Consider the following 55727-nt stretch of genomic DNA (forward strand, 5'->3'; position numbering starts at 1 on the left):
GGCGACCGACCCGGTGCCGCCGCGCTGAGCCGCGGCCGGCCGGGTCGCGCCGGCCGAGCCCGGGACGGGAAGACCGCGGATGGCCCGCGCGGAGTCTCCGCGCGGGCCATCACTGATTTCTGACGAAGCGTGACGAAACGTCAGCGAAGGCTGCTGTCCATCGAGTTGAGCATGGTGCCGGAGGCGTCGTCGTTCTCCAGGGAGAAGGCGAACAGCCCGCCCAGGCCCTTGGCCTTGGCGTAGGCCCCGCGCGCCTGGACGGCCTGCGGGGTGTCACCGGTCCAGAAGTTGGTGCCGTCGTAGACCCAGCTGCTCTCGGTGACCGGGTCCCAGTGGGTCTGGGCCGCGGTCGGGTTGAGCTCCTTCCAGGCGGCCAGGCCGGCCTCCTGGCTCAGCGGCTTCTTCGCCGTCGGGCCGGTCGCGCTCTGGTACAGGCCGTAGTTGGAGCCGGCCGGGACGCCGGTCCAGCCGCGCCAGTAGAACGGGATGCCCAGCACGATCTTGTTCGCGGGGAAGCCGCCGGGGATGCCGTACTCGGGCAGGCCGGTGGTGTACGCGGCGAGCGTGGTGTCCACGTTGTACTTGCGGGTGCCCGGGGTGATCGGCGTGGTCGGGTCGGCCGGGCTGTCGTGCAGCGGGTCCTGGTGGTTGGTCGGGCCGGTGGCGTCCCACGCGCCGTGCATGTCGTAGGACATCACGTCCGCGTAGTCCAGGTAGGCGCCGATCTTGTCGGTCTCCAGCTGGGCGACCTTGTCCTGGCCGCTGGGCAGTGCGGCGGTCAGCAGGTAGCGCTTGCCCTGGGCGGCGCCGAGGGCGTCCAGCTGGGTGCGGAACTCCTTGAGCAGCAGGGTGTAGTTCTGCTTGTCGGCCGCGGAGTAGTGGTTGCCGGTGTGGCCGCCGGCCGAGCCCGGGTACTCCCAGTCGAGGTCGACGCCGTCGAAGAGGCCCGCCGCCGAGGCCGCGCCGCCGGAGGCGTCACCGGCCACGCCGGTCGGCAGGTTTCCCTTGAGGAACATGTCGACGCACGAGGAGACGAAGGCCTTGCGGGAGGAGTCGGTGGCCGCCGCGTCGGAGAAGTACTTGGAGTACGTCCAGCCGCCGATCGAGATGGTGAACCGCAGGTTCGGGTACTTGGCCTTCAGCTGGCGCAGCTGGTTGAAGTTGCCCTTGAGCGGCTGCTCCCAGGTGTCGCTGCTGCCGTCCACGCTGGTGGCGGAGCTGTAGTCGGCCTGGTAGTCGGCGTAGGCGTCGCCCGCGCCGTCACCGGCGTTCGGGTTGGACTCGTTGGCCGAGTCGGAGGCCTTCACCGCCTGGAAGCAGGTGAACTTCGTCGGGTCGATGTTGGCGAACGCGTAGTGGACGACGTCCAGCTTGCCCGCCGCGCCGCTGGTGTCGACGTTCTTGGCGTTGTACGCGTTCTCGTAGACGCCCCACTGGTCGAAGTAGGCGGAGCGGATCGGCTGCTGGGCGGGGGCGGCCGCGGTGGTGGTGCTCACCGGCGCGGACTGGGCGGAGGCGTGGCTGCCGGAGTAGCCCTGGACGCTGAAGGTGTAGCTCCTGCCCGGCAGCAGCGAGCTGACCGCGACGGAGGTGCCCATCGAGGTGGCGACCAGCTGGCCGTTGGACCACACCTTGTAGGCGACCGGGCCGTCGCCGCTGGTGAGGGTGGACGGCTGCCAGGTGAGCACCACCGCGTTGGAGGTGGTCCTGGTGACCGCGAAGCCGGTCGGGGTGGTGACCTTGCCGTCCCCGGCCGGGCCGCTCGCGGTGGCCGTCGGGGTCGGGGTGGTGGTCGTGGGGGTGCCCGTCGGGCTGCCGGTCGCCGTCGGGCTCCCGGTGGGGCTGCCGGTGGCGGTGGGGCTCGCGGTGGCCGTCGGGCTGGCCGTGGCGGTCGGGCTGCCGGTGGCCGTCGGGCTGGTGGACGAGGTGGGGCCGGCCGGGCCGGTCAGCGTGAGGTCGTCCGCGTAGTAGGTGCCGGTGCCGTACCAGCCGTGGGTGAAGACCGTGACGGAGGTGGTGGTGGCGCCGGTGGTGAAGGTGGTGCTCAGCTGGTTCCAGCCGGTCGCGCCCGGCGTCCAGGCCGAGGAGTTGACGCCGGTGCCGGTGGCGCCCAGGTAGACGTAGCTGCCCTGGACCCAGCCGGCCAGGGTGTACGTGGTGTTCGGCTGGACGGTGACGGTCTGCTGGCACTGCGCGGTGTCGCCGGCCGAGGCGGCGCCGGCGAGCGCGCGGCTCCCGCCGTGCACCGGGGTGGTGACGACCGAGCCGTTGGAGCAGGTCCAGCCGGCCAGGGTGCCGGTCTCGAAGTCGCCGTTGGTCAGCAGGTTGACCGGGGCGGCCGAGGCGGAACCGAAGGTGAGGGCGATGGCGGCGCCGCTGGTGGTCAGCGTGGCGGCCAGGGCCAGTGCGGTGGCTCTTCTGCGCTGGGCGGCCCGGCGGTCGGCGCGCTCCCCGGCGGGGTGGGCGGGCCGTGCGGGCGTGACGCGGTCGTGCATGCGGTGGGTCCTCCGGATGTGTGGGGGGTTCCGGCGGTGCGGTGGCCCGGGACGGGCCGAGGGGAGCCGGCCCGGGCGCGGTGGGGGCGCGCGGGCTGGTGACGCGTGCTGACGAGCGGTGTGCGGACGAGCGGAGTGCGGACGCGACGGGCGGCCGACCCGTGCACGTCACGACTGAACAGATTGGACTGGACCAATATTCGCCGTCAAGGGTGTCCGCCCGCTGGACCGTTCCCTGCCGGGTCGGCGGCGGCCCGGTAGGTTGGCCGGTACGAGCAGGCCCGTCGAACGGAGGACGCGCGATGGACAGCCAGGACTGGGACGACCGCTACGCCGCGAGCGAGCTGGTGTGGGGTGCCGCGCCCAACCGGTGGGTGGTCCGGGAACTGGCCGGGCGCACTCCCGGCCACGCGCTGGACCTGGCCGCCGGAGAGGGCCGCAACGCGATCTGGCTGGCCGCCCAGGGCTGGGAGGTCACCGGACTGGACTTCTCCGCCGTCGCCCTGGAGCGCGCCGAACGGCTCACCGCCGAGCTGCCCGACGAGGTCGCCGACCGGCTCACCTGGCGCCACGGCGACGCCCGCGCCTACGAGGCCCCCGCCGCCGGCTACGACCTCGTCCTGGTCGCCTACCTGCAGATCCCCGCCGCGGAGCGCCGGGCCGCGCTGCGCCGCGCCGCCGACGCGCTCAGCCCCGGCGGCACCCTGCTGGTCATCGGGCACGACCTGAGCAACCTCACCGAGGGGGTCGGCGGCCCGCAGGACCCGGCCGTGCTCTTCACCCCGGAGGACGTCCTGGCGGACCTCGCCGACCGCGGGCTGCGCACCGTCCGCGCCGAGCGGGTGCACCGGACGGTCGGCGGCGAGCCGGGCCACAAGGGCGCTGCGGGCGCCGAGAGCGCCGAGCGCGTCGAGGGCGCCGAGGTGAACGGGGGCGGCCAGGGCAGCCGGGTCGCGGTGGACGCGCTGGTGCGGCTGGAGCGGAGCGGCGGTTGACGGGCGGGGGCGCCGGCGGGGCCTGCCGGACGGCTGCGCCCTGATCCGCCTGGCGGCGTACGACAACTGACGAATCGTCAACTAGCTTGTGGGGCATGAGGACTCGCATGCTCCCGGCGGTCTTGGCTGCCGTCGTGCTCCTGGCCGGCTGCGGCAGCTCGGGCGCCGGTTCCGAGGAGGAGCCGGCGCCCGGACCGACGGGTGCGCCGTCGGCCGGCGGGTCGTCGACCGGCGTGGCCCCGACCGGCGCGGCCCCGAGCGGCACCTCCCCGAGTGGGGCCGAGCGCCGCGCCGACGGTGCCCGGCTGCTCTACCGCGCCGGGGGCGGCCACAGCGCGCAGAACCCGGCCTTCGCCCCGGACGGCCGCTCGGTGCTGCTGACCGAGTTCAGCGAGGGCTACAACAAGGGCGCCGCTGCCCTCGGCATCCTGCCCCTGGACGGTGGCGCGCCGCGCACGGTGTTGGAGGATCCCGACAAGGCGGCCGTCAACCTCCCCGGCAGCAGCTGGAACGCCGCCGCCGACGCCTTCGCCTTCGCCACCGACCGGGAGTCCGGGCACGACGAGGTCTGGCTGATGAAGCCAGGCGGCACCCCCGAGCGGGTGACCAGCCACGCCGACGGCAGCGGTTACAGCGAACCGAGCTTCTCCCCGGACGGCGAGTGGATCGTCTTCCAGCAGAGCTGGGAGCCGGAGCACGCCGCGGTGCACGGCGACGCGGCCGAGCAGGACTCGCTCTGGAAGGTCCGCCGCGGCGGCGGCGCGCCCGTCCTGCTGGTGGACGGCCGGGGCACCGGATCCGACAACCGGCAGCCGAACTGGTCCCCGAAGGGCGACCGGATCGTCTTCCAGCGGCGGAGCGCGGGCCGCGAGGACTGGTCGCTGTGGACGGTGGACGCGGACGGCGGCGGACTGCGGCGGGTCACCGACGCGCCGGGCGAGCACACCGACCCGAGCTGGTCCCCGGACGGCCGCTTCCTGGTCTTCTCCTCCAACCTCGGCGACCTGCCGAACGCCCAGGTCTTCGTGGTGGACGCGGGCGGCGGCACTCCCGTCCGGGTGACCCGCGACGACACCGCCTACGACGGCGCGCCGAGCTGGTCCCCGGACGGGCAGTGGATCGCCTTCGAGTCCGCCCCGGGCGGCGAGGCCAACCCCGCCGCCCTCTGGCGCATCCAGGCCCCTGGAAACGGCTAGCCGACGGTGATCGTCACCACCGAGTACTGGGCGACGGTCAGCGGCACGCTGACCGTCGCGCCGGTGACGGTGTACGGGACGGCCTTGGGCGCCGGGTCGGTGCCGTCCGGGCTCGCGACGGTGACGGCGGTGACGCCCGCCCCGGCCGGGAGGGCGTAGGAGAGCGTGCAGTTGGCGGGTGCGCTGCGGAACGCCGCCGGGGTGTCGCCGAAGTTGGTGAAGTTCACCAGGTGGACGACGGTGTCGGCGCCGAGCCGCCGGGCGTCCAGGAAGATCCGGCGGTCCCCGGCGAGGGTGACCGCCGGCGGGGCGGCCTGCTGGACGGCGGTGAGCAGCTGGTCCGCCGAGGCCTGGTCGGTCTTGGTGAGGTAGCTCAGCCCGGGCAGTGCCTTGACGTACCAACAGCTTCCGCTGCCGTAGGAGTTCCGCTTGCCGGTGGGAAGCGGGTCGGCCTTGCGCAGGCCGAGCACGTCGGAGAGCGCGAACTCGGTGCGCTGGCCGCCGAGTTCGTCCAGCGCGGTGGGTGCCGGGCCGGTGATCACGATGGTTCCGCCGGCCGAGACGAAGCCGCGCAGCAGCGCCGCCTCGGTGTCCGAGACCGCCTGGAGGTTGGGCAGCAGCAGCACCTTGAACCGGGCCAGGTCGTCGGCGGTCAGGCCGGGGCTGGACACCGTGTCGAACGGGACGTGGGCGTAGACCAGCGCCTTGACGGTTCCCCGGAACTCGCCGAGCCAGGGGAGCGAGGCGCAGCTCATCTGCGGGTCGTCGCCGCCCCACCAGTCGGCGATCCCGGCCGGGGCCTTGGCGTTGACGTACATCCCGTTGCCCTCGCCCGGGGCCACGTAGTCCCGGGACGGCGCCGAGTGGTAGACGCCGACCTGTGCGATCGAGGCCGGGTCGTAGAGCTTCGTCTGGTTGGTGCGCACGAAGCGGTACATCCGGGTGCGCATCGCCGCGTCCACGGTGTCGTTCTTGAACGGGGTCTTCACCTCGTACGGGTTGCAGCCGGCCGCGATCAGCTGGGACATCACCAGCGAGGCGTCGTCGGCCTGCCAGCCATAGGAGAACGCCCAGGCCGGCTTGGTGCCGCTGGCGGCGCGGGCGTACTTGTACATGGAGATCAGGCAGACCCAGTCGGAGGCGGTGGCGTGCCGCATGCCGTCGTAGTTGCCGAGGATGTCCACCTCCCAGACCTGGCTGACGGCGCCGGGGGCCTGGCGCAGGTAGCCGCCGTCCAGGCCGATCGAGGTGGCGTAGCGGTAGTCCATCGACACGGTCTCGACGAAGGTGACCAGGTCGGGGTTGACCGAGCGGCCCGCGTCGGCGATGTCCAGCTGGAACTGGAGCAGGTTGCGGTGGCGCCACTCGACGTAGCGGCGGAAGACCGGGTCGGCGAAGTTCGCGGCCGTGGGAAGGGCGAGGCCGGTGTCGGCCTTGAACGCGGCGGCGCCCCAGGTGGAGGCGTCGCACCAGGACTGCACGCCGTCGAAGTAGATCGGGACGTCCGGCCAGATGCCGTCCACGCCGGTCGCGGCCACGCCCTTGATCCGCTTGAGGTAGTAGTCCCGCCAGGGCGAGTTGGGGCTGAGCCAGACGCTCTCGTCGCCCGGGTCGACCCAGACCACCACGCTGCCGTAGAACACGTTGGGCTTGCCGGCGAGGTCGCGCTGGACCCAGTTCTTGCCCTGGTCGTTCTTGTAGAAGGAGCGGCCCTTCTCACCGCCGGGGGAGATCAGCTCCAGCGACGGGTAGTACATGACGACCTTGAGGCCGGCGGCGTGGGCCAGGCCGGTTAACTGCTTCACCTCGGCCATGTGCGCGGCGAACTGGGCGTCGGTGAGCCAGTCGGAGAGCAGGGTGTCCAGCTCGATGACGCTGACCTCCTGCGCCTTGAGGGCGTCCACGGCGCTCTGCATGTCGGCGGGCTCGTTGAAGGTGCCGTCGGCGATGCGGGCGTAGCGGGCCCAGTCCGGCCAGGTCTGCGCGGCGGTCCCGGGGGCGGCGGCCAGGTGGGAGGTGGGCCACTGGCCCTGGTACTCCGAGTTTCCGTAGTCCTCGGCCGCGGCCGGTGCGGGCGGCGGCCCGGCGGCCCAGGCGGCGCCGCCGTTCAGCAGCCGGACGGTGGCCAGCGCGCCGCCGGCGCCGAGGCCGGCCCGGAGCAGTCTGCGGCGGCCGAGGCGGGATCCCCCCGGGCGTTCCGGGGTGGTGTGCTGTTCGGTTCCTTCGTGCTGCTCGGGCATGGTGGTCCCCCCAGCGTGAGCGGGCCGGCGCGGGTCGGCCTGGCCCGGGAACGGTCGTGAGCACTGCGAGTGGTGAGCACGGTGGATCGTGGGCACGGTGGGTCGTGGCGTACGGCGATCGGTGCGCGGACGGCGCGCCGTGGTTGCCGGCGGCGGTCCCGGGGCCGACCCTAGACCGTGTGCCGCCCCGGTCGTCCGGTCGCGGTCCACGGCTACGCCAGACGTCTGACCGCCGGTTCCCTCAGTGTGCGGACCGTTGTCGGGGTGAGGTCCGGGGGAGTTCGGGGTAGGGGTGCTCGCAGGGCGCCGTCGATGATCATAAATTCTCTACAGTGCTGTAGATTCGCGGCACGGGCGGTGGCAGAACGAGGAGGACGCGATGAGCGTTTCGCTGGCCAAGGGACAGAAGATCAGCCTGGAGAAGCCGGGCGGTGGACAACTGAGCCTGGTCCGGATGGGCCTCGGCTGGAAGGCGGCGGAGCGCAAGGGCTTCTTCGCCAAGCTGCTCGCCGCCGGCCGGGAGATCGACCTGGACGCCTCGGCGGTGCTGTTCGCCCAGGGGCGTCCGGTGGACGTGGTGTTCTTCCAGCACCTCAACAGCAACGACGGCTCGGTCCGGCACAGCGGGGACAACCTGGTCGGCGGCGCGGGCGACGCGACCGACGACGAGTCGATCACGGTCGACCTGACCGCCGTCTCCGCCGACGTCGACCAGATCGTCTTCACCGTCAACTCCTTCACCGGGCAGACCTTCCAGGAGGTCGAGGCGGCCTTCTGCCGGCTGGTGGACGAGACCACCGGCGTCGAGCTGGCCCGCTACACGCTCACCGCCGGCGGCCCGTACACCGCCCAGGTCATGGCCAAGGTGCAGCGCACGGCCACGGGTTGGCAGATGACCGCGATCGGCCAGCCCGCCAGCGGGCGGACCTTCCAGGACCTGATGCCGGAGCTGGTCAAGCACCTCTGAGCGGCTGGGGCGGGTGCCCGGCGCCGCGGGCGTCAGTGGACGTCGCGGCGCCGGAGCCCGGCCGGGGCCGTTGCGCGCGGGGAGGAATCCGTTGATCCGGGCGGGCCGCGGTTCGGCGAACGCCGGCCGTCGCCCGGCGCTTCCGGGTGGTCGGGGCGGACAACGGCGCGGCCGTGAGGCAGCGCCGGTTGAGCGGGGCGCGGTTCCTCAGGAGGAACCGCGCCCCTTTGCTCACTTCGTCGGGGCGGCCGACGGCGAGAAGGCGGCGCTGGGAGTGGTGCTGGGCGCGCCGCTCGGGGTGTCCGTCGCGGTCGGGGTGGGGGTGGGGCAGCCCGGGAGGGGCGTCGCCGTCGGGGTGCCGGTGGGCGTGGCGGCCGGGGAGGGGGAGCCCGTCGGGGTGGGCGTGCCGGTGGGGGTGGCCGTCGGGTCCGGGCAGCTGGTGGGCGTACCGGTCGGGGTACCCGTGGGCGTACCGGTCGGAGTCGTGGTGGGCGTGCCGGTCGGCGTCGCCGTCGGGGAGGCGCCGCCGCTCGGGGTGGTCGTCGGCGTCGCCGACGGCGAGGTCGAACCGCCGGGCGTGGGCGTGGCGGTGGGGCTCGGGGTCGTCGTCGGCTGGGGGCTCGGCGACTGGTCCGGCGTCGGCGTGACCGGTGCGGGCGGCTGCGGCTCCGTGCTGGGCGTGCCGCCGGTGCCCGTGCCCGAACCGCCGGTGGGCAGGCCCGGGAGGTACGGCGAGGGCAGCGGGGCGGGCGGCACCGGGGAGCCCGGACGGTTCGGGACGGTGGTCACCGTGCCGCTGCCGTAGTGCGCCATCCAGTTGCGCACCGTCCGCAGGTACTCGCCGGAGTTGTTGTAGCTGAGTATCGCCCGGTCGAGCTGCGCCGGGTCGGCGAGGTCGCGTCCGCCCGCGCACAGGTAGCGGCCGGCGCTCTCGGCGGCGTCGAAGATGTTGTTCGGGTCGGCCTTGCCGTCGCCGTTGGCGTCCACGCCCCAGGAGGCCCAGGTGGAGGGGATGAACTGCATCGGCCCGACGGCGCGGTCCCAGCGGGCGTCGCCGTCGTAGCGGCCGCCGTCGCTGTCGGGTATCGCGGCGAAGCCGTTGCCGTCCAGGGCCGGGCCGAGGATCGGCGTCAGCGTCGTGCCGGCGGCGTCCACCTGGCCGCCGTTGGCCTGGCCGGACTCGACCTGGCCGATCGCGGCGAGCAGCTGCCACGGCAGGTGGCAGCCCGGCGAGCGCTGCGCCAGCGAGGCCTCGGCCTGGCGATAGGCGGCGAGCACGGTGGCGGGCAGCGCGGGGCCGGTGGCCGCGAACGGGCCGGCCGAGGGCAGGCCGGGCAGGGTGCCGGGAGGCTGCGGGAGCTGGACGGTGCCGCCGCCGTCGGCCGGCACGCCGGTGCCGAAGGTGCCGGGGAGGTCCGTCGAGGGGCCGCCGCCGGGCAGGTAGCGGCCGGCGCCCTGATCGGCGGCGCCGTTCGCCGGACCGGCGTCGGCGACCGCGGCCGGGGCGAGCCCGATGCCCGTCACCTGAGAGCCGGTCAGCGCGGCCAGCGCGGCGAAGGCCGCCGCCGTCCCCGTGACCCGCTTGCCTATCCGGACCTTCCGCCCGTCCTTGGCCTTGCCGATCCGCACCGTCATCCGCTGCCCCTCCCCGTTGCCGTCCGGACCCTTCCGGAACGGTTGAGCTGTCGTCATCGTGCCCGTCCAGCCGAGGACCGGGCCCGCCGCCGCCACGATTAGTATCACGACGATCTGACAGGGACAGGGTGACCGGGAGGCGGACCGGAGCCCTCCGAGGGGTTAACTCGGCACCTCAGCGGGGGTGCGGCCGGGCGCCGTGCCGTCCGGCCGCCTGTGCCGCCTACCGCCTCCCGACCGCGACCCGGCGGCAACTCCCGTTCCGGTACGGAGAGTTGACCGTGGGGCCGACACCGGTGGGACGGGCGCTCCCGGGCGCCGGACCGGCGGTTCGGGGCACGGGGGTGGTGCGTCCGCGGCGTTTCGGGCCCCCCGGCGCCGCCCGCTGCCGCCCCTCCTGACCTGCTGGAACGTCGGAGGGCGTCGGTGGCGCCACTACCAGGAAGGACGTCGGGACGCCAGGGCGCGACCCCGACTCGGCCCTGGACGGGTGACGTTCTGGTGAAAATGGGCATGCCAGGAATGACTGCCCGGCATGCTGTGCCGCGTGATGATGCGGATGGAGGTCCAGACCGTGAGCCCGAACCTGCCGGAGACCCTCGCCGAGGGGACGGTCGTCCTGCCGGCTCCCCCTCGGGTGGTGGACGACCTGGCCCGTGACCTGACCCAGGCCGCCGCGGCCGTCCGGGCGGTGTCGCGCACCCGCCGCTCCGGTGGGGACGTCGCGGTCGCCGCGTACACCGCCGTGGTGTGCACCGGGCGGTCCCCCGCCGGCGTCCTGGAGGAGGCCGCCGCCTGGTGCCGGCAGGCCCCCGAGGCCGAGGTGCACTCGCTGGCCTGGGCGCGGGTGCCGGGACACCGCGAGGACGTCCACGAGTACCGCGTCACCATGGCCGTCAGCTTCCCCGACGACGAGACCGGCGAGCACGTCGGGGACACCCACCACGCCTACCGCTGACGCCGTATCATCGCCCTCATGACCGAGGGGGGTACGAACGAGATGACGAAGGACCCGACCGCCGACCCGGACGGCACGGCCGCGGGGGAGCACGCCGACGGCCCGCGGGAGCTCTCACGGGCCGCCGCCGTCGTGGTCACCCTGCTCGCGGCGCTGTTCGGCGCCGCGGTCCTGCTGGCCGTGTTCCACTGGCTGGGGTGGGGCGTCCCGTGGGTCGGCTGGATCGTCGCCAAGGCCGGGATCAAGCTCGCCGTCGGAGGCTTCGCCGGGCTGGCCGTCGGCTTCGCCTGGCTCCGGGGCAGACTGCGGGCGCGGCCCCGGAACTGACCGGCGGCCGGTCTCAACCGGCCTGCGGGGAGGGGCAGGTGAGGTCGCGCCCCGGTGCGGTGCCGTCCAGCAGGTAGCGCTCGACCACCGCGCTGACGCAGGTGTTGGACGTGGGGTACTGGCCGTGGTCGCCGCTCCCGGTGACGGTGACCAGCCTGGAGCCGCGCAGCGCGCGGTGGGCGCCGAGCGCCGCCTCGTAGTAGGTCGCCGGATCGTGCACCGAGTTGAGCATCAGCGTGGTCGGCAGGTGGGCGCCGGTCACCGTGACCTTGGGCGCCGGGGCGACCGGCCAGGCGGCGCAGACCGCGCTGAAGGCGAGCGTCCGGGCCCCGGCCAGCGGCCAGCGGGCGGTGTTCTCGGCGCCGCGCTCGATCCAGCTGCCCAGGTCCCTGGTCCACGGGGTGTCGTTGCAGGTCACCGCGAAGTACTCGGCGAGGAACTCCGGGCTGAGGTAGCTGTTGAAGGCCTTCGCGGCCGCCGCCCTGGTCGCCGGAGCGGCGCCCTGCCAGTCGTCGACGGTGGCCAGGATCCCGGCCAGGTCGGGGAAGTTGGCCGCCCGGTAGATCGCCGACATGGTGAGGCTGTCCAGCTGGTTCGGGCCGATCGTCACCGGGCCCTCGACGATGGGGGAGTCGTGCAGCGCGGCCCGCCGCTGCTCCCAGTGCGCCCGCACCTGCTCCGGCGTGGCGCCCCAGTGGTAGGTGGCGTCCCGGGCCGCGAGCCAGGGCACGAAGTCCTCGTCGAAGCGGCGCTGGAAGCTCATCGGCTGGCCCAGCTCGAAGGCCTCCCAGGTGCCGTCGAAGCCGATGTTGCTGTCCAGCACCATCCGTTCGACCCGGTGCGGGAAGAGCGTCCCGTAGTAGGCGCCGATCATGGAGGCGTAGGACGGGCCGTAGTAGCTGAGCCTGCGCTCGCCGAGCAGGCCGCGGAACAGGTCGATGTCGTGGGCCGTCTGCTCGGTGGTCAGGTAGGGGAGGAGGTCCCCGCTGCGCTCCTGGCAACCGGCGACCAGCTTCTTCGAGTTGGCGATGACCCGGTCGATGGCTGCCGGGGACTGGTCGCGGTAGTCGCCGGCCAGGAACTCCTGGAACTCCTCCGGGGTCTGGCAGACCGCCTTGGTGCTCTCGCCGACCCCGCGCTGGTCGAAGCCGACGACGTCGTACGCGGCGCCGAGCGCGGGGGCGGCGCCGGCCAGCCCGGCCGGGCGCAGCAGGCCGGAGCCGCCGGGCCCGCCGGCCGCCATCAGCAGGGTGCCCTTGCGCTTGGCCGGGTCGGTGGCGCGGTGCCGGGAGACGGCGATGGTCAGGTCGGCCCCGACGCCGGGGTGGTGCCAGTCACGCGGGGCGGTCATGGCGGCGCAGTCCAGCGCGGGCTGTTGGGCGCAGGGCTGCCAGTTCAGGCTCTGGTGGGTGTACCGGGCGGGCGCCGGGTCGACGTCGCCCGGGTCGCGGCCGGTGGCGGCCCCCGCGGTGGCGGGCGCCGCCAGGCCGGCCAGCACGGCGGCGGCGACGGCCAGAACGGCACGGCGGCTGCGCCGGGCGCGCCGCGGGGCGGTCTCGGCGGGCCGGCTCGCGGCCTTGCTCCGGGTCTGGTTCTGGTTCTGGGCCGGGGTCTTGGTCACGGTCTCGGTCACAGGAACGATCATGTCCGGCCCCGGCCTGACGATCGATCACCCCCACTGCCGTCTTCGGGGTGGTGCTGAGTACACCCCCGCCGGGGCGGGGGTGCCAGGGCCTCGGGTGGTCAGGTGGATGGGCAGGTGGTCAGTAGGCGGCGGTGAAGCGGGACCGGCGGTGGGCGGGCCGCTCGGTCTCGTCGAGGAGTGCGACGGCGAGGTCCTCCATGGAGATCGCCGAGGTGCCGTTGGCGTCGACCAGCAGCTCGTCGCGGCCGGTCCGGAAGCGGCCGGTGCGCACGCCGGGCTCCAGCAGCGCGGCCGGGCTCAGGTACGTCCAGTCGGTGTCCGGGTCGGCGGCGCGGTAGAGGTCGAGCTGCTCGCCGCAGGCCAGGGCGATGGGCCGGATCGCGTCGGGGAAGCCGGGGCTTTCGACCAGGGTGGTCCCGCCGCCGCCCGGGACGAGCAGGCTGCCCGCGCCGCCGACGGCCAGCAGCCGCACGCCGGTGCCGGCGATCCCGGCGAGCAGGCCCTTGGTGGCGATGGCCAGCTCGTGCTCGCTGCCGGGCACCGGGCGGGTGGCGGTGACCACCACGTCCTGTCCGGCCGCGATCCGGGCGACGTCCTCGGGCGTCCGGGCGTCGCCGACGACCAGGGTGACGGCGGACGGCAGGTCGTGCGGCTTCGCCGGGTCCCGTACGACGGCGGTGACGTGGTGGCCGCGGGACAGGGCCTCGGCCACGACCCGGCGGCCGACGTTGCCGGTGGCGCCGAACACGGTGATGCGCATGGGGTACTCCCTGGAGGTGGTGGGAAAGGGGTGGGAACGGTGGGGTGGGGCGGGGTCAGGCGTTCTCGCGGACGGGCCGCGGGGCGGCCGTCGGCCCGGCTCCGGGTGCGGACTCCGGTGCGGTGCGCGGCCGTTGGATCTGGGCGGCGAGCAGCGAGCCGAGTACGACCAGGGCGCCGAGCGCCTGGAGCGGGCTGAGGTCCTGGCCGAGCGCCAGCCAGCCGAGCAGGGTGGCGACGACCGGGCTGAGCAGGGCGAGGAAGGAGACCGAGGTCGGCGGCAGCGCGCGGAGCCCGCGGAACCAGAGCACGTACGTGACGGCCGCGCCGATCAGGCAGAGGTAGGTGTAGCCGAGCACGTTGGCGAGGCTGTAGTGGGACGGTGGGGCGCCCTCGGTGAGGAGCGTGACCGGCACCAGCAGCAGTCCGCCGGCGGTGAGCTGCCAGCCGGTGGTGGCGAGCATCGGCGCGGGGGAGGCCCAGCGCTTGGAGAGGACGATGCCGGCGGCCATCACCACGGCACCGCCGAGCGCGGCGACCACCCCGACCGCGTCCGGCTCGGCGTCGGCCCGCAGTACCAGCAGGCTGACGCCGGCGACGCCCGCGATCCCGGCCAGCACGGTGCGCGGGGTGAGTCGGTCGCCGAGGACCAGGGCCGAGAGCCCGGCGGTGACCAGGGGTTGGACGGCGCCGACGGTGGCGGCGATGCCGCCGGGCAGACGGTAGGCGGCGATGAACAGCAGCGCCTGGAACACCCCGATGTTCAGCGCGCCGAGGATCAGCGAGCGCCACCACCAACTGCCCTGCGGCAGACGGCGGGTGAGGGCGATCAGGAGGAGTCCGGCGGGCAGGCAGCGGATGACGGCGGCGAGCAGCGGGCGCCCGGGTGGCAGGAGTTCGGTGGTGACCAGGTAGGTCGTGCCCCAGACCGCCGGGGCGAGGGCCGTCACCAGGACGAGGGCGAGGCGATTTCTTAGCACTAAGGCAATGTATCTCAGCGCTAAGGCATTCTTCACCGCATCGAGTGAGTGACATGGCTCACGGTTACCTCAGCGCTAAGGAATGTGGTCGGGATCGCCTACCCTGAACCCGTGGCAGATCATGTGGACCGCGTCGTCGCGCAGTGGGGCACCGAGCGCCCCGACCTGGACGTCTCCCCGATGGAGGTGTTCGGCCGGCTCAAACGCCTCTACCGGCTGGTGGACACGGCGCTCAACCGCACCTTCGCCGAGCACGGGCTGGACGCCGCCTCCTTCGACGTCCTCGCCACCCTCAGGCGCAGCGGCCCGCCCTACCGCCTCACCCCCACCGGCCTGATGCGGTCCGCGATGGTCACCTCCGGTGCCATCACCCAGCGGCTGGACCGGCTGGAGGCCCGCGGACTGGTCACCCGCGCCCGCAGCGACCAGGACGGCCGCAGCCGCGAGGTCGCCCTCACCCCCGAGGGCCGGGACCTGATCGACCGCGCGCTGCCCGACCACCTCGCCACCGAGTACCGCATGCTGGCGGGCCTCGACGAGGCGCAGCGGACGGCGCTCGTCGAGGCGATGCGCACCCTGCTGGCGGACCTCGGGGACAGCCCGGAGTAGTGCCCTAGTCGGTGCCCGGTGCCCCGGCGGGCCCCGCGGGCGCGATCGTGACCCCCGTCCACGACCCCGCCCGCGGGGCCCGCTCCGGCAGGAGCAGGTCCCGGCGGGCCCGCGCTACGGCCGGACCGCCACCGCCTTGAAGAAGGTGTAGTGGAACGTCCCGCCCGGCTCGGCCGCGCGGCGCAGCTCCGCGATGCCCCGGTCGAAGGCCTCCGGGGTGCTCAGTCCGGCCTCCAGCGCCTCCGCCCGGACGGCCTCGACCATCGCGACGAAGGTCCGGCGGGTGAAGCCCTCCACCAGGGCGGGCCGGGCGTCGTCGGCGTAGACCGTGCGCGGGCGGACCGTCACCCGCGCGAACCCGGCCTCCGTCAGCAGCGGGTGGAGGCGGCGGCCGAGCAGGCCGTCGCCGCCCGCCCGGGCCTGCAGCCGGACCAGGTGGTCGACGGTGCGGCGGGCCGCCGGGGTCTCCGGGTGGAAGAGCGCCGAGCCGTGGTCGCCCTCGATCACGGTGATCGTCCCGCCCGGCCGCAGCACCCGGCGCAGCGCCGCCAGCCCGGCGGCGGGGTCGGCCAGGTGCTCCAGCACGAAGCAGAGGAAGACGTGGTCGAAGGAGCCGTCCGGGAACGGCAGTCGGTGGAGGTCGCCGTGGTGCCAGGTGACGTCCGCGGCGGGTGCTTGCGCGGCCACCCGGGAGCGGGCCTGGGCCAGCGAGTCCGCCGAGAGGTCGGCCGCCGTCAGCCGCACGCCGGGGCTGGCGGCCAGCAGGTGCACGGTCTGCGCCCCCACCCCGCAGCCGGCCTCCAGCACCCGGCTGCCCGCGGGGTAGGCCGTGCCCGCGTGCAGCAGTTCGGCGAGGGTGTCGGCCTGGTCGCCGAGGCGCCGGGCCTCGGTCTCCGAGTAGCCATGGACGTAGTCGGGGCCGTGGTCGGGGCCGTGGTCGAGCCCGTGCTCCGGCGCCGCTGCGTTCGCGGGCGCCGTCGTTTCCGTGGTCATGGCCCCACCCTCGCCGCCACTATGGTCCGGTGAACAGGTCCAAAGCCGAGGCATCCGACCGGTCCAAAGAGGCCGGCGCCGACTTCCTCCAGCTCGACACCGCCGAGGCCCCGCCCGGCGGCCTCACCGACTGGCTCGCCCGCCGGCTGCGCGAGGCCGTCGCCGACGGGCGGCTTCCGGTCGGGGCCCGGCTGCCCGCCGGCCGGGTGCTGGCGGCCGAACTCGGCGTCTCCCGCGGGGTGGTGACCGACGCCTACCGGCGCCTCGCCGAGGAGGGGCAGGTCGCCGGCCGCGGGCGGGGCGGCACGGTCGTGGTCGCGGCCACCGCCGTACCGGTCACGGCCGCCGTCGTACCGGGGGAGGTGCCCGCGGCGCGGCCGCCCCGCCAGGCGCCCGCGCTGTTCCGGGACGACCCCGACCCCGAGGTCTTCGAGCGGCTGCGCGGCGCCCCCGCCAGGATCGACCTCACCCCCGGCGTGCCCGACCTCGCGGCCTTCCCCCGCGCCGCCTGGCTGCGCGCCGAACGGGCCGTCCTCGACGGCCTCGCCGCGTCCGACCTCGGTTACGGCGACGTGCGCGGCACCCCGGCCCTGCGCCGGGCCGTCGCCCACTGGCTGGCCCGCAACCGGGGCATCCGCGCCGACCCCGACGAGGTGCTGATCGTCGCCGGTACGGCCCAGGCGCTCGCCCTGCTCGGCCGCGCGCTCGGGCGGGCGGGCATCGACGAGGTCGCGGTGGAGGACCCGGGCTCGGTCGGCGTCCGGCAGCACCTCGCCCACTGGCTCGCCGCCACCCCGCCCGTCCCGGTCGACGCCGAGGGCGTCCGGGTCGACGCGCTGCGCAACACCGGCGCCCCGGCCGTCCTGCTCACCCCCGCCCACCAGTTCCCGACCGGTGTCGTGCTCGGCGGCGAACGGCGCCGCGAACTGCTGCGCTGGGCGGCGGAGGGCGGCCTGGTCATCGAGGACGACTACGACGCCGAGCACCGCTACGACCGTCCGCCCGTCCCGGCCCTGCGGGCGGTCCTGCCGGATCGGGTCTGCTACGCGGGCAGCGTCTCCAAGCTGCTCGCCCCCGCGCTGCGCACCGGCTGGCTGCTGGTCCCGGACCGGCTGCGGGACGCCGTCCTGGAGGCCAAGCGGTTCGCCGACCTCGGGAACCCGGTGCTGCCCCAGCTGGTCCTCGCCCGGCTGATGGAGTCCGGCGACCTCGACCGGCACCTGCGGCTGCTGCGCCGCCGCCACCGCCGCCGCCGGGACGCGATGATCGACGCCATCCGCACCCACCTGCCGGGGGCCACGGTGCACGGCGCGGCGGCCGGCCTCCACCTGATGCTGACGCTTCCGGAGGGATGCGGCCGTACCGATACGGGGTTGGCCGCCGCCGCCCTGGCGGAGGGGGTCAAGGTGCAGCCGCTGTCCTGGCACGCCCGGTTGCCGTACCCGCCCGGCCTGGTCCTCGGCTACGCGGCGGGCTCGGTGTCCGAGATCGCCGAGGGTGTGGGCGTCCTGGGCCGGCTGGTCCGCGGAGAGGCGTCACCTCGCGGAGATTGAGTCGGATTATCGGATGAATACGGTGTATGGGGGAATGCCGCGCCGCACCCCTGGGTACGTTGACATGCCGAAGTCACCTGTCGACCGGGAGGCGTGATGGCCCTGTTCCGAAGTGTCGCCCAGTTCGGGGTGGTGCTGGCCGTCATGGGGGCCGCGCTCGGGCCGGTGCCGCTCGGCTCGCCCGCCCCGCCGCGCGGTGCCCCGAGCGCTCCGGGAGTCCCGGGCGCACCGGACGAGAGGACCGCGGCGATGGCCGGCCTGGCGCAGGAGGACTCCCGGGTGCTCGCCGGGCGGCGGGTCGTGCTGTCGTACCCGGGCCCGATACCGTCGGCCACGACGCTCCAGGCGATCCGGGAGGGCCGGGCCGCCGGGGTGATCCTGTTCGGTGAGAACATCACCAGCCCGGAGCAACTCGCCGAGGCCATAGCCGAGTTGAAGCAGGCCGCCGCCGAGGCGCCGCATCCGCGCCCGCTGCTGCTGATGACCGACCAGGAGGGCGGCAAGGTCCGCCGGCTGCCCGGTGCACCCGAACTCTCCGCCCGCCGCGTCGGGTTGGCGGCGAACCCGGTCGCCGCGGCGGCGGAGTCCGGGGCCGGCGCCGCCCGGACCCTCACCGACGCCGGGCTGAACCTCAACCTCGCCCCGGTGCTCGACGTCTACGACACGCCGGACAACTTCATCGACCACTCCGAGCGCTCCTTCGGCCAGGACCCGGCCAAGGTGGCGGAGTTGGGCAGCGCCTTCCTCACCGCCCAGCAGGGCCTCGGCGTGGCCGCGACCGCCAAGCACTTCCCCGGTCTCGGCGCCGCGCCCCGGGGCGCGAACACCGACGAGAGCCCGGTCACCCTGAACATCCCGCTGTCGCAGCTCCGCGCCCGCGGCGAGGCCCCGTACCGGGCGGCCATCGCGGCGGGCGTGCGCCTGGTGATGGCCTCCTGGGCGATCTACCCGGCGCTGGACCCGGACCACCCGGCCGGGTTCTCGCACGCGATCATCCAGGGCGAGCTGCGCGGTCGGCTCGGCTTCGACGGTGTGACCGTCACCGATGCCATGGAGGCCGACGCGCTGGCCCCGTACGGCGGCCCCGGTGACCGCGCGCTGGCCGCCGCGGCGGCCGGGATGGACCTGATGCTCTGCTCCGGGCGGGACCCCCGGCAGGGCGAGGAGGCCACCGAGGCGCTGGCCGCCGCCCTGGACGACGGCCGCCTGGACCGGCACGCCTTCAGCGAGGCGGTGGCCCGGGTCGACGCCCTGCGCGGCTCGCTGGGCTGAGCCGGCGGCGGCTCGGCAGTGGCTTCGGCGGCGGCTTCGAAGGCGGCTCCGGGGGCGTTCGGAAACGGTTCACCCGGGCTCCACGCGGGCGTCCCCTGGACGGGGGCGCCCGTTCGACTGTCCAGCGCTGATTGCGCCATCGAAGGTTCAGTTTCGGTCGACACCTGACTTCCGAGGGTAAATCCGCCTCATGGCCGAGGAATCGCATGTCAAAGTTTCTGTCGTGGGCCTATGAAATGTCATATGTACCACGTCACCTGTTCCCAGTCCGTCCTCATACCCTCCGAAGGAGGAGGCACCGATGAACCGCATGAGTCGCGCCACCTGGATCGCCGCCGGCGCCGTCACCCTGCTCGCCGCCCCCGTCCCGGCCATCGCCGCGACCCCGGCCGCCGCCACCACCACCGCCACCGTCACCACCTGCGGCTACTCCAGCCTGCAGGCCGGCCTGGCCACCTACGCCTGCGCCGACGTGACGGGTGACAGCGTCGCGGTCTACGGGAAGATCGGCCTGGCCGGCCCGCCGTCCCCGGGCACCCCGTGGCCGCCGGCGCCGAAGGAGCTGGTGACCCACCTGTCGGCCAACGTGACCGGCGGGGCCTCGCTCGGCACCGTGAACGGCCGCACCGTGTTCCAGGTCTCCACCGTGCGGGTCGACGGCGTCTCCAGCACGGTGCCGTGCGGGTCCACCGTGCACGTCTCCTTCGACGTCGAGGGCTTCTGGAGCGGGCAGGTCCCGGCCACGGTCGATGTGCCTGTAGTCTGCTGACGGCTCATCACCATGACTGCCGAGCCCGGGAGTTGGCAGCGTCCCGGGCTCGGCTTTCGCATGCCCCGACCCGATCGCGACCGCCCGGCGGAGCGTCCGGTCGGGGCCTTCCGGATCCCGGCGCACCCCGGCTGCGCGCGGTGACGACTTGAAGAAATCTTCATCTGTCGCGATGATGCCTACCGGCCGCGGCGGAGATCCCCGCCCGGCCGGACGACCATCCAGCCGGACCCGAGGGAGAGCGCGGACGATGCCGGTGCCGCTGTACCAGGCCAAGGCGGAGTTCTTCCGCACCCTCGGCCACCCCGTACGGATCCGGGTCCTGGAACTGCTCCAGGACGGCCCCCGGCCGGTGCGCGAGCTGCTGGCGGAGATCGAGGTCGAGCCGTCCAACCTCTCCCAGCAGCTCGCGGTGCTGCGCCGCACCCAGCTGGTCACGGCGACCCGTGAGGGCAACACCGTGGTGTACGCGCTCAGCACCCCGGACGTCGCCGAACTGCTGCGCGCGGCCCGCCGGATCCTGACCGAGCTGATCACCGACCAGGGCGCGCTGCTCACCGAGCTGCGCGCCCCCGGCGGTCGGCCCCGCTGAGCCGCGCCCGGCCCGTCCGCCCGATCCGAGGAGAAGCACCACCATGAGCGTCAGCACGAGCGACGACAGCGTGAGCGAGGGCAGTACCAGTGGGAGCGGTACGGGCGGGGACGGTACGAGCGAGGAGAAGCGGCGCCGCAAGGCGATGCTGATCCGCGCGGGCATCTACATCTTCGCCACCCACCTGTTCGCCGGTTTCGTGCTGCTGCTGTTCGCGCTCGGCGGCCGGAAGTAGCGCTCCCGGACCGGGCCGCTCACTGGCGCGCCTCCCGGTCCCGCACGCGGTAGCGGTGGCTGGTGCTGGTCCAGGCCTGCACGCCGGCGACCAGCTCCCGGGTGCCGTCCAGGTACCAGCGCCCGGCCGGGTGGCGGCGCAGCAGGTCGCGGCGCAGCTCCTCGCTCTCCTGCTGAAGCTGCGCCACCCGGGTGCGCACCGCGTGGACCGCCCGGTCGCGGGTGCAGCCGTGGGCCCGCTCGAGGGTGAGCACGGTGTTGAACGCCGTCCCGCCCTGCCGCTCCTCGCGCTTCAGCGAGTAGAGGTCGTTGATCAGCGTGGCGGCGTCGGCGGTGTTGGCGCGCAACTGGTGCAGCGCGGGTTCCGCGTGCAGCGCGGCCGGGGCGTCGGTGCCGTGGACCCGTTCCATTATGTTCATGAACGGGTAGAGGCAACTGCCGTGCCGGCGCAGCCACATGGTGTCCGTCAGGTCGAGGCCGAGGGCGGGCACGGTGCCGTTGGCGCGGTGGTCGGCCTCGGCGGGGAAGGTGGCCAGGCAGGCCCGCCATTCCCGGGCCGCCCGGGCGCGCCACTCGGGGGACATCGAGGCGGTCTGGCGCTCCCACAACTCCCTCCAGGAGAGCAGTAGTCGACTTTCGGAAGGGCTCCCGCCGCAGGCGCCGTCGAGGACCGCGATCAGCGGGTCGACCACGGCGCGGGCCTGGACGGGGTGGCGGCCGGGCGGGCCGTCGAACCGGTCGTCCAGGATGGTGAACCAGCCCAGCATGTCCACCAGGAGGTCGAGTTCGGTGCCCCGGGCGCGGGGATAGGCGTAGCCGATCAGCTCGTGCAGCGCGTACCCCCGGTAGCGGGGCAGCTCCGCCGGGGTGAGCAGGCCGCGGCGGACCGCCCAGTCGGCGTGCCGGTCGGCGGAGAGGAGCAGGTCGGCACGCGACCGGAGGTCCGCCGGGGCGGCCGGGTCGGCGGGGGCGGTCGCACGGGCGGCGCCGGTGAACGGGCACCGGCCCGACGGCGGCTCACCGGGGGAGGAGGGCACTGTGTCCCCCGGTGAGGAGCCGGTATCACCCTCGCGGGAGGCCGCGGTGGAGCTCCTGCGTGGGGAGCGCGCGCCGCGCGGCGCGAGCCGCACCCGCAGGCCGTGCGCCTGGACCGTCGTCCACACCACCTCGCGGGCCCGGGCGCCCGGCACCGCCACCGGCCGCCAGCGCCGCAGGATCGCCGCGGCCGCGACGGTCAGCTCCGCCCAGGCGAAGGCCTCGCCGATGCACTTGTGCTTGCCCGCACCGAACGGCAGGAAGGACGGCCGTCCGGTGCCGCCGGCGTCCTGCCAGCGCTCGGGCCGGAAGCTCATGGGCTCGGGGTAGCGCAGCGGGTCGCGGTGCAGCGCGGTGAGGCTGTACAGCAGCTCGGTGCCGGCCGGGACGCGGTACGGGCCCAGATCGACCGGAACCCGGGCGGTGCGCATCAGGAAGGCGTTCGGCGCGTGCAGCCGCACCACCTCCTGGGTGACGCTGCGGGTGTACGTGAGCCGGGCCAGCGCCTCGAGGGTGGGGACGGTGCCCGCGGGCAGGTGCTCGTCCAGCTCGGCGAGGATCCGGGCCTCCACCTCGGGGTGGCGCAGCAGCTCGTCCAGCAGCCAGGTGAGCGTGGTGGAGACGGTCTCGGTGCCCGCGCCGAACATGGCGATCGCCTCGGACCGCACGTCGGCCTCGGTGAGCGGGCACCCGCTGGCCGGGTCGGTCGCGGCGCGCAGCAGGGCGGGCAGGGTGCGGCGGCCCTCCTCGGCGCCCGCGGCGCGGCCGTTGACGGCCTGGTCGACCACCCGGTTGAGCACCCGGACGGCGTCGTCGAAGCGCCGGTTGACGGGCAGCGGCAGCCGGGCGAGCGCCGGGCTCGGGTAGAGGGACTGGACGATCTGGCCCTTCACCAGGTCCGGCAGCGCCCGGTGGAAGGCGACGGTGGCGTCCTCGCTGAGCCGGGCGTCGAACAGCGTGCGGGTGACGATCTCCAGCGCCAGGTGGTTCATCTCCTTGGCCACGTCGAGGACCTGCCCGGGGCGCCAGCGTCCGGCCCGCTCCTCGGTGACCTGCTGCATCACGGCCAGGTACTCGCCCATCCGGTCCGGGCCGAAGGCCGGCTGGATGATCCGGCGGCGGTCCCGGTGGGCCTGGCCCTCGGACATCAGCAGGCCGTCGCCGAAGGCCGTCTTGAGGGTGTCCTGGACGGCGCCGCGCGGGCAGTCGTGGGCCAGCGCGACGAGCAGGGTGTGGACCAGCCGGGCGTCGGTGACCACGCAGACGGTGCGCGGGCCGAGGCGGATGCGGACCACCCCGCCGTGGCGGGAGAGCGAACCGAGGAAGCGGAGCGGGTCGCGCAGCAGGGCGCCGGCGTGCCCGAGGCCGGGCAGGGCGCCGGGGGCCAGCGGCGGGACGGCGGCGCGGGCCAGCGGGGACGGGCCGGGTGCGGTTCTCGGGGGGACGATCAGCTTCCGCGTCTCGGTCAGCAGGGACATGACACTACCTCTCACCAGAGGGGCCGGTGCGGGCGATGCCGGGTGGCAGCGGCGGGCCGGCCGGGAGCCGGGGGTCCGCCCAGCGCGGGCCCCGCGCGCGCCCCCGGCGGGAGGGCGCACGTTGAACAAACGCGCCGGTTTCCCGAGCGTTGCGCCGAATGTGCGGGGATCACTCCAACGGCCGAGTGGATCGACCCTTTCGTGCGTGCTCGAAACCCGGTGTTGACCTGCGCCGATGCGGCCCTCCGGGCGGTCGGCGGCTCGCCCGCGGGGCAGGGTCTTTGGACCCTCGCCGCACGGGCGTACGAGGGACAGCATGGATGCGAAGAAGGAGGAACCTGATGACCCGTCTGCGCCACCGGCCGGCCCTCGACGTCCGGGTGGAGATCCGCGGTGAGCTGCCCCGCGAGGAGGCCGAGTACGCCCGGGCCCGGGCACTGGCCACCGCCGCGGCGCTCGGCCCCGACACCCACGCGCTGCGACTGCGGCTGACCCGCTCGCGAAACCGCTCGGTGACCCGGCCCGCGCTGGCCCAGGCGGACGTCGAGCTGGCGGGCGTCGGCCCGGTCCGGGTGCAGCTGGCCACCGGCACCGCGCGGGAGTCCGTCGACCTGGTGCTCGGCACACTGGCCGGCCGGGCCGTCCGGCTGCGCGAGCAGGGCGACATCGGCTTCGCCGTCGCGTACGAGAGCGCCTACCGCCCGCAGTTCGCCGACCGTCCGCTCGCCCAGCGGCGGATCGCCCGGCACAAGGCGGTCGTGCTCGCCCGCCGCGGCCCCGAACAGGCCGTGCTCGAACTGCTCGCCCTCGACCGGCGGTTCCACCTCTTCGCGGACGCCGCGACCGGACGGGACGGCCTGGTGCACCGCTGCACGCCGGGCGGCACGGTGGAGCTGTGCGCCGCGGGCACCAGCGCGATGCCCCCGCTCGACCTCGCCGAGGCGGCCCGCCGGCTCTGGCTCACCGGCCGCCCGTTCGTCGGCTGGACCGACCCCGGCGACCACCGGGCCCGGGTGCTCTACCGCCGCTTCGACGGCCACTACGGCCTGATAGCGCCGGTATCGGAGGGCCGGATCGGGGCAGGAACCCTGTCGGCACAGGACTGACACCACGACCCGACGACCACACCACCAACTCTCCACGACAGGGGCCGGGACCATGGACTGCGACGAGGTCATGCTGACCGTCCGGATCACCGCCGCCGAGCGCGCGCTGCTGCGCGACCTCGCGCGCGGGCACGGCGGCGACGTCTCCGACGTGGCGGTGGACGGGCTGCTGGAGGTCATCCCCGCGCTGCACGACGACGCCTGCGTCCTGCCGCTGCTACGCGTTCTGGCCAGACCGGCGCCGTTCGCGCTCACGCTCTGGCTGCCCGCGGCGGTCGCGGACCTGCTGCCGCTGCTCGGCGAGCGGCTGGTGCGGACCGGCGGCCCCGCGGCCGGGCCGGCCAGCGCCGCGCTCTCGGCGGCCCTGCGGCTCTGGCTCAGCGGGGACCGGGTCGTCCTGGCGGCCGGGCTGGCCAGGCTGCACGGGGGCTGCGGCACCGGCGCGACGGCGGCGGTACGGCCCTGGGCGGGCGCGGCGGCCTTCGGTGCGGAGCCGGTGAAGGCCGCGGCCTGACCGTCCGGCGATGTGACGGTACGTCGGATCTGACGGTGCGTCGCAGCTTGGCTGGCAATGGCATGTCCGGGGCGGAAAATCCGCTGGTCAGAGCACTGGTCAGCACCTGCCGACGGGTCTAGCATTCCGTCACGGCCGACGGAGTCGCACGCCCCGGGACTCCGGCCGGGTGGCCGCCACCACCTCCTGCCGGGGAGCGCCCGCCCCCCTGCTCGCGCTCCCCGGCTCCGCCCCTGTTCGCTCCCCGGCTCCGTCCTGCGCGGTTGCGCCTTGCGCCCAGGGCCGGTTCGGCGTCCCCGGCCGCCACTCGATCGAACGGCCCGGGGATTTTCGCAAGAGGTTTCTGTTATTCCCGCTCGCCCCTCCCGCTCTCCGGAGTGTCGGAAGGCCCGAGCCCCTCCGTCGCAGGGGCACGGGCCGTCGCGCGAGGAGAGGAACGCGATGGGATACCGGAGCAGCGGGCCGCGCCGACGCCGCCGGCCCACCCGCAGGGCGCCCTGGTCGCCGCGGCCCCGCCCCCGGCCCCGCCCCCGACCCCGGGGAGGACCGGCTCCCGAGGCGGCCATCAGTCAGATCACGCCGAATTCCGCCGACCCGGGCCGCCGCGCCGTGCTTGGCGGCACGGCGGCCCCGGTCCGGCGCACCGCCCGGCTGCCGCACCCCGAAGCGGCCGCGCGGACGTGTCAACTCGCCGCTGACGGAGGCGGGTTCACCCTCGACGCGGGCGGCGGCCGGAGTCTCCGCAGTCGAACGGCGGCCTCTCTTACCAGAACTGTTCGTTGCTGAAGTCCTCGTGTGCCGAACGGGGTAAGGCTGTTCCTGTGAGCCCGTAAAACCGGTCGGCCCGTACGCCGGCCGAACCCTCCGACCCGAGCCGCCGACGCCCGCGGGCCCCAAGACCCGCAGGCCCGAAGGTCCGTCGCGCCGGGACCGGCCGCCGCCCACCCAGTGGCGGGCCGTTCCCGGCGCCGGCCGTTCCCAGCGTCCCTGCCCCCACACCGCCCCGAGGACCCTCCCGTATGCGAACCCGCCCCCACCTCAGCGCCCTCGCCCTCGCCGCGGCGGCCCTGCTCGCCGCCGCCGCACCCGCCGCCGCCCACGGCGAGAGCGTCCACCTGGACGTCACCGGCCAGCAGAACGGTCGCGTCAGCACCGTCGCCACCTGGGAGAACGACCACGACCCGGTGACCGGGGAGTTCGCCGGCACGCTCTCCGCGACGGCCACCGACGGGCGCGCCGTCGGCCCCTGGCGCCTGGTCACCGCCCCCGGCCGTCCCGGGACGTACACCACCCGGGAGATCCTGCCCGTCGGGCACTGGCGGGTGACGGTGGACTGCTCTTCCCCCGCCCCCGGGCACGGCGAGGGCGAGCTCGACATCGACACCGCGGTGGTCACCGACCCGGCGCCCGCGGGGACGGGGGGCCCGCCGCTCGCCGAGGCCCAGCCGGGGGACGGCTCGCCACGCTCCGCCGAGGTGACCCCCGCCCCGCTCCGGGGGACCACCGCCGGGACGGGGACCACCGCGGCCCCCGTCTCCGCCCGGGAGGCCGCGCCCGGCCGCGTCCACGCGACCACCTCCGACGCCACCGCCTGGGCGGCCATCGGCACCGCCTGCGCGGCCGTCGTCCTGGTCGCCACCGGCCTCTGGCTGCGCCGCCACCGCGGCTGAGCCGCCCGGCGACGGCCGGCCGTTCCGGGGGAGCGGCCCCGTCGTGGAACCGGCCGGGTGCGAACCGACGTCCCTTTCGGTCACCGGGCGCCACTGGGCGCCCGGACGACCGCAAGGGAGCGCTCGCGCATGAAGAAGGTCCTGATCACCGGCGGCGCGGGATTCATCGGCAGCACCGTCGCCTCCGCCCTGCTCGACCGGGGGATCACCCCGGTCGTGCTGGACGACCTCTCCCGGGGGCGGACCGAGTTCGTCGCGGACCGGCTCTTCTACCGGGGCGACATCGCCGACGCGGCCCTGCTCGACCGGATCTTCGCCGAGCACCCCGACATCGACGCCACCGTGCACTGCGCCGCGAAGATCGTCGTACCGGAGTCCGTGGCCAAGCCGCTGTACTACTACCGGGAGAACGTCGCCAAGACGGTCGAACTCCTGGACGCCCTCCAGCGCCACGGCTGCACCCGGGTCGTCTTCAGCAGCTCCGCCTCGATCTACGCCCCCACCCCCGACGCCCGGGTCGACGAGAGCAGCCCGGTCGACGCCGGCAGCCCGTACGCGCGCACCAAGCAGATGATGGAGCAGGTCCTCCAGGACTGGACCCGGGGCGAGGGTGCCGAGCGCCAACGCGTCATCGCCCTGCGCTACTTCAACCCGATCGGCGCCGACCCGCAGCTGCGCACCGGCCTCCAGGACCTCCGGCCCACCCACGCCCTCGGCAAGCTGATCGAGGCGCACACCACCGGCACCCCGTTCACCGTGACCGGCATCGACTGGGCGACCCGCGACGGCTCCGGCATCCGCGACTACGTCCACGTCCAGGACCTCGCCGAGGCGCACGTCGCGGCGCTGCTCCGGTTCGACGAGGTGATCGCGCCGGGCGTGGCGGACCGCTACCGGGTGATCAACGTCGGCACCGGCGACGGGACCACCGTGCGGGAGCTGATCGCCGCCTTCGAGCAGGCCGTCGGCGCCAGCCTCGAGGTGCGGGAGGCCGGGCCGCGGCCCGGGGACGTGATCGGCTGCTACGCCGTCGTGGACACCGCGCGGGACCTGCTCGGCTGGCAGCCGCGGCGCGGCATCGCCGAGGGGGTCGCCGACGCGCTGGCCTGGCGGAGGGTCTGGTCCGCCCGGATCGCCGTCAGCTGACCGCCCGGAGGCGCTACTTCACGGCCTCGCCGGACTTCGACCAGTTGTCCCGCAGGCGGTCGAGGTAGGACTGCGCCTGGGAGCCGATCTTGACGCCCCGGGCGAAGGCCAGCATGTTGCCCGCGCCCGCGTTGTAGCCGAGGGCGACCAGTTCGTCCCGGCTGAGCGACACGCCCGGGCGCGCGGGAAGTTGGGCGGCGAGGTCGTGCAGGTGCCAGGCGGCCGCCTGGACGGCCAGGTCCCGGTCGTCCGGGAGCTCCTCCCACTGGCGGGAGGCGAAGGGGCGGCCGGGCTTGGTGTCGTCGAAGGCGGCCCGGTGCATGTTGGCGATGCCGAAGGAGGCGTCCGGTTTGCCGCGCTGCCAGGCCCGTTCGAGTTCGGGGTCGTGCGGCTTGTACGACTCGTTGTAGAGGATCGCCATCAGCAGCTGCGGGTCGACCCCGGCCTCGGTGGCGTACCGGCGGACCGGCTCCGCGTAGTCGGCCGGGTCGTAGCGGCCCGAGGGCTTCGAGGGCTTCGCGGAGCCGCCGGCCGACGGCGCGCCGCCGGACCCGGGGACGGACGGGGCGGCGGCGGTCGGGGAGGGGTCGGCGGAGGCCGCGCCTTCGTGGTCGTTGCCGCGCAGGAGGCCCAGCCCGACCACGACCGCGACGGTGAGCACCAGCCACTGCCCCCAGCCCGGCCCCTTCTTCTCCTCGCTCACCGCTGCCGCCCCTCCCCGTTCGCCCGTGCGGTCGTTCGACCGTCGTGCGGCCGATCGTGTCCTGCGGCAGGTTACTCGGCGGGCTTCTGGTCGCCGTCGAGGTTGCGCAGGAAGTCCTTCGCCTTCTCGACGCCGGTGTCGATCTGCCCGCTGTACTTGCCGTCCGTGCGGTCGTCGATCGCGTCGCCGACCTTGTCCAGGCCCTGCCCGATCACGTCGCCGTGGTCACGGGCGAGGTCGGTGGCCTTGCCCGCGAGGTTCTTCAGACTCTCAAACATGGTGACGCTCTGCTCCTCTGATGCGTTCCTGATGGTGTGCCGACGTGGCGGGGATCATGACCATCCTAACGACGGTCCACCAGGCGGTCGGTCGCTGCCGGGTGGCAGCGGATGACTTTGCTGAAATGGGTTTTGTATGCTCCAGCCCAACCTCTACAGCAATGTAGAGGCTTGGTCCCCACCAGGACGTCACCAGGGCGCCGCCAGGGCCCCGGCAGGACCGACGGCGTCCCGGCACGCGCGGTGGTGCGATCGCGCCGCCGCAGCCGCAACGATCGAGGGAAGTGCGCATGGCCGGTCAGCGGGCGAGAACGCCGTACCAGGACGCGGGGCCCCGCACCGAGGACCGCGCCCTGCCCGCCCAGCGCTCCTGGCCGGCCGGTGCGGGAGCCGCAGGCGCCCCCGGGAGGCGCGCGGACACCGCGGCGCCCCGGCAGGTCCGGTCGCCGCGCCCCGGGGCGGCCCGCCGCAGGCAGCAGGCGCGCCGGCGCGGCGGGACGGCGGCCGCGTTCTCGGCGGTCGGGCTGCCGCTGCTCGGAGCGGTCGCGGACGAACTCGACGGGCCGGGCGTCGGCCTCCTGTTCGCGGTGGGCTCGGTGCTCGGGACGGCGGCCGCGGCGCTGCTCTGCAGCCGCACCGGCAGGTGGTGGGTGGTGACGGCCGCTCCGGTCGTGGTGCTGCTCACCGCCTCGGGCGTCGAGTACCTGGCGCACCCCGGGAAGTACCAGGGGAGGAACCTCGGCACCGGCGCGCTGCGCTGGGTGGTCGGGGCGTTCCCGGTGATGGCCGCGGCCGTGGCGGTGGCGCTCGTCGTGGTCGCGGTCCGTGTCACGGCGGCCCGCCGCCGGGCGGTGCCGGAGCGCCGGCGGACCGGCAGGACGGCTGTCCCGGCCGGAAGGGGCCGCCGTGGCTGAGCGCGGCAACAGCCGTACCGGCGGCCGCGGCCAACACGGGCAGCGCGGTCCGCGCGGCCGGCGCGGCTACGACCCGCGCCGCGCCGCCGCCCCGCTGACCGTCGCCGGGCGCACCCTGGCCTGTACCGTCTCGGTCGCGGTGCTCGGCGCCAGCGGCTTCACCTGGTACGAGTACCGCAGCCTGGACGACGGCATGATCAAGTCCACCGCGCTGAGCGAGGCCAGGAAGAACGCCCCGCCGCACCTCGACAAGTCCGTCAACCTGCTGCTGATCGGCCTGGACAGCCGCAAGGACATGGACGGCAACGACCTGCCCCGGCAGTTCGTGGAGGACGAACTGCACGCCGGCTCCAGCGAGATCGGCGGGTACAACACCAACGCCCTGATCGTGCTGCACATCCCGGCCAACGGCGGCAAGGTCACCGCGCTCTCCGTCCCGCGCGACGACTACGTGCAGACCGTCGGCGCGGACGGGAAGATGCACAAGATCAAGGAGGCGTACGGCATCGCCAAGGAGGCCGCCGAGCAGAAGCTGGCGGGCAAGGGGCTCTCCAAGGCGGCGCTGGAACGGCAGAGCCGCGAGGCCGGCCGCTCGGCCACCATCCGGACCGTGCAGAGCTTCCTGGACGTCCCGATCGACCACTTCGCGGAGGTGAACCTGATCGGCTTCTACGACATCGCCAAGGCGGTCGAGCCGGTCCAGGTCTGCCTCAACCACCCCGTGGACGACCCGATCATCGCCCGGACCGCCACCCACGAGGGCGGCGGCACCGGCCTCAAGCTCCCGGCCGGGATCAGCTCCCTCGACGCCGCGCAGGCGCTCTCCTTCGTCCGCCAGCGCCACCACCTCACCAACGGCGACCTCGACCGCACCCACCGGCAGCAGGCGTTCCTCTCCTCCGTCGAGTACCGGCTCAAGCAGCAGGGCATCCTGAACGACCTCGGGCAGATGCAGAAGCTGTTCGCGGTGGTGAAGAAGGACGTGGTCATCGACAACGAGTGGAACATCCTCGACTTCGCCCAGCAGGCGCCCAACCTGACCGGCGGCAACGTGGAGTTCAACACCCTGCCGATCAGCGGCTTCAAGACGGTCGGCGGGCAGGAGGTCAACACCGTCAACCCGGACCTGATCAGGAAGATCGTCCGGCAGCTCTTCAAGCACGAGCCGGCGCCGGCCGTCCCCGCCGTCGTGCCCGTCGCGCCGTCCGGGGACGCGCCGGGCGATCCGGCCCCGTCGCCCTCCGCGACCCCGACGCCGAGCGCGACGCCCAAGGCGGTGGTCGACATCAACGCGGTCGCGGGGGCGGGGGCGGCGGCCAACGAGTCCCGGGCGCTGGCCGAACTCGGCTACCAGACGGGCCGGATCGGCGACGCCCCGGCCAGGACCCGGGCCACCGCAGTCGGGTACGGAGCCGGGGCCAAGGCCGAGGCGCAGCGCCTCGCCGCCCGCTACGGGGTGAACGCGGTCTTCTCGTCGGGGATCCCCGCGGGACGCGTCCTGCTCACCCTCGCCGTCTCCCGTACCCCGAGCCCGACGGCCGTGCCGTCGGCCGCGCCGGGTGAGACCTCCGCCGACTCGGCGGCGGGGCTGCCGATGCAGGGGCCGGCGGTGAAGGCGGGCGGGATCCCGTGCGTGGACTGAAGCCCCTGCGGCGGCGGGGAGTTCAGCCCCGGCCGGGACTGGTGTCCCGGAGCGGCCGCCGGGTCGAGGACCTCGACGTACCCGATCCGCCCGCGGACGACGTCCGGGACGAGCATGCCGTGGGCCGGCGGGAGCGGGACGCACCGGTGGTCCGGACCGTAGGGCCGGCCGTCCGGGTGCGGTTCCGTCACGGGCGCGGCGCCGTCACGGGCGCGGCGCCGTCACGGGCGCGGTGCCTTCACGCCGTGGACGGCGGCGTACTCGGCGGCGAGCCAGGGGCCCAGGTCGTCGACGAGCACGGTGAGGGCGGCCCGGTCGGGGGAGCGGCCGCGGGCGAGGGCGGCGGCCAGGCGCGCTTGGGCGGCGCGCTCGGGGTAGTAGCCGGCGAATATCTCGGCGGAGGCGGCGAGGTCGCTGGTCCAGCCGCCCCAGCGGGGCATGACCAGGGTGAGGCAGGTGCGGACGAGGCGGCGGGAGACGGCGCGGCTGAGGCCGCGCAGTTCGGCCTCCGTGGTGGCGGCGGCCAGGCGCTCGTGCCAGAGCGGGAGGACCAGGGCCAGGTCGCCGTTGGTCTCCCGGGCGAGCAGCGAGGTGGGGCGGTAGCGGGGGAGCCGGGCGGCGAGGTCCTCGCCGAGCAGCGGGGTGCAGAGGCAGGCGACGAACCAGCCGAGGTCGTGGCGTTCGAGCTCGCTCAGCAGGGTGTCCGTGCCGGCCAGCACCACGCCGACCCCGTTCACCTGCGCGAACTCCCCGTCGAGCGCGGCCTCGAGGGCGTCGGCCTCCGCCCGGTCCGCGGCGGTGGGTTCGTGGCGCAGGGCGAGCAGCAGGTCGAGGTCGGAGACGCCGGGGGTGGCGGTGCCGCGCGGGAGGCTGCCGTAGAGGTAGGCGCTGTGCAGCCGGTCGGGGGCGAAGGCCGCGGCGATCCGCTCCCGGGCCGCGACGACCACCGGCGCGAACGCCGGCGGCACGCGGTCGAGCGAGCCCTCCCGTGCGATGTACCCGTCCCGGTCCAGCCCCTGAATCGTGGTCATGGGGGCACTCTGCCCCACCGCGGTCGGCCCTGACCAGCGAATATCCCTCGGCCCGGCCGATTGTCAGTGCCGTGTGCAAGCATCCGTCGCACACGAACACGAACGGCGTGAGGGGATCGGCATGGGCACCTGGGACATCGGGCACTTCGACAACGACTCGGCGGCGGACTTCTGCGGCGGACTGGACGACGCGGCGCCGGGCGAGCGGGAGGCGCTGCTCCGGTCGGCGCTGCTGTACGCCGTCCGGGCGGAGGAGTTCCTGGACTCGGACGAGGCGGTGGAGGCGGTCGCCGCCGCCGCGCTGGTGGCGGCGCAGTGCCCGGGTGGGGCGGCGGTGACCAGCGCCTACGGGCCCAAGGAGCCGGTCCCGCCGCTCTCCGCCGAGCTGCGCCCGCTCGCGGTGGCGGCGCTCGACCGGGTGGTCGCGGAGGAGTCGGAGCTCGCGGAGCTGTGGGACGAGTCGGGGGAGGCGGCGGCCTGGCGCGAGGGCATACGGACGCTGCGGGAGGTCCTCGCCGCGGCGTCGGCGGCGGAGGCGGCGGTGGCGGACGCGTAGGCGGCGGGGCCGATGGCCGACCGGCCGTCAGCGGCGGGCCGCCGTCCACCAGTAGCCGAGCGCGGTGAGGCTGGTGGCGGCGCCGAGCAGGCAGACGGCCGTCCAGCCGCCGTGGTCGTAGACGACGGTGGACAGGATCGCGCCCGCGCCGCACCCGGCGGAGTAGAGCAGCATGTAGCCGGCGGTCAGGCGGCTCTGCGCCTCCGGGCGGACCTGGTAGAGGAGGTGCTGGTTGGCGACGTGGACGGACTGCAGGCCGTAGTCGATCACCACCATGGCGAGCACCAGCCACCAGACCGAGTGCGGCAGCAGCGCAGCCGGGAGCCAGCCGACCAGCATGGCCAGCAGGCCGATGCCGGCGGTGCGTTCGGCCCGGCCGCGGTCGGCCTGGCGGCCGGCGTACCCGGCGCCGAGCGCTCCGGCGGCGCCGGCCAGGCCGAAGAGCCCGATCTGGGTGTGGCTGAGGTCGAAGGGAGGCGCGGCGAGCGGGAGCACCATCGGGGTGAGCAGCACGGTGACGGAGGTGAAGCCGAGCAGCGCGAGGACGGCCCGGACCCGGAGCACGCGCTCCTGGGCGAAGAGCGTGAACACCGAGCCGACCAGCCGCGGGTAGCCGATCCGCTCGGCCGCCCGGTGCCGCTCGGACGGGACGGCGGCCGCGACGGCGAGGGCCATGGCGGCGGTGGCGACGGCGGAGACGACGTAGACGGCGCGCCAGCCGGCCAGGTCGCCGATGGTCCCGGCGACGGTGCGGGCGAGCAGGATGCCGACCACGATGCCGCTGGTCACGGTGCCGACCACCCGCCCCTGGTCGCCCGGGGCGGCGAGTTGGGTGGAGTAGGCGACGACCACCTGGGCGACGACGGCGAGGACGCCGACGGCGGCCATCGCGAGGAGCAGCAGCGGAGCGGAGGGGGCGAGTGCGACGGCGAGGAGGGCGAGGACGGACAGGCCGAGCTGGGAGGTGATCAGGGTGCGGCGGTTGACGTGGTCGCCGAGCGGCACGAGCAGGAGCAGACCGAGGGCGTAGCCCGTCTGGGTGAGGGTGCCGACCAGGCCGATGGTCGCCGGGGCGATGCCGTAGTCCCGGGCGATCAGGTCGAGCAGTGGCTGCGAGTAGTAGACGTTGGCCACGGCGAGGCCGCAGGCGACGGAGAGCAGCCAGGCGACGGCCGGTGACAGGCCACGCGGCGGGGCCCCGGTGGGGGTGTCGGCCGGGGCTTCGGCCAGGGCGGCGGCGGTCGGGTCGGCGGCGGTCGGGTCCTCGGCGGACGCGCGGGCGGGTGAGGTCATGGGCGGGACTCCCTCGAAGGGGCATGGTGGTTTCAAAGTGCTACCGCGACACCATGGCATACTCTGGTTTTAATAAGCAACCATGCTCTGATCGGTACGCTGGGCGCCGACCGGTGAGAGCTGAGAGGTGGGAGAAGTGCCGAAACGCACCACGCACGAGGAATCGGCCTGCCCGGTCGCCCGTCCGCTCGACGTCGTCGGCGACGGCTGGACGCTGCTGATCGTCCGTGACGCCTTCGACGGACTGCGCCGCTTCGGGCAGTTCCAGAAGAACCTCGGCCTGGCCAAGAACATCCTGTCCTCCCGCCTGGCCGGCCTGGTCGCCAACGGCGTGTTCGAACTCGCGCCGGCCGCCGACGGCAGCCCGTACCAGGAGTACGTGCTCACCGAGAAGGGCCGTGCGCTGTTCCCGGTGATCACGGCGCTGCGGCAGTGGGGCGACCAGTGGTTCTTCGAGGAGGGCGAGCCCCGGGCGCGTCTGGTGGACCGCGAGTCCGGTGCGCCCGTCGCGCCGGTCGAGGTGCGCTCGGCGGACGGCCGGGTGCTCGGGCCCGAGGACGCGAAGGTGCTGCTGCCCTGAGGCGCGCCGCTGCCACCGGCCGGGTGAGGGTCGATGGCAGTGGGGCGTGCGCCGGGTCAGCTCGGCGTGGCGGTGCTCGCGGTCGGGCAGGGCGGCAGGGTGGACGGCGCGGTGCTCGCGCAGGTCGCGGTCGGCGCCTGGGCGGTGGTGGTGGTCGCCGTGGTCCCGGTTGCCGTCGTGGCGGCGGAGGTCGTCGTCGCGGGGGAGGGCGTCCTGGTGATCGGTGTCGGCGTCTGTGTCTGAGTCGGTGCGCCGGTGGTCACCGTGGACGGGGGCGGGGTGCTGGTCGTCGTGGCCGTCCCCGGCGGCTGACCCGAGCTGGTCGGGGACGTGGCTCCGGGGGTCGTCGGGCCCGAGGAGGTGACTCCGGCGCTTGTGGAGCCTGAGGGGATGGCACCCGAACTCGTCGGCGTGCCGGGCGAGGTCGTGCCGGGTGGGGTCGTGCCCGGCGATGTTGCACCCGGCGACGTTGCACCGGGCGAGGTCGTGCCGGGGGACGTCGTACCGGGGGAGGTCGAGGAGGTGGCCGAGGGTGTGGACGGCGTCCACGGGCCCGGCGGCGGGATGCCGGGCACCAGGGGTCCCTTCGGCGGCTCGGCCGGTCGGTCCACGACCTCGACCCGCCCGGTCATCCGGGAGAACCACCCGCCGGTCTCGACGTTCACCAGGATGATCTCGGTCACCGGTCGGGCTGCCGGCACCACGATGATCAGCGTGGACGGCTGGAAGCCCGCCCAGGCCTTCCCGGTATACCTCGCGTTGCTCACCAGCGTCGGCGGCTTCAGCGGATTGCCGCAGGAGCAGCGCACCCGGGGCACGCCCTGGGCGTCCACCAGGACGGCGGTGCCCGCCTGCAGTGCGGACTGGTACTCGACCACCGCGCCGCTCTTGTAGGTGTGGTTGGTCACCCGGGTGTCCACCCGCAGGTAGGCGGAGGTCAGCGAGCGCAGGTAGCCGGGGACGTCGGCCTGCGCGATGCCGGCGGCGGAGGCCCAGGCGCGCCCGGTGTCCCCGGTCGAGAGCATCCCGACCAGGCGCTCGGTGTCGCAGCTCGGCTTGCCCATCGACCCGGCGTACAGCCCGGCCGAGCTGCCCTCGACGCTGTGGAGCGCGGTCGGCGAACCGCTCCGGGACGAGGCGCCGCCCGGGTGCTGCGCCGTCGGGGTGACGGTCGGGGCGGGGGTCGGGACGGCGGAGCCGGGTGCGGGGGCGCTCACCCCCTGGGTCTCCACCGACGGGGTGAACGGGTCCGGCCCGGGATCGGCCGGGGCCTGCAGGGCGACCTCGTTCGCGGTCGGCACGGCCGGGTGGTTGCCGCCCTGGTTGTTGACGATCAGCACGGTGGCCACCACGGCCACCGCCACCGTGCCCGCCGCCAGCGCCAGTCCCTTCCCGGAGCGCCACCACGGCGTGCGCGCCCCGCGTCCGGGCCCGCCGGACGACGGCCCGCCGGGCCCGCCTGCGCCGCCCGGTCCGGTCGGCCCGCCCGGTCCGCTCGCGCCGCCGGGACCACTCGCACTCCCGGCGCCACCCGCCCCGGCGGCCCCGGACGGGCCCGAGGGCGGAGGGGGCACGGACGGCGAACCGGCCGTACCGCCGCCGGACGGTCGACCGGCCAACGGCCCGGACGGGGGACCGGACGGCGGACCGTGCGGAGGCTCACCAGGCGGGCCGGGCAGGCCGGACGGAGGCGGTTGGGTGGTCATCGAGGCTCCGTTTCGCAGGCGGTCGGCCGACCGGGGCCGGCTCGGGAGGCTCCTGCCAGTGGCTTCCCTTTCTCCCCCGTTGCCCCGTTCGCCGCAACAGCAGGTGCCGGGGCGTCGCCGAGCGTGCCCGCCGACCGTCGGCCACCCTGGAAACCCGGCCGGAACCCGGCCGGGAGCCGATCGGGCGTAGATCGGGCGTAGATCAGAGATCGATCGCGCCGCGCCCGGGCCGGACCCCTGTGCACCCCGCGAGCGACGAGGAGGCGGCATGCAGCAGCCCACCACCCGGGCCGCGGGCCCGCCCGGCGCCGTACGCGGCTGGCTGGACGCGCTCGCCGTGGTGCTGGCCGGGCTGGTCGCGATGGCGGCGGTGGCCGCGCTCGGTCTCTGGCTGGCCGGCGCCGACGACCTCCCGGACGGCGGCTTTCCCGCCGTGCTGGCGGCGACGCTCGCGCTCGCCGTCGGCGGCACCGTCGAACTCGACGGCGGCGCCGGGGACTTCGCGGCGGTCGGGGCCGGGATCAGCGCGATGCCGCTGAGCGTCTCGGTGGTCGGCGCGGTCGCGATGGCCGAGGTGTTCCTGCGCCAGCTGCGCTTCCGCGCGGTCGCGGGCGGCGGTGAGCTGCTCGGGCGGATCGGCCGGACGCTGCTGCTCTGGGTGCTCGCCCTGGTGCTGCTCACCCTCGGCGCCCGGCACGGCTTCGTCGTCCCGCTCGGCGGCGACCTGGCCCAGTCGATCGGCGGCGCGCTCGGGCTGACCCCGGAGGTCGGCTTCCGCGCGGACGGCCCGACCACCGTGGGCATCGGGCTGGCCTGGCTGCTGGTGGTGTTCGCGGTCACCTTCGCGGTGTCCCGGCGGGCCCCGCTGCCGCCCGCCCTGGTGCGCTACCAACTCGCCGTCCGCCCGCCCGCGTTCGCGCTCTGGCTGGTCCTGCTGGCGTACCTGGCGATCGGTGCGGTGGCCGGGGTGCTGACCGCGGTCGTGCACGGGAATCCCCGGCAGACCCTGGCCGTGGTGCTGCTCGCGCTGCCCGACCTGGTCTGGCTGGCCTTCGGCGTCGGGCTCGGCGCCACGTGGCACGGGCGGCTGGTCGGCGGTCTCGGCCTGCCCGTCCCCAAGCCGCTCAGCGCGGTGCTGCGCACCCCCGGGGGCGGGCCGGCGACCATCGACCTCGGCACCCTCGCGGAGCAGGACGCCCGCAGCTGGTGGCTGCTGCCGCTGGCCGCCGTCCTGCTGCTCGCCGCCGCCTTCCTGGCGGCCCGCCGCGCGCCGCGCACCGTCCGGCTCTGGCGGCACGCCGTCCGGTTCGCGCTCGCCACCGCCGTCACCGTGCTGCTGGTGGGCCTGTGGACCCGGGTGGACGCCGACTACGGGCTCTCCGTGCTCGGTGTCGGCCTCGGCCAGGGCGGCCTGGGCGACCTGCTGGGCGCTGTGCTCGGCGGCGGCAACCCGCTGGCCGGGCTGGGCGGCGGGAGCCTCACCCTGCGCCCGGTGCTCTGGACGGCGGTGCCGCTCGCGGCGGGCTGGGGGCTGCTGACCGGCGCGCTCGGTGCCCTGCTCGCCACCCGGGTGCGGCACCGCGGCGAGGTACCGGCGGACGCCGGGTGACGGGCGCGGCTGGCGTGGCCCGGCTCAGAACAGCCGGTGGCCCCGCACCCACATGGTCTTGCGGCCGTCGGCCCGGATGAGCCGGAGTTTCCCGATGCCGTCGTGGATGCCCGCACTGAGCAGCAGCGACGGTCCGACGACCACGCCCGCGGCGGCCAGCGTGAAGAGCAGGCCGATGTTGTCGACGGCCTGGTCGTCGCCCTCCTCGACGGTCCGGCCGCCCAGCTGGACCAGCATCGGGACGAGGGCCAGCAGCGAGAGCACCAGCAGCCAGCCCACCGTCCGGTGGACCAGCCGCTTGACCCGCGCCCTGGTGGCGGTCTCCACCCGGACGGAGAAGGAACGCCGGCAGCGCGGGCAGATGACGCCGATCTCCTTGTTCCCGCCGGTGGGCCGGGGCGAGCCGCCCTCCGGCAGGTGTGCGACGCTCCAGCTGACCTTCGTCGAGGTGAGGCCCTGCTGGACGCTCACCCGACAGCCGAGGCCGACGACGTACCGGTCGGTGATCGGGATCTTCGCCACCGCTGCCACCCCCAGCCTCCGCGACCGTCGCGGGGTAGGCGGAGTTTAGCCGTACACCTGAAGAGATGGTGATGAAACGTCAGAAAGACTCCGTCAGAAGGATGATCGCCGCCGGGACGGCCTGGCCGAGTGCACCGCGCCACAGCTTCGGTTCCGAGGTGAACAGGGTGATCCCGCCCGCGACCATGAACGCGGCGACGTAGAGCACCACCGCCCGCCCGGCCCCCGGGTGTCCGGTGTGCAGCAGGACCAGGCCGGCGACCAGGCCGAGGGCCAGGAAGAGGTTGTAGAAGCCCATGTTGACGCGCCACAGCCGGACCTCCGGGGCGTCCGCCGTGCTGCCGGTCAGCACGCGGCGCACCCGCGGGTGCCCGTACAGGAAGCTCTCCAGCGGCCAGACGATCAGGTGGATCGCCGCGGCGACCACGGCGAAGACCTGGCTCACGGCGTTCATGACGGACGGCTCCCTGCGGGCGGGGACGGCGGCGGGTGGACGACCGGTGCGGCCCAGGCGGGCGGCCCGGGCACCTGGGGCGGGTCGGGGGCGAGCGCGGGGACGACCCGGGTGGGCGGCCCGTCGGCGCGCCACGGTTCCGGCGCGGCGGCGGTGCTCGCCGCGCGCAGCTCGGCGACGAAGTCCAGGCAGTTCGGGTACCGCTCCCCGGGCGTCTTGGCCAGCGCCCGGGCGACCACCGCCCCGACGGCGGCCGGCAGGTCGGGCCGGTGGTCGCGCAGTGCGGGCGGCGGGTCGTTGAGGTGCGCCCAGAGCAGCGCGAGGTCGCTCTCCCGGCGGAACGGCGGGGCGCCCGCGAGCATCTCGAAGACCACGCAGCCGAGGCCGTACTGGTCGCAGCGCCCGTCCAGCGGCCTGCCGGAGATCTGCTCGGGCGCCGCGTAGTCGAGCGTGCCGACGATCTGGCCGACGGTGGTCAGCCCGCTGAGCGAGAGGGACTTCTTGGTCAGGCCGAAGTCCGCCAGGTACAGGTGCTCGGGGTGCTCGCTGTCCGTCCCGGCGGCGACCAGTACGTTGCCCGGTTTGACGTCCCGGTGCACCAGGCCGTGGTCGTGCGCGGCGTCCAGTGCCGAGGCGATCTGGAGGGCGAACCGGACGGCCCGCCCGACCGGGAACGGGCCGGAGCGGTTGATCAGGGCGCGCAGGTCGCCGCCCTCCACGTAGCGCATCGCGAGGTACAGGATGCCGTCCTGCTCGCCCGCCTCGAACACCGGGATGATGTGCGGGTGGTCGATCGCGGCGGCGGCCTCCGACTCGTGCATGAACCGCTGCCGGAACACCTCGTTGCGGGCCAGCTCGGGGGCGAGCAGCTTGACCGCGACGGTCCGGCCGAGCCGCAGGTCCTTGGCCCGGTAGACCACGGCCATGCCGCCGCGCCCGATCTCGTTCTCCAGCCGGTAGCCGGCGACCCGCCGCCCGACCAGCCCGGCGGGCAGACCGGTGGCGTCCCACTCGGTGGCGTCCCACTCGGTGGCGTCCCGCTCGGGGGCGTCCCGCTTGGCGGCCTCGCGTGCGGCGGACGGCCGCTCGACGCCGTCGCGCTCGGCGGAGGTCACGGCTCACCGGTCCGGGTGGGGGCGGACGGGCCCTCCGCGGACGGGCCGTGCGAGGGCGCGGGCGCGGGCGACGGCGCGGGCGAGGGGCTGGGCCGGTCGGTGGCCGCGTACGTCTGGAGCTGGAGCCCGTCGCCGTAGCACCAGCGGTCGTGCACCGGGTCGAACAGCCAGACCGCCTCGCCGTCCACCACCAGGCCGATCCGCAGGCCCCGGGTGCGCTCCCGGAAGGCCCCCAGGTCGAGGGCGCCGCCGGCGAGGTCCTCCAGCAGGGCGCGGTAGCGGTCGAGTGCGCCCCCGGCCTCGGCGAGCGCCGGCCGCGGGTCGGCGGTCCGCGCGGGCGGGCCGCCGGCGGCGGGCGGTGGCTGCGGCAGCGCGACCAGCAGGCGGCCGTCCACCCAGGCGGTCCAGCCGTTGGAGCAGAGGATCCGCGCCCAGTCGCCCCGGCGGTCGAGCAGCTGCAGCGGCAGCAGCGCGTCGAGCCGGGCGTCGGGCCGGGCCGGGTCGGGTGCCGCCCAGGAGGCCATCCCGTCCGGCGGGGCGACGTGGGTGGGGCGGAACGCGAACTCGTCCATGCGGCGGTCGCCCTTCCGCTAGCGCCGCATGATGCTCGGCTCGTGCCGCCGCAGCAGGGCCAGCACCACCAGGCCGTACAGCAGCGAGAGCGCGGGCAGCAGCGCGATGCCCACCAGCCAGCCGGAGCGCTGGTGCCGGAACATCGGGTCGGCGGTGATCGCGTTCGGGAAGATGCCGTGCAGCTCGACGGTGCGCGCCATCGCCGACAGGCCCCAGCGGGACGGGACCAGCCAGGCGAACTGCTCCAGCCCCGGGACGCCGTGCAGCTTGAGCATCAGGCCGCTGAAGACGATCTGCACCACCGAGAGGAGCACCAGCAGCGGCATGGTGGCCTCCTCCTTGCCCACCAGCGCCGAGACCACCAGGCCGAGCATCATCGCCGAGAAGGCGAGCAGCGCGACCGCGAGGATCAGTTCGGGCAGCTGCGGCATCACCACCCCGGTCGGCACCGCGAAGGAGAGGTCCACCCCGGCCAGGCCGACCACGGTCAGCACCGCGGCCTGGGCCACCGTGACCGTGCCGAGCACCACCACCTTGGAGACCAGGTAGGCCGATCTGGACAGCCCGACCACCCGCTCCCGCCGGTAGATCGCGCGCTCCTTGACCAGCTCGCGCACCGAGTTGGCGGCGCCGGTGAGCAGACCGCCGATGCAGAGCGTGAGCAGGCAGTTGACGGCGTTGTCGGGGGAGAGCCGGGAGCCGGCCATCGCCCGGCGCATCAGGCCGATCACGAAGGGCAGCACCACCATGATGGTGAGGAAGAGCCGGTCGGCGGCCAGCACCGCGGTGTACCGGCGTACCAGGGTGCCCAGTTGGGAGAACCAGCCCTGCGGCTTGTCCCAGTCGATCACGGGAGCGGCGGGAGCGGCGGGAAGGGCGGGCGTGGCCGACGCGGCGGGCTCGTGCGGGGTCGGGTGCGGATGGGGGCGCGGACGGGACGACGGCGTCGGCCCGCCCTCGGCCGCCACGTAGCGCGCGTACTGCGGGGAGCCGCGGAACCGCTGCTGCCAGCTGTCGTGGTCCTCGTCCTCGAAGGCCTCGAAGGCCTCCGGCCACTCCTCGTAGCCGAAGAAGCCCAGCGCCTCGCCGGGCGGCCCGTAGTACGCCGTCCGCCCGCCCGGGGCCAGCACCAGCAGCCGGTCGCAGACGCTCAGGCTCAGCACGCTGTGCGTCACCACGACCACCGTCCGGCCGTCGTCGGCGAGCCCGCGCAGCATCCGCATCACCGAGCGCTCCATGCCCGGGTCCAGCCCGGAGGTCGGCTCGTCGAGGAAGAGCAGGGACGGCTTGGTGAGCAGCTCCAGCGCGACGCTGACCCGTTTGCGCTGGCCGCCGGAGAGGCTGGCGATCACCTGGTCGGCGCGGCCGTCCAGGCCCAGTTCGTGGATCACCTCGCGGACCCGGGCCTCCCGCTCGTGCGGGTCGGTGTCGCCGGGGAAGCGCAGCTCGGCGGCGTAGGACAGGGCGCGGTGGACGGTGAGCTGGGTGTGCAGGATGTCGTCCTGCGGCACCAGGCCGATCCGGCGGCGCAGCTCGGCGTAGTCGCGGTAGAGGTCGCGCCCGTCGTACAGCACCGTGCCCTGGTCGGCGGGGCGCAGCCCGGTGAGCGCGTTGAGCAGGGTGGACTTGCCCGCGCCGCTCGGCCCGGCCACCGCGAGCAGCGCCTTCTCGGCGAGCGGGAAGCCGACGTCGTCCAGCAGCACCCGGTGGTCGGGGCCGACCCGGACCACCAGGTGCCGGACGTCCAGGGAGACCTCGCCGGTGTCGGTGTACTCGACCAGCCGGCCGTCGGCCAGGCAGAGCGCGGAGTGGCCGATGCCGACGATGTCCGCCGGGCCGACCGGGGCGCGCTGGACGGGGCGGCCGTTGAGGTAGGTGCCGTTGTGGCTGTCCAGGTCGACGATCTCGTGGCCGCCGTCGGGCAGCGCGCGCAGTTCGGCGTGGTACCGGGAGACCACCAGGTTGTCCAGGACCAGGTCGTTGTCGCGCGAGCGGCCGATCCGGACGGTGCGGCCGAGCAGCCGGTGGACGGCGCTCGGACGGCGGAAGGTGCCGGAGAGGTGCGGGGCGACCAGCGACGGCCGCTTGTGCGCGGTGGGTGCCGGAAGGCCGGCGAAGGCCGCGGACGGGCCGTCGGCCGGGTCGCCGAAGCGCAGCCGGGTGCCCGGGCCGACCTCCTCGCGGCTGACCCGCCGGCCCTCGTCGTACGTGCCGTTGGTGCTGTCGACGTCCTCCAGCAGCCAGTGCCCTCCGGTGGCGCGCAGGATCGCGTGGTGCCAGGACACCCGGGGGTCGTCCAGGACGATCTCGCTGGTCGGGTCGCGGCCGAGGTGGTAGGCCCGGGTCGGGTCGATCACCCGCGACGCGGTGCCGGTGACCAGGACGAGGGGCGGCGCGGAGGGTGCGCCGGGGCGCTCTCCCATGCTGCGCATTCTATCGCCGTCGCTGTCGCCGCACCGGCCGAAGAGCCCTGCCGGAGTGCGGGATTGGACTGGACCACTGCCTCCGCGCGCCACTATCGTTCGGCGTGCCCGCGGATCGCGCGCCGCCGGAACGCGCCCGCGCGTCACCGGGAGTCGTCGAGTGCTTCGGAACGGAACCCATGAGCATCTGGCCGCAGTTGCGAAGATCCCGGACCGTCCGGGCCGGGCACGCCACCGGCCGGGTGCTGCGCTGCGGGCTGATGGACACCATGCTCGCCGACCTCGCCGTCTCGGTCGTGCTCTGCTTCGAGTACCCGCTGGACGACGACCGGCTCGCCGCCGGCCTGGCCCGGGCGCTGGAGCGGGTGCCGGTCTTCGCCGGAAGGCTGCGCACCGTCGAGGGCGTCCTGGAGGCGGTCTGCGACGACACCGGTGTGCCGTTCGAGGTCTACACCGTCGAGGGCACGCTCGCCGAGGCGATGGGCCGGGCGACGGCGGCCGGCGCCGAACTGGTCGCCCCGCTGGACGCCCCCGCCGCCCGCGACGGCGGCGTCCCGCTGCTCACCGTGCGCCTCACCCGCACGGCCGACGGCGGTACGGTGCTCGGCTGCTCCTGGCACCATGCGATCGGCGACCTGCACAGCTTCATGCTGCTGCTGCGGACCTGGTCCGCGGCGGTCGAGGGCGAACCGCTGCCGAAGGCCGAACTCGTCGACGACCAGGACGAGTTGCTGGCCGAGGTACTCCCGGACGAGGACTGCGGCCGGCCCGGCTTCCGGCTGCCCTCGGCGGCGGAGGCGGAGCTGCTGGCCCGCGAGGTGGCGGTCGGGCCACGCGCCAATCGGATCGTCCAGATCGCCTTCACCGACGCCGAACTGGCCAGGATGCGCGAGGAGTTCGGACTGGCGGCCGGGCGCCGGCTCTCCTCCGGGGACGTGCTCTGCGCCCACCTCCTCAGCACCCTGCGGGAGTTGGACGGGGACGACGCCGAGCGGATGCTGACCGTGCCGGTCAACGCGCGCCGCTGGCTGGGCCTGTCGCCCGCGCTGCTCGGCAACCTCCTCAGCGAGGTCCATCTGCCGCACCGGCCCGAGGAAGGACCGGCGGTGCTCGCGGGCGCACTGCGCACGGCGGTCGAGGAGTTCCCGACCGCACACCTCAACCTCCGCGCCAACCTGTGGTTCCTGGCCACCCTCGGCCGCTCGCGGCTGCGCGACTGCGTGCCGCTGGGCTTCGACCCGGCGGCGCGCCGGTTCAGCTTCTCCAACTGGAGCGGCTTCGGCGCCTATGCGGTGAGCTTCCAGGGGAAGCGGCCCGTGCTGTTCAGTCCGGCGGCCAACTATCCGATTCCCTGGGTCTGTTGGACGGTCGAGGGGTTCCGGGGCGAGGGCCGGCTGGCCACCGTGGTGCTGCCGGCCCGGCTCGCCGCCCGGGTGCGCGGGGCGGAGGGCCGGGCGGCGCTGCACCGGTTCCGCAGGGCCGGGGACCGGCCGCCCGCCTCGGCCGGGGTGCTGCCCAAGGTGCTCTGAGCCGCCCCGCAGGCGCGAGTGCGAAGGCAGGCCCCGGCGGTGGAAGGGCGCCCACGGGGAGGCCGGTTCCCCGTGGGCGCCCTTCCACCGTGACGACGGACGTCCTCCGGCAGGCCTCAGAAGGACCGCTCGATCGCGGTCCACAGCTGGAGCCGGGCGCGCAGCGCGGTGCGGACCGTCTCGGCGCAGGAGTCCCACTTGTCCTGGTCGTCGCCGCACAGGTCGATCAGCATCTGCATCGCCATCGGGGTGTGCTGCTCGCCGTCGACCTCGATGTGACGCGCCAGGTAGTCCTTGAAGACGGTGAGCGCGCCCTCGGGGTCGTCGATCCGGATGACCTGGGTGAACATGTCCGGGATCAGGTCCTCCCGGCCGAAGGCGAAGGCGGCGGCCCGGCAGTGCACCGGCGCGTTCTCCACGATCGACCAGGTGGTGGAGGTGAAGTCCAGGGCGGGCTGCGGCACTCCGGCGTTCTTCAGGGCGTCCGGCACGGCGGTGCCGGAGCCCAGCAGGGCCAGGAACTCCTCGATCGGGCGCGGGTCGGCACCGGCCTGCCGCATGCCCTCGACGTACAGCTCGAAGTGGCTGGTGTAGCCCTCGCCGAGCTCGTCGCTCTCCTCGACCAGCACGATCTCGTTGATCAGCCGGCGGCTGGCGGTCGGGCCGTTCGGGACCCACGGCACGTCCACGCAGGTGAGGTCGCGCTGGAGGCTCTTGAGCAGCGACATGAAGTCCCAGACGGCGAAGACGTGGCTGCCGAGGAAGGTGCGGACCCGCTCGATGCCGGTGAGCGAGCGGTACACCGAGTGCTCGACCACCTCGCGGCGCAGCGGGTCGATGGCCTGCTGGAGGCTGGTCAGGCCGGGGTGCGAGCGGTCCCAGTGGTAGCGGTTCGTGGACAACGGGGCTCCTTGGTCGGGCTGTTGGGCGATCGAAGTGTTCGGGGTGCGGTCGGTCAGCGGTGCTTCAGCACGAGGTCCAGCGCGTGCCGCAGCTGCTCGCGGCCGGGCTGGACGGCGCGGTCGAGGGCGGGGGCGAAGGGCAGCACGGCGCCGTCCGGGCGGGTGATCCGTCGGGGCGGGGCGACCAGGCGCATCTCCTCGGCGGCGGTGGCCAGCACCTCGGCGCCGAAGCCGCAGCTGCGGTTGGAGTCGTCCAGGACGACCAGGCGGCCGGTGCGCTCCAGCGAGTCGGCGAGCGCCTGCCAGTCGAAGGGGTACACCGTGCGCGGGTCGAGGACCTCCACCGAGACCTCCGGCGCCAGTTCCTCGGCCACCGCGAGGGCGTCGTGCACCAGGTGCCCGAGGGCGACCACGGTGACGTCGCAGCCCGGCCGGTGGATCCGGGCCCGGCCGAGCGGGACGGGGACGAGGTCCCAGCTGACGGTCTCGCGCACCGGCATCGCGGCGGCGGGCGCGAACACCACGACCGGGTCCGGGTCGCGGATCGCCGAGCGCAGCAGCCCGTAGGCGTCGGTCGGGGTGGCGGGCACCACGGTCTTCACCCCGGCGTGCGCGAACAGGCTGTACGGGTGGTCGGAGTGCTGCCCGGCCCAGCCGTCCCGGGAGCCCGAGCCGGGCACCAGGCAGGTCAGCGGGACGGTGGCCTGGCCGCCGGTCATCAGCGAGAACTTGTGGGCCTGGTTGACGAGTTGCTCGAAGACCAGGAACAGCAGCGACGGGATCTGGAACTCCAGCACCGGGCGCCGGCCGGCCAGCGCGGCGCCGACGGCCATCGAGGTGAAGGCCTGCTCGGACAGCGGGGTGTCGACGATCCGGCCCGGCCCGAAGCGGTCCAGCAGGCCGAGGGTCGGCCCGGCCAGACCGGCGCCGATGTCCTCGCCGAAGACGCAGACCGCCGGATCGGCGGCGAGTTCGTCGGCCAGAGCCCGGTTGAGCGCCTTGGTGTACGAGAGCCTGGTCACGGCGTCGCCCCCGCCCGGGGCCGCAGCCCGTCGGCGTACAGGTGGTCCAGTGCGCCCGCCGGGTCCGGGTGCTCCGAGGCGAGCGCGAACTCCTCGGCGGCGGCGAGCTGTTCGGCCACCGAGCGGTCCAGCTCGGCGACCGTCGCCGGGTCGAGCAGGGCGGCGGCCCGGGGGAGCGGGTCGCGCTCGCGCCAGGCGTCGACCTCCTCGGGGGAGCGGTAGCGCAGCTTCATCCGGCGCTCCATGGTGTGGTGGCCCTCGTAGCGGTAGGTGCGGCAGGCCAGGAAGCCCGGGCCGCGGCCGCGGCGGGCCCGCTCGACGGCGCGCAGCGCGGCGGTGCGGACGGCCTCGGTGTCCATGCCGTCCACCTCCTCGGCGGGGATGCCGAAGGCGGCGGCCCGGCCGGTGGCGCTGCCCGCGACGGCGGTGGCGGCGGGCAGGGTGGTGGCGTAGCCGTTGTCCTCGCAGACGAACAGCACCGGCAGGCGCCACATCGCGGCGAGGTTGAGCGACTCCAGCAGGACGCCCTGGTTGAGCGCGCCGTCGCCGAAGAAGGCCACCGCGACCGGGGTCCGGCCGGCCTCCGGGCCGTCGGTCCCCGGGCCTTCGGTTCCCGGCCCTTCGGCGGTCGTCCGTCCGGGGTTGACAGCCGCCCAGGCCGCGCCGACCGCGATCGGGGCACCGGCGCCGACCATGCCGTTGGCGCCGAGGATGCCCAGCGAGAAGTCGGCGGCGTGCATGGAGCCGCCCCGGCCGCCGTTCGATCCGCCGACCCGCCCCAGGAGCTCGGCGAGCAGCCGGTGCGGCGCGGTGCCCCGGGCGAGCACGTGGCCGTGGCCGCGGTGGGTGCTGGCAAGCCGGTCGCCCGGGCCGAGCGCCGAGCAGACGCCGACCGCGACGGCCTCCTGCCCGATGTACGGGTGGATGCCGCCGGGGATCGCGCCGGACTTCACCAGGCCGAGCGCCAGCTCCTCGAAGCCGCGGATCAGTCGCAGCATCCGGTAGCGCTCGGCGGGGGTGTCCAGCGGAGCGGGGCTGTCGGGCAGTACGGCGCCCTCGCCGGCCGGGTGCGCGGGCGCGGTCACGGCTGTCCCCGCCAGACCGTCGGGCAGAACCGCGGGTCGGCGTAGTCCGGCCGGCCGTCGTCCGTACGGCCCACCAGTACGTCGTGGTTGTACACCACCGGCTCGCCGTCCGGCCGGTCGTGCCGGCGGTACTCGTTGGCGCCGTCCTGGAGGTGCAGCGAGACCGCCCGGCGCGGGAAGGAGGCGAGGTTGGGGCCGCTGCCGTGGTAGGTGCGGCAGTGGTGGAAGGACAGGTGGCCGCGCGGGATCAGCATCGGGACCTTGCGCACCCGCTGCCCGTTGTGGGCGGCGTTGGCGGCCAGGATGGACTCCAGCTCGGAGCCGTCGCGGTCGGCGAAGTGCCGGGTGGAGTCCTCGCCGGAGGGCAGCTCCTGCCAGCGGTGGCTGCCGTCGACCATGGTGATGGTGCCGTTCTCCTCGCGGCAGTCGTGGAACGGGATGAAGGCGGTGAGCATCTCCTCGGAGCTGCAGGTCTGCCAGTAGTGCTTGTCGAAGTGCCACGGCACCCGGTTGCTGGGCTCCTCGGGCACCGGGGGCTTGTAGATGAGCGTCGACTGGAAGACCCGGATCTCCTCGGTGCCGGCGAGCAGCGCGGCCACCGCGCCGACCAGCGGCTTGCGCAGGATCGCGCCGATCGCGTCGCTCTCGTAGTGCACGTAGTCGTTGTGCCGCTGGACCGGCCCGTCCTCGGGCCGCCAGGAGGCCAACCGGGGCGGCCGGACGGGCAGTTCGCGGTCCCGGTGGCCGGCGTAGTACGCCTCGGTGGCGGCCTGGAGGGTGTCCAGCTCCTCGTCGCTGAAGAGCCTGCGGGAGAGGTACCAGCCGTGCTCGCGGTAGTGCGCCACCTCGTCGGGGGTGGGCAGCAGGGCGCGCTCGGCCTCGGTGAGTCGGAACCCGGGGGCGGCGGCCGTCGGCCGGGCCTGCTTCGGCTGTGCGGGGGCGGGCCGGTCCTCGGCGGCGGGGCCGTGCCGTTCGACGGCCTCGTAGAGGGCCTTGATGTTCGCGGTGCCGAAGGTGCCCGCTCCCTGCCGTTCGATCAGTTCGAGGAAATAGGTGCGCCGGGGGTGGGTCGAGCGGGCGAAGATCTGGAACAGCTGGCCGCCGTGGTCCTGGTCGACCAGGACGTGCAGGTCGCGCAGGGTCGCCACCGGGATGGCCGTCTCGCCGAAGCGGTCGGCCAGGGCGTCGAAGTAGGCGTCCGGCGTGGTCAGGAACTCCACGCCGCGCTCCCGGGCGGTCCGGACGGCGCCGGCGATGTCGCGGGTGCTGAAGGCGAGGTGCTGGACGCCGGCCCCGCCGTGGGCGGCGAGGAACTCGTCGATCTGGCCGGGGCGGCGGGTGGTGTCGGGCTCGATCAGGGTGAAGGTGACGCCGCCGGAGGCGCTCTGCACCACCTTGGAGTCCATCGCCTGCTCGCCGACCTCGATGTACTCCTCGAAGATCGTGCGGAAGTCCAGCGCGTCCTCGCAGAACCGTACGGCCTCCGCGAGCGTGCCGGCCGGCAGGCAGATCGCGACGTGGTCGAGGCCGTCCAGCAGGCGGGGCTCCGGGGTGGCCTCGGCGTCCGGCAGCGGGACCAGGCGCAGCGCGGTGTCGCCGAAGCCCTCGATCAGGGCGCCGGCCCGGTCGAGCACCCGGGCGCCGTGCCGCTCGGCCCGCTCCAGTGCGGCCGCCGGGTCGGCGCAGCCGAGGGCGAGGACGGCGACGCCGTCCCCGTGCCGGGTGACGTACTCGGCCACCGGGTGCTCCGGGTCGGCGGCGGAGGTCAGCCGCAGCCGGATGGTGCCCTGGCACAGCCCGATGGTGCGGGAGCCGTCCGGGGCGGTGGCCGGGGCGTCGGCGGTGAAGCCGAGGTCGGCGCTGAGTCCGGCCGCGGTCTTGTCGGCGTCCGCGCAGTGGAACTCGACGTGGGTGATGGTCTGGATGGACAACGGGATCTCCCCCCGGGAGGGATGGTGGATCGATGATCGGGGCGCGCCGGCGCCGCGCGGCGGTGCGCGGCGGGCGACCGCGGTCGGGCGGCGGCAGTCGGACGGCGGCTGTCGGCGGTACCGCTAGCGGGCGGTCCGGGTGGAGGCCGGGCCGAGGATCAGGCTGAGGTTGTGGCCGCCGAAGGCGAAGGCGTTGCTCAGCGCGGCGCGCACCGGGACGGTCCGGGCGGCGCCCCGGACGTGGTCCAGGTCGCAGGCCGGGTCGGGGTCGGTCAGGTTGAGGGTGGGCGGCAGCGTCCCCCGGGCCACCGCCAGGGCGGTCACCGCCGCCTCCAACGCGCCCGCGGCGCCCAGCAGATGGCCGGTGGCGCCCTTGGTGGAGCTGACCGCGGGCGGCTCGGCGCCGAAGACGGCGCGCAGCGCGGCGGTCTCGGCCACGTCGCCGAGTTTGGTGCCGGTGCCGTGGGCGTTCACGTAGTCGATGTCACCCGGGGCCAGGCCCGCGTTGGCGAGCGCGGCGCGCATCGCGTCGGCGGCGCCGGTGCCGTCCGGGCGGGGCATGGTCGGGTGGTGGGCGTCGGTGGAGGCGCCCCAGCCGAGGACGTCCGCGTAGCCGGCGGCGCCGCGCGCCTCGGCGTGCTCGGCCCGCTCCAGGACCAGGACGGCGCTGCCCTCGCCGAGCACGAAGCCGTTGCGGCGGGCGTCGAAGGGCCGGCTGGCCTGCTCGGGGTCGTCCCAACCCTGCGCCAGAGCGCGGGCGTTGGTGAAGGCGGCGGCGATGGTCGGGTGCAGCGAGGACTCGGTGCCGCCGCACACCACCACGTCGGCGTCCCCGGCCCGGATCAGCCGCAGCCCCTCGGCGATCGCCTGGGCGCCGGCCGCGCAGGCCGTCACCACGGCGGAGCTGTAGCCCCGGATGCCGTGCTTGATGGCGATCCGGGCGGCGGCCATGTTGGAGAGCATGCCGGGCAGCAGGTACGGGCTGACGCCGGGGCGGCCGCGCTCCAGCCGGCGGTGCGACTGCTGCTCGAAGGTCTCCAGTCCGCCGCCGCCGGTGGCCAGCACCACGGCGGTGCGGTGCGGGTCGGCGTCCCGGCCGACGGCCAGTCCGGCGTCGGCGAGCGCGTCGTCGGCGGCGGCCAGGGCGAGCAGCACGAAGCGGTCCACGCAGCGGGTCTCGGTCGGCGGCAGCACCTCCCGGCCGTCCACGGCGGGGGCGAGCCCGGCGGCGGGCAGCCAGCCGTGTGCGGCGTGGCCCTCGGGGACGGCGCGCAGGCCGGAGCGGCCGGCGGTGAGCGCCTCGAACACCTCGGCGGGCTTGCGGCCGAGCGGGGAGACCAGGCCGATGCCGGTGACGACGGCGCCGGGGCGCGGGGTCGTGCGCCCGCCCCGCTCGCCTGCTCGCACACTCCGCTCGCTCATGCGCCCACCGCCGCGAGGTGGGTTTCCCGCAGCAGGACCTTGCGGACCTTGCCGGTCGGGCCGAGCGGGATGTCGTCGGGGGAGACCACCAGCACCTTGCGGACGGTCGCGGCGGCGGCCTCGTCCAGGGCGGCGACGACCGCCCCGGTGCGGTCCGCGGCCGGGTCGGCGTCCGCGGCGAGGAGCAGCAGCACGTCGGTGACGACGCGCTCGCCGTCCCGGACCGCGACCACCGTGCAGTCCAGCACGTCCGGGCAGGCGGCCAGCACCCGCTCCTCCGACATCGCGGTGAACAGCCGCCTGCCGTCGCCGAGTTCGACCGAGTCGACGGCCCGGTCCAGGTGGTAGTAGTAGCCCTCCTCGTCCCGGTACATCAGGTCCCCGGTGAGGAAGCGGCCGCGCAGCCGGGTGCGGAAGGTGGTGGCCGAGTCGTTCCAGTAGCCGAGCGCCAGGGTCGGTGAGGCGGTGGCGAGTTCACCGACCTCGCCGGGCCCGAGCGGCTCGCCGTCCGGGCCGACCACCTCGCAGTCGACGAAGGCGTGCGGGCGGCCGACGCAGCGGCCGTAGCGCTCGGTGCCGGGGCCGTGGGTGATGAAGAAGTGCGAGTGCCCCATCTCGGTGGAGCCGAGGCCGTCCACGAACAGCGAGCCGGGCAGCCGGGTGCGGCCGGCCCGGGTGACGGTCTCCCGGCTGCCGGTGGCGATCAGGCGGCGGATGTGCACCTCGTGGGCGCAGTCGCCGGTGTTCCACCAGAGCGCCACGGAGGTCAGGTCGCGGGCGGCGAGGTCGTGCCGGGCGAGGTCGGCCCAGGTGGCGGCGAAGCCGATCACCCCGGTGGGCCGCCACCGCTCGACGGCCTCCAGCACGCCGTCGCCGGACTGCCGGGAGAGCACGGCGAGTTCGGTGTGCGAGCTGAGCGCGAGGTTGAGCGCGATCAGGGTGGCGGCGTGCGGGGCGGGCAGCGCGCTGAGCATCCGGTCCTGGCCCTGCGGGCGGGGCAGCCGCAGCCGGTGGCGGATCGCGGCGTACAGGCTCGCGTGGGAGTGGACGACGGCCTTGGGCATGCCGGTGGTGCCGGAGGAGTGGGTGATCGCCACCGGGTCGCCGGACCAGTGCCGGTACGGCTCCGGGGCGGCGTCCGGGTCGCCGGCGCCGAGGGTGGCGATCTCGGGCAGCAGCGGCGCGCCCGGGTCGTGGCCGGCCAGTGCGGCCAGGTGGGCGGGGTCGGCGAGGACGCCGGCCGCGCCGAGGCGGGCGATGTAGCGGGCGGCCCGTTCGCCGTCCAGGTTGGGGTTGAGCAGCGCGGGGACGGCGCCGAGCCGGGCCAGGGCGAGGAAGGCGAGCACGTGGTCGGCGGCGTCGCTCGCGTACACCACCACCGGGTCGCGCCGGGTGATGCCCAGGCCGTGCAGCGCGGCGGCGCGGGCCCGGACGGCGCGGTCCAGCTCGCGCAGGGTGAACGGCTGCCAGGCGGGGTGGTCGTCCACCGGGGTGTCGAAGCTGAGCAGCGGTACGTCCAGGTCGAGCCCGAGCGCGATCCGGGCGGTGAGGACGTTGCCGGCGCCCACGTCGGGGTCGTCCGCGAGCTGGGTGCGGAGGCTGCGGATGGTCACGGGGGTGGATCCCTCCCTCGGGGCCGGTGGACGGCCCGGGCGGCTGATCGGGTGGCAGGGTCGGTCGGCCGCGCGGGGGCGGCGGGTGCGGTCGGCTGCTCGGGCGGTGGGTGGCGTGCGGCGAGTGGCGGGCTGCGTGCGGTCGGTCGCTCGGGCGGCGGGTGCCGGGAGCGAGGCGGGGACGGGCGGGGGCGCTGGTGTGCCGGGTGCGGCTGCGTCAGGCGCCGGGCCTCGATGGTTCCTACGGCGGGGGGCGGTCGCGGGGTTCAGTCCGGGCGGCGGTTCGGGCGGCGGTTCGGTCCGGTCGGAGGGTTCGGAGGGGTCAGTCCGGCCGGTTCCCCGCCGCCGGAGGGGCGAGCAGGACGGCCGCGGCCCGGTCCCCGTCGGGTGTCTGCTCGACGGCGACGGCCAGCACCCGGTCGGCGTCGCCGTCCTGGAGCAGCAGTGCGGCGAGTTCGAACGCCTCGGCCGGGACCACGCCGGGTTCGGCCTCGGCCGGGCAGATCGCCACGATCGGGCCGGTCAGGCCCCAGCGCGCGGAGACGTGCCCGAGGACGGCGTTGGGGTTGGACTGGAAGAACAGCAGCGGGCCGGTCCGCTGTCCGGGTTCGGCGCTGCGCTCGATGGCCCGCGTGGTGTCGAGGTCGCCGCTCGCGCTGGCGAGCAGCAGGGCGGTCCGTCCGGGGGCGGGCGGTTCGCCGTGGTGGGCGCGCAGGCAGCGCTCCGCGGTGTCGGCGACCAGCGGGTTGAAGGCGGAGGCGGCGAAGCCGGGCAGCGGTGGCGGCGGCCCGTCCAGGCCGGGTGCGGGGCGGCGGGCCTCGGCGAGGATCCGCAGTCCGTGGGTGTGGTCGGCAGGGGTGTTCTCGGCGGTGGTCATGGCGGTGGCGGTCATCCCGGGGCCAGCAGGAGGGCGGTGTTGGCGCCGCCGAAGGCGGAGTTGAGGCTGAGGGCGTACGGCGGCCTGGCGGCGTGCGGGCCGTCCAGGACGAGGTCCAGCGCGAGGTCCGGGTCGGGGCCGAGCCAGCCGGCGTTGACCGGGAGCAGGCCGGTGCCCAACGCGCCGATGGTGACGGCGAGTTCGAGCAGTGCGGAGGCCTCCAGGGCGTGCCCGTGCACGGACTTGCTGGAGCTGACCGGCAGACGGTCGGTGTGCGGGCCGAACACCCGCCGCAGGGCGCGGGCCTCGGCCCGGTCGGCGAGGGTCGAGCCGGTGCCGTTGGCGTTGACGTAGCCGACCTCGGCCGGATCGACGCCCGCGCGGGTGAGCGCGGCCCCGATCGCCCGGGCCGTCCCGTCGCCCTCCGGTTCCGGGCGGCAGACGTGGTGGGCGTCCCCGGCCCGGCCCCAGCCGGCCAGCCGGGCGAGCGCGGGCGCGCCGCGCCGTTCGGCGGCCGGGGCGGACTCGACCAGGACGGCGGCGGCCGCGTCGGCGAGCAGGGTGCCGGTGCGGCCGGCGCTGAACGGGCGGGCCTCGCCGTCCCGGGCCAGCGCCCGTCCGGCGTCGAAGACCGCGAAGACGCCCGGTCCGACCAGGTGCCCGGCCGCGACCAGGACCCGCTCGTGCCGCCCGGCGGCGACCAGGGCCGCCGCGTCGGCGACGGCGGTCGAGGCGGCCACGCAGGCGCCGTTGTACACCCGGGTGACACCCGGCGCGCCCCACCCGGAACGGACCCCGGCGGCCACCGCGTCGGCGGTCGCCCGGGTGCGCTCGTCGCTGTGCAGGGCGAGCAGGACGGGCAGTCCGGCGCCCTCGGCGGCGGTCAGCCCGGCCTGCCCGCAGGCCTGGCCGATCGCGTCGAGCACGGCCCTGGCCAGGGGGAAGGTGCAGGCCAGGGGCACGGTGTCGGGGAACAGCGCGGCCCGGGTGGTGCGGCGGGCGCTCACGTCGAAGCGGGTGACCGGGCCGGACAGGGCCTTGCCGTGGGTGGCGGCCTCGGTGAGTACGGCGAGCCCGCGCCCGGCGGCGCTGAGCACCCCGACACCGGTGACCACCGGGCGGTCGGCCGCCCGGCCGGGCGGGCCGGAGCCCGTGCCCCCGGGGATCACGGCCGGGCGCCCGCGCGGTCGGCGAGGACGGCCTCGCGCAGCAGCCCGGTGGCGTCGTCGACGGTGCGCACCGCGCCGAAGCGGTCGTCGTCCAGGTCCAGCTGGAGTCCGTACCGCTGCTCGAACTCGGCGACGAGCCAGGTGAGTTCGAGCGACCCGAGGTCCTCGGGCACGGTGTCGACGGCGCGCTGCCCGAACGCCGCCAGCATGGTCAGGACCTCGGCCCGGTCCGGCAGGGCGTCGGGGAGCGGGGAGCCGGTCACGCGGCGCTGCCGGAGGTGGCGGCGAGGGCGTCGACCCGGCGGGCGACGTCGCCGGTGAACTCGTCCAGCGTCATCAGCGCGGTGGTCTCCATCTCGTCCAGGTCGAACTTGATCCCGAACTCGTCCTCGACCTGCACCGACAGGTCGGCCAGGGCGAGCGATTCGAGGTCCAGCCCGGCCGGGCCGAGGTCGGTGTCCCCGGTGACCTCGGAGACGTCGTACTGCATCTCGGCGAGTGCCGCCAGGACGAAGGCGCGGATGCGGTCCTGCATGGTGGGCTCCTTGTCGGGGTGGTGGTGCGAAGGGGTCGGGGCGCGAAGGGGTCGGGGCGCGGCCGGGTGCGGCCCGCGCGCCGGTGGGCGCGGTCAGCCGGCGGTCGCGGTCGCGCGCAGGGCGGCCGGGTCGCGCAGCAGCTTTCCGGTGGCGGTGCGGGGGAGGCGGTCCAGTCGGGCGAGCCGGCGCGGCCGCTTGTAGGCGGCCAGGCGGCGGGCCAGCCCGTCCTGGACGGAGGAGAGGTCGGTCCCGGGTTCGGTGGCCAGGTAGGCCTCGATCGCGCCGCCGTCGAAGACCACCACGGCCTCGCGGACGTCGGGCAGCGCGGTGAGCGCCTGCTCGACCTCGGTGAGGTCGACCTTCAGGCCGCCGATCGAGACCTGGGAGTCCAGTCGGCCGAGCACGGTGACCGGGCCGTCGGCGGCCAGCTCGGCCGCGTCCCGGGTGTGCAGCCAGCCGTCGGACCAGCGGGTCGGATCGTCCAGTCCGGGGTACGGGGAGGACTCCGTGCCGATCTGCAACTCGCCCTTCACCAGGCGCAGTCGCATGCCGTGCACGGGCCGCTTGGCAGGGTGGAGCGTACCGGAGAGGTCGGTGGCGATCACCCCGGTCTCGGTCATGCCGTACATGGTGCCGAGCGGGACGCCGTACCGCTCGGTGAACAGCGCGGGCAGTCCCGGGCGGACGAGTTCGCCCGCCACGACCATCCGCCGCAGCCGGGGCAGCGGCGGGGGAGCGACCGCCCCCGCCAGCAGTTCGGCGTGGAACGGCACCCCGATCACGGTGGTCGGCCGGTCGCTCGCGGCGACCTCGGCGAGGATGCCCGCCGCCGTCATCCGCTCCGGCACGGTGAGCGCGACCCGGGCGTGCAGGCTGTTGAGCAGCCCGCCGACCAGGCCGAGCACGTGCACCACCGAGGAGAGCAGGACGACCCGTTCGCCCTCGCCGGGGAACTCCACCAGCCTTCGGTAGCAGTCGAGTTCGCGCAGCAGATCGGTCGCGGTGCGGGCGATGACCTTGGCCGGACCGGTGGATCCGGAGCTGAGCTGGATCAACGCGTGTCCGGTGCGGGCC

50 protein-coding genes (1 of these 50 running past the window's edge) are annotated in these 55727 nt (G+C 75.1%); 21 read left to right on the forward strand and 29 right to left on the reverse strand.

Annotated features, from left to right (window positions below; all coding sequences use genetic code 11):
• Positions 1-140 precede the first annotated feature (140 nt).
• Positions 141-2495, reverse strand: coding sequence for a glycosyl hydrolase family 18 protein (locus ACWDCZ_RS11995; protein ID WP_117492965.1), 2355 nt, complete (start codon positions 2493-2495; stop codon positions 141-143).
• 302 nt (positions 2496-2797) lie between these two features.
• On the opposite strand from ACWDCZ_RS11995, the gene ACWDCZ_RS12000 reads away from it, so the two are divergent.
• Complete coding sequence (locus ACWDCZ_RS12000; RefSeq protein WP_449815862.1) at positions 2798-3490, forward strand: class I SAM-dependent methyltransferase; 693 nt, start codon at positions 2798-2800, stop codon at positions 3488-3490.
• A gap of 95 nt (positions 3491-3585) precedes the next feature.
• Positions 3586-4686 (forward strand): TolB family protein, encoded by a 1101-nt coding sequence (locus ACWDCZ_RS12005; RefSeq protein WP_449815863.1) that lies wholly within the window; start codon positions 3586-3588, stop codon positions 4684-4686.
• Here ACWDCZ_RS12005 and ACWDCZ_RS12010 read toward each other — a convergent pair.
• A complete protein-coding gene (locus ACWDCZ_RS12010) occupies positions 4683-6926 on the reverse strand; it encodes a hypothetical protein (RefSeq protein ID WP_449815864.1) in 2244 nt (747 codons plus the stop codon). The two genes, ACWDCZ_RS12005 and ACWDCZ_RS12010, sit on opposite strands and share 4 nt — an antisense overlap.
• Positions 6927-7305: 379 nt before the next feature.
• Here ACWDCZ_RS12010 and ACWDCZ_RS12015 point away from each other — a divergent pair, with 379 nt between their 5' ends.
• Positions 7306-7893 carry a TerD family protein gene (locus tag ACWDCZ_RS12015; RefSeq protein WP_449815865.1) on the forward strand — a complete coding sequence of 196 codons (588 nt, stop codon included), beginning with the start codon at positions 7306-7308 and terminating at the stop codon, positions 7891-7893.
• A 231-nt stretch (positions 7894-8124) separates the two neighbouring features.
• Here ACWDCZ_RS12015 and ACWDCZ_RS12020 read toward each other — a convergent pair whose 3' ends face one another.
• The gene (locus ACWDCZ_RS12020; protein ID WP_449815911.1) at positions 8125-9528 is read right to left on the reverse strand and encodes a lytic transglycosylase domain-containing protein; all 1404 of its coding nucleotides are present in this window, start codon (positions 9526-9528) and stop codon (positions 8125-8127) included.
• Positions 9529-10075: 547 nt separating this feature from the next.
• Between ACWDCZ_RS12020 and ACWDCZ_RS12025 the strand changes: the two genes are divergently transcribed.
• Both ACWDCZ_RS12025 and ACWDCZ_RS12030 read left to right on the forward strand, forming a co-directional pair.
• Positions 10076-10486: a hypothetical protein gene (locus tag ACWDCZ_RS12025; RefSeq protein WP_143204668.1), complete on the forward strand. Its 411-nt coding sequence runs from the start codon at positions 10076-10078 to the stop codon at positions 10484-10486.
• Between the two features lie 18 nt (positions 10487-10504).
• On the forward strand, positions 10505-10813 hold the full coding sequence (locus ACWDCZ_RS12030; RefSeq protein ID WP_380777468.1) for a hypothetical protein: 309 nt from the start codon (positions 10505-10507) through the stop codon (positions 10811-10813).
• A gap of 13 nt (positions 10814-10826) precedes the next feature.
• Here ACWDCZ_RS12030 and ACWDCZ_RS12035 read toward each other — a convergent pair whose 3' ends face one another.
• From ACWDCZ_RS12035 to ACWDCZ_RS12045, 3 genes are all read right to left on the reverse strand, one after another.
• The gene (locus ACWDCZ_RS12035) at positions 10827-12446 is read right to left on the reverse strand and encodes an alpha/beta hydrolase (protein ID WP_449815866.1); all 1620 of its coding nucleotides are present in this window, start codon (positions 12444-12446) and stop codon (positions 10827-10829) included.
• A gap of 130 nt (positions 12447-12576) precedes the next feature.
• A complete protein-coding gene (locus ACWDCZ_RS12040; protein WP_449815867.1) occupies positions 12577-13218 on the reverse strand; it encodes an NAD(P)-dependent oxidoreductase in 642 nt (213 codons plus the stop codon).
• A 55-nt stretch (positions 13219-13273) separates the two neighbouring features.
• On the reverse strand, positions 13274-14197 hold the full coding sequence (locus ACWDCZ_RS12045) for an EamA family transporter (RefSeq protein WP_449815868.1): 924 nt from the start codon (positions 14195-14197) through the stop codon (positions 13274-13276).
• A gap of 111 nt (positions 14198-14308) precedes the next feature.
• On the opposite strand from ACWDCZ_RS12045, the gene ACWDCZ_RS12050 reads away from it, so the two are divergent.
• Positions 14309-14806, forward strand: a complete 498-nt coding sequence (locus tag ACWDCZ_RS12050) for a MarR family winged helix-turn-helix transcriptional regulator (protein WP_074004989.1) — start codon at positions 14309-14311, stop codon at positions 14804-14806.
• A 114-nt stretch (positions 14807-14920) separates the two neighbouring features.
• Here the strand turns inward: ACWDCZ_RS12050 and ACWDCZ_RS12055 are convergent, their stop codons facing one another.
• The gene (locus ACWDCZ_RS12055; RefSeq protein WP_375873749.1) at positions 14921-15799 is read right to left on the reverse strand and encodes a methyltransferase domain-containing protein; all 879 of its coding nucleotides are present in this window, start codon (positions 15797-15799) and stop codon (positions 14921-14923) included.
• Positions 15800-15828: 29 nt separating this feature from the next.
• Between ACWDCZ_RS12055 and pdxR the strand changes: the two genes are divergently transcribed.
• The 5 genes from pdxR (at position 15829) to ACWDCZ_RS12080 (ending at position 20220) form a co-directional block, all read left to right on the forward strand.
• Positions 15829-17352, forward strand: a complete 1524-nt coding sequence (gene pdxR, locus ACWDCZ_RS12060; protein WP_449815869.1) for a MocR-like pyridoxine biosynthesis transcription factor PdxR — start codon at positions 15829-15831, stop codon at positions 17350-17352.
• A gap of 96 nt (positions 17353-17448) precedes the next feature.
• A complete protein-coding gene (locus ACWDCZ_RS12065; protein WP_449815870.1) occupies positions 17449-18624 on the forward strand; it encodes a glycoside hydrolase family 3 N-terminal domain-containing protein in 1176 nt (391 codons plus the stop codon).
• Between the two features lie 301 nt (positions 18625-18925).
• Positions 18926-19393, forward strand: a complete 468-nt coding sequence (locus tag ACWDCZ_RS12070; protein ID WP_449815871.1) for a hypothetical protein — start codon at positions 18926-18928, stop codon at positions 19391-19393.
• Between the two features lie 250 nt (positions 19394-19643).
• Positions 19644-19985, forward strand: a complete 342-nt coding sequence (locus tag ACWDCZ_RS12075; protein WP_049656769.1) for an ArsR/SmtB family transcription factor — start codon at positions 19644-19646, stop codon at positions 19983-19985.
• A 43-nt stretch (positions 19986-20028) separates the two neighbouring features.
• Positions 20029-20220, forward strand: coding sequence for a DUF6126 family protein (locus ACWDCZ_RS12080; protein WP_449815872.1), 192 nt, complete (start codon positions 20029-20031; stop codon positions 20218-20220).
• Between the two features lie 19 nt (positions 20221-20239).
• Here ACWDCZ_RS12080 and ACWDCZ_RS12085 read toward each other — a convergent pair whose 3' ends face one another.
• A complete protein-coding gene (locus ACWDCZ_RS12085; RefSeq protein ID WP_449815873.1) occupies positions 20240-22732 on the reverse strand; it encodes a cytochrome P450 in 2493 nt (830 codons plus the stop codon).
• Between the two features lie 341 nt (positions 22733-23073).
• Here ACWDCZ_RS12085 and ACWDCZ_RS12090 point away from each other — a divergent pair, with 341 nt between their 5' ends.
• The 4 genes from ACWDCZ_RS12090 (at position 23074) to galE (ending at position 27168) form a co-directional block, all read left to right on the forward strand.
• Entirely contained in the window at positions 23074-23838 is a 765-nt protein-coding gene (locus ACWDCZ_RS12090; protein ID WP_181970906.1) for a sigma 54 modulation/S30EA ribosomal C-terminal domain-containing protein, read from the forward strand.
• Positions 23839-23890: 52 nt separating this feature from the next.
• Positions 23891-24352: a hypothetical protein gene (locus tag ACWDCZ_RS12095; RefSeq protein WP_449815874.1), complete on the forward strand. Its 462-nt coding sequence runs from the start codon at positions 23891-23893 to the stop codon at positions 24350-24352.
• 1019 nt (positions 24353-25371) lie between these two features.
• Complete coding sequence (locus tag ACWDCZ_RS12100; RefSeq protein WP_449815875.1) at positions 25372-26022, forward strand: hypothetical protein; 651 nt, start codon at positions 25372-25374, stop codon at positions 26020-26022.
• 129 nt (positions 26023-26151) lie between these two features.
• Positions 26152-27168: a UDP-glucose 4-epimerase GalE gene (galE, locus tag ACWDCZ_RS12105; protein WP_449815876.1), complete on the forward strand. Its 1017-nt coding sequence runs from the start codon at positions 26152-26154 to the stop codon at positions 27166-27168.
• A gap of 13 nt (positions 27169-27181) precedes the next feature.
• On the opposite strand, the gene ACWDCZ_RS12110 is transcribed toward galE, so the two are convergent.
• A complete protein-coding gene (locus tag ACWDCZ_RS12110; RefSeq protein ID WP_449815877.1) occupies positions 27182-27871 on the reverse strand; it encodes a transglycosylase SLT domain-containing protein in 690 nt (229 codons plus the stop codon).
• Between the two features lie 71 nt (positions 27872-27942).
• A complete protein-coding gene (locus ACWDCZ_RS12115) occupies positions 27943-28149 on the reverse strand; it encodes an antitoxin (protein WP_049660325.1) in 207 nt (68 codons plus the stop codon).
• Positions 28150-28439: 290 nt separating this feature from the next.
• Here ACWDCZ_RS12115 and ACWDCZ_RS12120 point away from each other — a divergent pair, with 290 nt between their 5' ends.
• The gene (locus tag ACWDCZ_RS12120) at positions 28440-29063 is read left to right on the forward strand and encodes a DUF6542 domain-containing protein (RefSeq protein WP_074004891.1); all 624 of its coding nucleotides are present in this window, start codon (positions 28440-28442) and stop codon (positions 29061-29063) included.
• Entirely contained in the window at positions 29056-30705 is a 1650-nt protein-coding gene (locus tag ACWDCZ_RS12125; protein ID WP_449815878.1) for an LCP family protein, read from the forward strand. The genes ACWDCZ_RS12120 and ACWDCZ_RS12125 overlap by 8 nt, the downstream gene beginning before the upstream one ends.
• A gap of 221 nt (positions 30706-30926) precedes the next feature.
• On the opposite strand, the gene ACWDCZ_RS12130 is transcribed toward ACWDCZ_RS12125, so the two are convergent.
• Positions 30927-31736: a nucleotidyltransferase domain-containing protein gene (locus ACWDCZ_RS12130; protein WP_449815879.1), complete on the reverse strand. Its 810-nt coding sequence runs from the start codon at positions 31734-31736 to the stop codon at positions 30927-30929.
• Between the two features lie 121 nt (positions 31737-31857).
• On the opposite strand from ACWDCZ_RS12130, the gene ACWDCZ_RS12135 reads away from it, so the two are divergent.
• The gene (locus tag ACWDCZ_RS12135; protein WP_449815880.1) at positions 31858-32292 is read left to right on the forward strand and encodes a DUF4259 domain-containing protein; all 435 of its coding nucleotides are present in this window, start codon (positions 31858-31860) and stop codon (positions 32290-32292) included.
• A 27-nt stretch (positions 32293-32319) separates the two neighbouring features.
• On the opposite strand, the gene ACWDCZ_RS12140 is transcribed toward ACWDCZ_RS12135, so the two are convergent.
• Positions 32320-33585, reverse strand: coding sequence for an MFS transporter (locus ACWDCZ_RS12140; RefSeq protein ID WP_449815881.1), 1266 nt, complete (start codon positions 33583-33585; stop codon positions 32320-32322).
• 136 nt (positions 33586-33721) lie between these two features.
• On the opposite strand from ACWDCZ_RS12140, the gene ACWDCZ_RS12145 reads away from it, so the two are divergent.
• Positions 33722-34165: a winged helix-turn-helix transcriptional regulator gene (locus ACWDCZ_RS12145; RefSeq protein WP_049658043.1), complete on the forward strand. Its 444-nt coding sequence runs from the start codon at positions 33722-33724 to the stop codon at positions 34163-34165.
• A gap of 56 nt (positions 34166-34221) precedes the next feature.
• Here ACWDCZ_RS12145 and ACWDCZ_RS12150 read toward each other — a convergent pair whose 3' ends face one another.
• A complete protein-coding gene (locus tag ACWDCZ_RS12150; RefSeq protein WP_449815882.1) occupies positions 34222-35517 on the reverse strand; it encodes a DUF6777 domain-containing protein in 1296 nt (431 codons plus the stop codon).
• A 622-nt stretch (positions 35518-36139) separates the two neighbouring features.
• Here ACWDCZ_RS12150 and ACWDCZ_RS12155 point away from each other — a divergent pair.
• The gene (locus ACWDCZ_RS12155; protein ID WP_449815883.1) at positions 36140-37480 is read left to right on the forward strand and encodes a streptophobe family protein; all 1341 of its coding nucleotides are present in this window, start codon (positions 36140-36142) and stop codon (positions 37478-37480) included.
• A gap of 24 nt (positions 37481-37504) precedes the next feature.
• Here the strand turns inward: ACWDCZ_RS12155 and ACWDCZ_RS12160 are convergent, their stop codons facing one another.
• The 5 genes from ACWDCZ_RS12160 to ACWDCZ_RS12180 form a co-directional block, all read right to left on the reverse strand.
• On the reverse strand, positions 37505-38002 hold the full coding sequence (locus tag ACWDCZ_RS12160; RefSeq protein ID WP_049660167.1) for a hypothetical protein: 498 nt from the start codon (positions 38000-38002) through the stop codon (positions 37505-37507).
• 79 nt (positions 38003-38081) lie between these two features.
• Positions 38082-38456: a DUF1304 domain-containing protein gene (locus ACWDCZ_RS12165; RefSeq protein WP_449815884.1), complete on the reverse strand. Its 375-nt coding sequence runs from the start codon at positions 38454-38456 to the stop codon at positions 38082-38084.
• Positions 38453-39451, reverse strand: a complete 999-nt coding sequence (locus ACWDCZ_RS12170; protein ID WP_449815912.1) for a serine/threonine-protein kinase — start codon at positions 39449-39451, stop codon at positions 38453-38455. The genes ACWDCZ_RS12165 and ACWDCZ_RS12170 overlap by 4 nt, the downstream gene beginning before the upstream one ends.
• Positions 39452-39567: 116 nt before the next feature.
• A complete protein-coding gene (locus ACWDCZ_RS12175; protein WP_449815885.1) occupies positions 39568-40143 on the reverse strand; it encodes a hypothetical protein in 576 nt (191 codons plus the stop codon).
• A gap of 18 nt (positions 40144-40161) precedes the next feature.
• Complete coding sequence (locus ACWDCZ_RS12180; protein ID WP_449815886.1) at positions 40162-42567, reverse strand: FHA domain-containing protein; 2406 nt, start codon at positions 42565-42567, stop codon at positions 40162-40164.
• 179 nt (positions 42568-42746) lie between these two features.
• Here ACWDCZ_RS12180 and ACWDCZ_RS12185 point away from each other — a divergent pair, with 179 nt between their 5' ends.
• Positions 42747-44096: an acyltransferase gene (locus ACWDCZ_RS12185; protein WP_449815887.1), complete on the forward strand. Its 1350-nt coding sequence runs from the start codon at positions 42747-42749 to the stop codon at positions 44094-44096.
• Positions 44097-44212: 116 nt separating this feature from the next.
• Here the strand turns inward: ACWDCZ_RS12185 and ACWDCZ_RS12190 are convergent, their stop codons facing one another.
• The 11 genes from ACWDCZ_RS12190 to ACWDCZ_RS12240 all read right to left on the reverse strand — a co-directional run.
• Entirely contained in the window at positions 44213-44998 is a 786-nt protein-coding gene (locus ACWDCZ_RS12190; protein WP_074004880.1) for a DUF3050 domain-containing protein, read from the reverse strand.
• Positions 44999-45051: 53 nt separating this feature from the next.
• Positions 45052-46020 carry an alpha-ketoacid dehydrogenase subunit beta gene (locus tag ACWDCZ_RS12195; protein ID WP_449815888.1) on the reverse strand — a complete coding sequence of 323 codons (969 nt, stop codon included), beginning with the start codon at positions 46018-46020 and terminating at the stop codon, positions 45052-45054.
• Positions 46017-47105 carry a thiamine pyrophosphate-dependent dehydrogenase E1 component subunit alpha gene (locus tag ACWDCZ_RS12200; RefSeq protein ID WP_449815889.1) on the reverse strand — a complete coding sequence of 363 codons (1089 nt, stop codon included), beginning with the start codon at positions 47103-47105 and terminating at the stop codon, positions 46017-46019. The genes ACWDCZ_RS12195 and ACWDCZ_RS12200 overlap by 4 nt, the downstream gene beginning before the upstream one ends.
• Positions 47102-49036 (reverse strand): 4-hydroxyphenylpyruvate dioxygenase, encoded by a 1935-nt coding sequence (gene hppD, locus ACWDCZ_RS12205; protein WP_449815890.1) that lies wholly within the window; start codon positions 49034-49036, stop codon positions 47102-47104. The genes ACWDCZ_RS12200 and hppD overlap by 4 nt, the downstream gene beginning before the upstream one ends.
• A 123-nt stretch (positions 49037-49159) precedes the next feature.
• Positions 49160-50458 (reverse strand): beta-ketoacyl-[acyl-carrier-protein] synthase family protein, encoded by a 1299-nt coding sequence (locus ACWDCZ_RS12210; RefSeq protein WP_449811580.1) that lies wholly within the window; start codon positions 50456-50458, stop codon positions 49160-49162.
• Positions 50455-52071, reverse strand: coding sequence for a class I adenylate-forming enzyme family protein (locus ACWDCZ_RS12215; protein ID WP_449815891.1), 1617 nt, complete (start codon positions 52069-52071; stop codon positions 50455-50457). Before ACWDCZ_RS12215 ends, ACWDCZ_RS12210 begins: the two co-directional genes overlap by 4 nt.
• A gap of 322 nt (positions 52072-52393) precedes the next feature.
• On the reverse strand, positions 52394-52963 hold the full coding sequence (locus ACWDCZ_RS12220; protein WP_449815892.1) for a beta-ketoacyl synthase N-terminal-like domain-containing protein: 570 nt from the start codon (positions 52961-52963) through the stop codon (positions 52394-52396).
• Positions 52960-54117 (reverse strand): beta-ketoacyl synthase N-terminal-like domain-containing protein, encoded by a 1158-nt coding sequence (locus ACWDCZ_RS12225; protein ID WP_380737247.1) that lies wholly within the window; start codon positions 54115-54117, stop codon positions 52960-52962. The genes ACWDCZ_RS12220 and ACWDCZ_RS12225 overlap by 4 nt, the downstream gene beginning before the upstream one ends.
• The gene (locus ACWDCZ_RS12230; RefSeq protein ID WP_074004875.1) at positions 54114-54380 is read right to left on the reverse strand and encodes a hypothetical protein; all 267 of its coding nucleotides are present in this window, start codon (positions 54378-54380) and stop codon (positions 54114-54116) included. The genes ACWDCZ_RS12225 and ACWDCZ_RS12230 overlap by 4 nt, the downstream gene beginning before the upstream one ends.
• A complete protein-coding gene (locus tag ACWDCZ_RS12235; protein WP_049653814.1) occupies positions 54377-54652 on the reverse strand; it encodes an acyl carrier protein in 276 nt (91 codons plus the stop codon). Before ACWDCZ_RS12235 ends, ACWDCZ_RS12230 begins: the two co-directional genes overlap by 4 nt.
• 93 nt (positions 54653-54745) lie before the next feature.
• A protein-coding gene (locus ACWDCZ_RS12240) for a class I adenylate-forming enzyme family protein (RefSeq protein ID WP_449815893.1) crosses the window boundary here: on the reverse strand, positions 54746-55727 show its 3' portion. 443 nt of this gene lie beyond the right edge of the window; only the last 982 of its 1425 coding nucleotides appear in the window; its start codon lies off the right edge, out of view; the stop codon is at positions 54746-54748.

Source organism: Kitasatospora sp. NPDC001225 (assembly GCF_053597855.1).

Bases quoted from the DNA above. Each gene is read 5' to 3' on its own strand.
- ACWDCZ_RS12000 (WP_449815862.1), top strand. From the start codon at position 2,798: ATGGACAGCCAGGACTGGGACGACCGCTACGCCGCGAGCGAGCTGGTG.
- ACWDCZ_RS12180 (WP_449815886.1), bottom strand. From the start codon at position 42,567: ATGGGAGAGCGCCCCGGCGCACCCTCCGCGCCGCCCCTCGTCCTGGTC.
- ACWDCZ_RS12075 (WP_049656769.1), top strand. From the start codon at position 19,644: ATGCCGGTGCCGCTGTACCAGGCCAAGGCGGAGTTCTTCCGCACCCTC.
- ACWDCZ_RS12165 (WP_449815884.1), bottom strand. From the start codon at position 38,456: ATGAACGCCGTGAGCCAGGTCTTCGCCGTGGTCGCCGCGGCGATCCAC.
- ACWDCZ_RS12210 (WP_449811580.1), bottom strand. From the start codon at position 50,458: ATGAGCGAGCGGAGTGTGCGAGCAGGCGAGCGGGGCGGGCGCACGACC.
- ACWDCZ_RS12070 (WP_449815871.1), top strand. From the start codon at position 18,926: ATGAACCGCATGAGTCGCGCCACCTGGATCGCCGCCGGCGCCGTCACC.
- ACWDCZ_RS12085 (WP_449815873.1), bottom strand. From the start codon at position 22,732: ATGTCCCTGCTGACCGAGACGCGGAAGCTGATCGTCCCCCCGAGAACC.
- ACWDCZ_RS12185 (WP_449815887.1), top strand. From the start codon at position 42,747: ATGAGCATCTGGCCGCAGTTGCGAAGATCCCGGACCGTCCGGGCCGGG.
- ACWDCZ_RS12065 (WP_449815870.1), top strand. From the start codon at position 17,449: ATGGCCCTGTTCCGAAGTGTCGCCCAGTTCGGGGTGGTGCTGGCCGTC.
- ACWDCZ_RS12175 (WP_449815885.1), bottom strand. From the start codon at position 40,143: ATGGACGAGTTCGCGTTCCGCCCCACCCACGTCGCCCCGCCGGACGGG.
- ACWDCZ_RS12095 (WP_449815874.1), top strand. From the start codon at position 23,891: ATGGACTGCGACGAGGTCATGCTGACCGTCCGGATCACCGCCGCCGAG.
- ACWDCZ_RS12090 (WP_181970906.1), top strand. From the start codon at position 23,074: ATGACCCGTCTGCGCCACCGGCCGGCCCTCGACGTCCGGGTGGAGATC.
- ACWDCZ_RS12140 (WP_449815881.1), bottom strand. From the start codon at position 33,585: ATGACCTCACCCGCCCGCGCGTCCGCCGAGGACCCGACCGCCGCCGAC.
- ACWDCZ_RS12235 (WP_049653814.1), bottom strand. From the start codon at position 54,652: ATGCAGGACCGCATCCGCGCCTTCGTCCTGGCGGCACTCGCCGAGATG.
- ACWDCZ_RS12130 (WP_449815879.1), bottom strand. From the start codon at position 31,736: ATGACCACGATTCAGGGGCTGGACCGGGACGGGTACATCGCACGGGAG.
- ACWDCZ_RS12100 (WP_449815875.1), top strand. From the start codon at position 25,372: ATGCGAACCCGCCCCCACCTCAGCGCCCTCGCCCTCGCCGCGGCGGCC.
- ACWDCZ_RS12220 (WP_449815892.1), bottom strand. From the start codon at position 52,963: ATGACCGCCACCGCCATGACCACCGCCGAGAACACCCCTGCCGACCAC.
- ACWDCZ_RS12055 (WP_375873749.1), bottom strand. From the start codon at position 15,799: ATGACCACGGAAACGACGGCGCCCGCGAACGCAGCGGCGCCGGAGCAC.
- ACWDCZ_RS12080 (WP_449815872.1), top strand. From the start codon at position 20,029: ATGAGCGTCAGCACGAGCGACGACAGCGTGAGCGAGGGCAGTACCAGT.
- ACWDCZ_RS12015 (WP_449815865.1), top strand. From the start codon at position 7,306: ATGAGCGTTTCGCTGGCCAAGGGACAGAAGATCAGCCTGGAGAAGCCG.
- ACWDCZ_RS12115 (WP_049660325.1), bottom strand. From the start codon at position 28,149: ATGTTTGAGAGTCTGAAGAACCTCGCGGGCAAGGCCACCGACCTCGCC.
- ACWDCZ_RS12010 (WP_449815864.1), bottom strand. From the start codon at position 6,926: ATGCCCGAGCAGCACGAAGGAACCGAACAGCACACCACCCCGGAACGC.
- galE (WP_449815876.1), top strand. From the start codon at position 26,152: ATGAAGAAGGTCCTGATCACCGGCGGCGCGGGATTCATCGGCAGCACC.
- ACWDCZ_RS12135 (WP_449815880.1), top strand. From the start codon at position 31,858: ATGGGCACCTGGGACATCGGGCACTTCGACAACGACTCGGCGGCGGAC.
- ACWDCZ_RS12005 (WP_449815863.1), top strand. From the start codon at position 3,586: ATGAGGACTCGCATGCTCCCGGCGGTCTTGGCTGCCGTCGTGCTCCTG.
- ACWDCZ_RS12120 (WP_074004891.1), top strand. From the start codon at position 28,440: ATGGCCGGTCAGCGGGCGAGAACGCCGTACCAGGACGCGGGGCCCCGC.
- ACWDCZ_RS11995 (WP_117492965.1), bottom strand. From the start codon at position 2,495: ATGCACGACCGCGTCACGCCCGCACGGCCCGCCCACCCCGCCGGGGAG.
- ACWDCZ_RS12030 (WP_380777468.1), top strand. From the start codon at position 10,505: ATGACCGAGGGGGGTACGAACGAGATGACGAAGGACCCGACCGCCGAC.
- ACWDCZ_RS12040 (WP_449815867.1), bottom strand. From the start codon at position 13,218: ATGCGCATCACCGTGTTCGGCGCCACCGGCAACGTCGGCCGCCGGGTC.
- ACWDCZ_RS12155 (WP_449815883.1), top strand. From the start codon at position 36,140: ATGCAGCAGCCCACCACCCGGGCCGCGGGCCCGCCCGGCGCCGTACGC.
- ACWDCZ_RS12020 (WP_449815911.1), bottom strand. From the start codon at position 9,528: ATGACGGTGCGGATCGGCAAGGCCAAGGACGGGCGGAAGGTCCGGATA.